This is a genomic window from Acetobacterium wieringae (genome assembly GCF_023700225.1).
In the GTDB taxonomy this organism is placed as follows: Bacteria; Bacillota; Clostridia; order Eubacteriales; family Eubacteriaceae; genus Acetobacterium; species Acetobacterium wieringae.
Map to the genome: position 1 here is coordinate 2,185,671 of NZ_CP097897.1, position 57,671 is coordinate 2,243,341.

Annotated in this window: 52 protein-coding genes, 1 tRNA gene, 2 pseudogenes and 1 riboswitch (2 of these 56 cut by a window edge); of the genes and pseudogenes, 1 reads left to right on the plus strand and 54 read right to left on the minus strand. The window is 39.5% G+C overall.

Features of this window, described 5'->3' with window-relative positions:
- The 10 genes and pseudogenes from CHL1_RS10630 to CHL1_RS10680 form a co-directional block, all read right to left on the minus strand.
- On the minus strand, window positions 1-587 hold the 5' portion of the coding sequence (locus tag CHL1_RS10630; protein ID WP_250932804.1) for a Stp1/IreP family PP2C-type Ser/Thr phosphatase. 160 nt of this gene lie to the left of the window's left edge; 587 of the gene's 747 nt are visible here — the first part of the coding sequence; it begins with the start codon at window positions 585-587; its stop codon lies beyond the left edge, outside the window.
- A complete protein-coding gene (rlmN, locus tag CHL1_RS10635) occupies window positions 584-1,615 on the minus strand; it encodes a dual-specificity RNA methyltransferase RlmN (RefSeq protein WP_250932806.1) in 1,032 nt (343 codons plus the stop codon). Before rlmN ends, CHL1_RS10630 begins: the two co-directional genes overlap by 4 nt.
- 169 nt (window positions 1,616-1,784) lie before the next feature.
- Window positions 1,785-3,124, minus strand: a pseudogene (gene rsmB, locus CHL1_RS10640) (16S rRNA (cytosine(967)-C(5))-methyltransferase RsmB).
- The gene (locus CHL1_RS10650) at window positions 3,121-3,822 is read right to left on the minus strand and encodes a zinc metallopeptidase (RefSeq protein WP_070371209.1); all 702 of its coding nucleotides are present in this window, start codon (window positions 3,820-3,822) and stop codon (window positions 3,121-3,123) included. The pseudogene rsmB and the gene CHL1_RS10650 overlap by 4 nt, the downstream one beginning before the upstream one ends.
- 57 nt (window positions 3,823-3,879) lie before the next feature.
- Window positions 3,880-4,821: a methionyl-tRNA formyltransferase gene (gene fmt / locus CHL1_RS10655; RefSeq protein WP_250932809.1), complete on the minus strand. Its 942-nt coding sequence runs from the start codon at window positions 4,819-4,821 to the stop codon at window positions 3,880-3,882.
- Entirely contained in the window at window positions 4,818-5,258 is a 441-nt protein-coding gene (gene def, locus CHL1_RS10660) for a peptide deformylase (protein WP_070371208.1), read from the minus strand. Before def ends, fmt begins: the two co-directional genes overlap by 4 nt.
- Before the next feature lie 35 nt (window positions 5,259-5,293).
- Complete coding sequence (gene priA, locus CHL1_RS10665; protein WP_276520381.1) at window positions 5,294-7,684, minus strand: replication restart helicase PriA; 2,391 nt, start codon at window positions 7,682-7,684, stop codon at window positions 5,294-5,296.
- Between the two features lie 10 nt (window positions 7,685-7,694).
- Window positions 7,695-7,988, minus strand: a complete 294-nt coding sequence (gene rpoZ, locus CHL1_RS10670) for a DNA-directed RNA polymerase subunit omega (protein WP_084633612.1) — start codon at window positions 7,986-7,988, stop codon at window positions 7,695-7,697.
- A 2-nt stretch (window positions 7,989-7,990) separates the two neighbouring features.
- The gene (gmk, locus tag CHL1_RS10675) at window positions 7,991-8,662 is read right to left on the minus strand and encodes a guanylate kinase (RefSeq protein WP_175440931.1); all 672 of its coding nucleotides are present in this window, start codon (window positions 8,660-8,662) and stop codon (window positions 7,991-7,993) included.
- Window positions 8,663-8,679: 17 nt separating this feature from the next.
- Complete coding sequence (locus CHL1_RS10680; RefSeq protein ID WP_084633611.1) at window positions 8,680-9,558, minus strand: YicC/YloC family endoribonuclease; 879 nt, start codon at window positions 9,556-9,558, stop codon at window positions 8,680-8,682.
- A gap of 338 nt (window positions 9,559-9,896) precedes the next feature.
- Between CHL1_RS10680 and CHL1_RS10685 the strand changes: the two genes are divergently transcribed.
- Window positions 9,897-11,666, plus strand: a complete 1,770-nt coding sequence (locus CHL1_RS10685; RefSeq protein ID WP_250932811.1) for an Rqc2 family fibronectin-binding protein — start codon at window positions 9,897-9,899, stop codon at window positions 11,664-11,666.
- 2 nt (window positions 11,667-11,668) lie between these two features.
- On the opposite strand, the gene CHL1_RS10690 is transcribed toward CHL1_RS10685, so the two are convergent.
- The 44 genes and pseudogenes from CHL1_RS10690 to rsxE form a co-directional block, all read right to left on the minus strand.
- Window positions 11,669-12,586 carry an RluA family pseudouridine synthase gene (locus CHL1_RS10690; RefSeq protein WP_250932813.1) on the minus strand — a complete coding sequence of 306 codons (918 nt, stop codon included), beginning with the start codon at window positions 12,584-12,586 and terminating at the stop codon, window positions 11,669-11,671.
- A gap of 15 nt (window positions 12,587-12,601) precedes the next feature.
- On the minus strand, window positions 12,602-13,339 hold the full coding sequence (locus CHL1_RS10695; protein WP_250932814.1) for a YlmH/Sll1252 family protein: 738 nt from the start codon (window positions 13,337-13,339) through the stop codon (window positions 12,602-12,604).
- 37 nt (window positions 13,340-13,376) lie between these two features.
- On the minus strand, window positions 13,377-13,670 hold the full coding sequence (locus CHL1_RS18515) for a YggT family protein (protein ID WP_414632384.1): 294 nt from the start codon (window positions 13,668-13,670) through the stop codon (window positions 13,377-13,379).
- A complete protein-coding gene (locus CHL1_RS10700) occupies window positions 13,654-13,932 on the minus strand; it encodes a cell division protein SepF (RefSeq protein ID WP_250932815.1) in 279 nt (92 codons plus the stop codon). The genes CHL1_RS18515 and CHL1_RS10700 overlap by 17 nt, the downstream gene beginning before the upstream one ends.
- A gap of 2 nt (window positions 13,933-13,934) precedes the next feature.
- Window positions 13,935-14,141, minus strand: a complete 207-nt coding sequence (locus tag CHL1_RS10705; protein WP_250932817.1) for a hypothetical protein — start codon at window positions 14,139-14,141, stop codon at window positions 13,935-13,937.
- Window positions 14,142-14,151: 10 nt separating this feature from the next.
- The gene (locus CHL1_RS10710; RefSeq protein WP_070371200.1) at window positions 14,152-14,799 is read right to left on the minus strand and encodes a YggS family pyridoxal phosphate-dependent enzyme; all 648 of its coding nucleotides are present in this window, start codon (window positions 14,797-14,799) and stop codon (window positions 14,152-14,154) included.
- Window positions 14,800-14,813: 14 nt separating this feature from the next.
- Complete coding sequence (locus tag CHL1_RS10715) at window positions 14,814-16,049, minus strand: hypothetical protein (RefSeq protein ID WP_250932819.1); 1,236 nt, start codon at window positions 16,047-16,049, stop codon at window positions 14,814-14,816.
- A 20-nt stretch (window positions 16,050-16,069) separates the two neighbouring features.
- Window positions 16,070-16,146 (minus strand) — tRNA-Pro (locus tag CHL1_RS10720).
- A gap of 129 nt (window positions 16,147-16,275) precedes the next feature.
- Window positions 16,276-16,746, minus strand: coding sequence for a SoxR reducing system RseC family protein (locus CHL1_RS10725; RefSeq protein WP_250932821.1), 471 nt, complete (start codon window positions 16,744-16,746; stop codon window positions 16,276-16,278).
- Window positions 16,746-16,889: a hypothetical protein gene (locus CHL1_RS18520; RefSeq protein ID WP_420840501.1), complete on the minus strand. Its 144-nt coding sequence runs from the start codon at window positions 16,887-16,889 to the stop codon at window positions 16,746-16,748. Before CHL1_RS18520 ends, CHL1_RS10725 begins: the two co-directional genes overlap by 1 nt.
- A 3-nt stretch (window positions 16,890-16,892) precedes the next feature.
- Window positions 16,893-18,514 (minus strand): annotated as a pseudogene (aspS, locus tag CHL1_RS10735) (aspartate--tRNA ligase); the annotation flags it as partial.
- An 82-nt stretch (window positions 18,515-18,596) separates the two neighbouring features.
- Window positions 18,597-19,655 carry a glycosyl hydrolase family 18 protein gene (locus tag CHL1_RS10740; RefSeq protein ID WP_250932827.1) on the minus strand — a complete coding sequence of 353 codons (1,059 nt, stop codon included), beginning with the start codon at window positions 19,653-19,655 and terminating at the stop codon, window positions 18,597-18,599.
- Between the two features lie 15 nt (window positions 19,656-19,670).
- The gene (locus CHL1_RS10745; protein ID WP_250932828.1) at window positions 19,671-21,536 is read right to left on the minus strand and encodes a polysaccharide deacetylase family protein; all 1,866 of its coding nucleotides are present in this window, start codon (window positions 21,534-21,536) and stop codon (window positions 19,671-19,673) included.
- Window positions 21,537-21,567: 31 nt separating this feature from the next.
- Window positions 21,568-22,671: a glycosyltransferase family 2 protein gene (locus CHL1_RS10750; RefSeq protein WP_250932830.1), complete on the minus strand. Its 1,104-nt coding sequence runs from the start codon at window positions 22,669-22,671 to the stop codon at window positions 21,568-21,570.
- Between the two features lie 74 nt (window positions 22,672-22,745).
- Window positions 22,746-23,396 carry a hypothetical protein gene (locus tag CHL1_RS10755; protein WP_250932832.1) on the minus strand — a complete coding sequence of 217 codons (651 nt, stop codon included), beginning with the start codon at window positions 23,394-23,396 and terminating at the stop codon, window positions 22,746-22,748.
- 103 nt (window positions 23,397-23,499) lie between these two features.
- Complete coding sequence (locus CHL1_RS10760) at window positions 23,500-26,172, minus strand: polysaccharide deacetylase family protein (protein ID WP_250932834.1); 2,673 nt, start codon at window positions 26,170-26,172, stop codon at window positions 23,500-23,502.
- Window positions 26,173-26,188: 16 nt separating this feature from the next.
- Window positions 26,189-27,508 carry a nucleotide sugar dehydrogenase gene (locus CHL1_RS10765; protein WP_250932836.1) on the minus strand — a complete coding sequence of 440 codons (1,320 nt, stop codon included), beginning with the start codon at window positions 27,506-27,508 and terminating at the stop codon, window positions 26,189-26,191.
- Window positions 27,509-27,576: 68 nt separating this feature from the next.
- A riboswitch (cyclic di-GMP riboswitch) is annotated at window positions 27,577-27,673 on the minus strand.
- Between the two features lie 122 nt (window positions 27,674-27,795).
- Window positions 27,796-29,259: a coproporphyrinogen dehydrogenase HemZ gene (gene hemZ / locus CHL1_RS10770; RefSeq protein WP_250932838.1), complete on the minus strand. Its 1,464-nt coding sequence runs from the start codon at window positions 29,257-29,259 to the stop codon at window positions 27,796-27,798.
- 9 nt (window positions 29,260-29,268) lie between these two features.
- A complete protein-coding gene (locus CHL1_RS10775; protein WP_250932842.1) occupies window positions 29,269-29,898 on the minus strand; it encodes an MBL fold metallo-hydrolase in 630 nt (209 codons plus the stop codon).
- A 27-nt stretch (window positions 29,899-29,925) separates the two neighbouring features.
- A complete protein-coding gene (dtd, locus tag CHL1_RS10780) occupies window positions 29,926-30,378 on the minus strand; it encodes a D-aminoacyl-tRNA deacylase (protein WP_250932844.1) in 453 nt (150 codons plus the stop codon).
- Window positions 30,379-30,387: 9 nt separating this feature from the next.
- Complete coding sequence (locus CHL1_RS10785) at window positions 30,388-32,559, minus strand: RelA/SpoT family protein (RefSeq protein WP_250932846.1); 2,172 nt, start codon at window positions 32,557-32,559, stop codon at window positions 30,388-30,390.
- Window positions 32,560-32,589: 30 nt separating this feature from the next.
- The gene (locus CHL1_RS10790; RefSeq protein WP_148636429.1) at window positions 32,590-33,108 is read right to left on the minus strand and encodes an adenine phosphoribosyltransferase; all 519 of its coding nucleotides are present in this window, start codon (window positions 33,106-33,108) and stop codon (window positions 32,590-32,592) included.
- Between the two features lie 14 nt (window positions 33,109-33,122).
- A complete protein-coding gene (recJ, locus tag CHL1_RS10795) occupies window positions 33,123-35,225 on the minus strand; it encodes a single-stranded-DNA-specific exonuclease RecJ (RefSeq protein ID WP_338078218.1) in 2,103 nt (700 codons plus the stop codon).
- 133 nt (window positions 35,226-35,358) lie between these two features.
- On the minus strand, window positions 35,359-36,252 hold the full coding sequence (gene secF / locus CHL1_RS10800) for a protein translocase subunit SecF (RefSeq protein ID WP_250932848.1): 894 nt from the start codon (window positions 36,250-36,252) through the stop codon (window positions 35,359-35,361).
- Between the two features lie 13 nt (window positions 36,253-36,265).
- A complete protein-coding gene (gene secD / locus CHL1_RS10805) occupies window positions 36,266-37,534 on the minus strand; it encodes a protein translocase subunit SecD (RefSeq protein ID WP_084633610.1) in 1,269 nt (422 codons plus the stop codon).
- A gap of 25 nt (window positions 37,535-37,559) precedes the next feature.
- Complete coding sequence (gltX, locus tag CHL1_RS10810) at window positions 37,560-39,038, minus strand: glutamate--tRNA ligase (RefSeq protein ID WP_250932850.1); 1,479 nt, start codon at window positions 39,036-39,038, stop codon at window positions 37,560-37,562.
- Window positions 39,039-39,110: 72 nt separating this feature from the next.
- Window positions 39,111-40,055, minus strand: coding sequence for a tRNA epoxyqueuosine(34) reductase QueG (gene queG, locus CHL1_RS10815; protein ID WP_148636425.1), 945 nt, complete (start codon window positions 40,053-40,055; stop codon window positions 39,111-39,113).
- Window positions 40,056-40,187: 132 nt separating this feature from the next.
- The gene (gene yihA / locus CHL1_RS10820) at window positions 40,188-40,769 is read right to left on the minus strand and encodes a ribosome biogenesis GTP-binding protein YihA/YsxC (protein WP_228883375.1); all 582 of its coding nucleotides are present in this window, start codon (window positions 40,767-40,769) and stop codon (window positions 40,188-40,190) included.
- 32 nt (window positions 40,770-40,801) lie between these two features.
- The gene (gene lon / locus CHL1_RS10825) at window positions 40,802-43,186 is read right to left on the minus strand and encodes an endopeptidase La (protein ID WP_084633609.1); all 2,385 of its coding nucleotides are present in this window, start codon (window positions 43,184-43,186) and stop codon (window positions 40,802-40,804) included.
- Window positions 43,187-43,348: 162 nt separating this feature from the next.
- Window positions 43,349-44,620: an ATP-dependent Clp protease ATP-binding subunit ClpX gene (gene clpX, locus CHL1_RS10830; protein ID WP_070371186.1), complete on the minus strand. Its 1,272-nt coding sequence runs from the start codon at window positions 44,618-44,620 to the stop codon at window positions 43,349-43,351.
- Between the two features lie 11 nt (window positions 44,621-44,631).
- Entirely contained in the window at window positions 44,632-45,249 is a 618-nt protein-coding gene (gene clpP, locus CHL1_RS10835) for an ATP-dependent Clp endopeptidase proteolytic subunit ClpP (RefSeq protein WP_070371185.1), read from the minus strand.
- A 26-nt stretch (window positions 45,250-45,275) separates the two neighbouring features.
- The gene (gene tig / locus CHL1_RS10840; RefSeq protein WP_250932851.1) at window positions 45,276-46,574 is read right to left on the minus strand and encodes a trigger factor; all 1,299 of its coding nucleotides are present in this window, start codon (window positions 46,572-46,574) and stop codon (window positions 45,276-45,278) included.
- Window positions 46,575-46,758: 184 nt separating this feature from the next.
- Complete coding sequence (locus CHL1_RS10845) at window positions 46,759-47,463, minus strand: ABC transporter ATP-binding protein (protein WP_070371183.1); 705 nt, start codon at window positions 47,461-47,463, stop codon at window positions 46,759-46,761.
- 10 nt (window positions 47,464-47,473) lie between these two features.
- Entirely contained in the window at window positions 47,474-48,232 is a 759-nt protein-coding gene (locus CHL1_RS10850) for an ABC transporter ATP-binding protein (protein WP_250932853.1), read from the minus strand.
- Window positions 48,229-49,236 (minus strand): branched-chain amino acid ABC transporter permease, encoded by a 1,008-nt coding sequence (locus CHL1_RS10855; protein ID WP_250932855.1) that lies wholly within the window; start codon window positions 49,234-49,236, stop codon window positions 48,229-48,231. The genes CHL1_RS10850 and CHL1_RS10855 overlap by 4 nt, the downstream gene beginning before the upstream one ends.
- Before the next feature lie 3 nt (window positions 49,237-49,239).
- Window positions 49,240-50,145, minus strand: coding sequence for a branched-chain amino acid ABC transporter permease (locus tag CHL1_RS10860; RefSeq protein ID WP_070371180.1), 906 nt, complete (start codon window positions 50,143-50,145; stop codon window positions 49,240-49,242).
- 71 nt (window positions 50,146-50,216) lie between these two features.
- Window positions 50,217-51,362, minus strand: a complete 1,146-nt coding sequence (locus CHL1_RS10865; protein WP_070371179.1) for an ABC transporter substrate-binding protein — start codon at window positions 51,360-51,362, stop codon at window positions 50,217-50,219.
- 75 nt (window positions 51,363-51,437) lie between these two features.
- Window positions 51,438-52,094: an endonuclease III gene (gene nth, locus CHL1_RS10870; RefSeq protein ID WP_070371178.1), complete on the minus strand. Its 657-nt coding sequence runs from the start codon at window positions 52,092-52,094 to the stop codon at window positions 51,438-51,440.
- Window positions 52,091-52,444, minus strand: a complete 354-nt coding sequence (locus tag CHL1_RS10875; RefSeq protein WP_070371177.1) for a cupin domain-containing protein — start codon at window positions 52,442-52,444, stop codon at window positions 52,091-52,093. The genes nth and CHL1_RS10875 overlap by 4 nt, the downstream gene beginning before the upstream one ends.
- A 12-nt stretch (window positions 52,445-52,456) precedes the next feature.
- On the minus strand, window positions 52,457-54,649 hold the full coding sequence (locus tag CHL1_RS10880; RefSeq protein ID WP_250932857.1) for a transglycosylase domain-containing protein: 2,193 nt from the start codon (window positions 54,647-54,649) through the stop codon (window positions 52,457-52,459).
- A gap of 13 nt (window positions 54,650-54,662) precedes the next feature.
- Window positions 54,663-55,523, minus strand: coding sequence for an RluA family pseudouridine synthase (locus CHL1_RS10885; RefSeq protein WP_243134714.1), 861 nt, complete (start codon window positions 55,521-55,523; stop codon window positions 54,663-54,665).
- A gap of 416 nt (window positions 55,524-55,939) precedes the next feature.
- Complete coding sequence (locus tag CHL1_RS10890; RefSeq protein ID WP_250932859.1) at window positions 55,940-56,941, minus strand: RnfABCDGE type electron transport complex subunit B; 1,002 nt, start codon at window positions 56,939-56,941, stop codon at window positions 55,940-55,942.
- A gap of 12 nt (window positions 56,942-56,953) precedes the next feature.
- A complete protein-coding gene (gene rsxA, locus CHL1_RS10895; RefSeq protein WP_148636420.1) occupies window positions 56,954-57,532 on the minus strand; it encodes an electron transport complex subunit RsxA in 579 nt (192 codons plus the stop codon).
- 12 nt (window positions 57,533-57,544) lie between these two features.
- On the minus strand, window positions 57,545-57,671 hold the 3' portion of the coding sequence (gene rsxE, locus CHL1_RS10900) for an electron transport complex subunit RsxE (protein WP_250932861.1). Its footprint extends 464 nt past the window's final position; 127 of the gene's 591 nt are visible here — the last part of the coding sequence; its start codon lies beyond the right edge, outside the window; its stop codon occupies window positions 57,545-57,547.

Consider the following 57,671-nt stretch of genomic DNA (forward strand, 5'->3'; position numbering starts at 1 on the left):
AAAAGCCCGTCCGAACAAATCAGATATGTTGCTTGAGGGTTTATTTCATATCGATAAAAATCCACATTCACAGAGTTATCAGTTCCTAGTGCTCGGGTAATAACATTTTTTTGAGGATGTATTTCGGCTTCTTCCTGAGTTATCTTGCCTTCATCCACCAGAATCTGAACCAGCGAGTGATCTTTTGTTAATCGAATTATTTCGTCGGCTGTGATACTATAAGTTCGACTGTCGCCAACATGGCAAATACATAAATAATTCCCGTCAACGATACACATGGTTAGGGTGGTTGCCATGCCCAAACGTGCGGGTTCATCATCACCTATTTTTTTTAGTTCCAGATTAATGGATTTTACAAAAGACATCATTTCTTCCGGGTCAAAGTAATTTTTAATCCCGGAAAGATTGTTTTTAATAAAATCCACTGCTGTTTTGCTGGCTATTTCTCCACTGCGATGGCCTCCCAAGCCATCCGCAACTGCAAAAACATAAGAAATACGATCAACGTTTTTTATGGTTGCTGCCAAGTAGGCATCTTGATTTACCTTTCGTAGTGATCCAACATTGGATCCGTAGGCACATTTCATACACTCACCTTATCCTCATATCTTTTTTTTCGAAGTTGACCACATGCAGCATCAATTTCTCTTCCCATTTTTCGTCGCATCGTAACATTAATCCCATGTCGTGTCAGCTCCCCAAGAAAATAATTCATTCGGGGACTCTCTTTTAAAGACGTTTCTTGAATCTCATTCAAACCAATTAAATTCAGGTGGTTTTGACTTCCTTTGAGTAGTTTAATGAGTTCTCCAATATCTTCATCCCGGTCATTATAACCATCAATTAGAGCATATTCATAGGTGATACGTCTTCCCGTCTTAGTAAAATAAGCTTTGCAGGCATCCATCAGAGGTTCAAAATCATAGCGTTTGGCAATGGGCATTAATATCTTTCGACGGTCTGGAAAAACTGAATGAAGTGAAATAGCCAGATTTATCTGAAGATCTTCTTCTGCTAAAGCTTCAATTCCCGGAATAATCCCACAGGTAGAAAGACTGATTTTTCGTTGCCCGATTCCAAACCCCGAATTTGCAATTCGAATAAATTTGATTACTTCATGATAATTTTCAAGTGGCTCGCCAATTCCCATAATTACGACATTTGAAATTCGCAGTTTTTTCTTTTTTTCCACTAAATAGATCTGATCCAGTATTTCACCAGCGCATAAATCTCTGATTTTTCCACCCTTTGTGGAAGCACAGAATTTGCAACCCATATTACATCCAACTTGTGTTGACACACATAACGAAGCACCATGTCCATAGTGCATTAACACAGCTTCAATGTATTGATGGTCTTCCAACTCAATCAAATATTTCTTTGTACCATCATGCGGATCAGCTTGCGTGGTTTCGATTTTACTATGTAACAAATCATACTGATCCGATAATTTTTTTCTCAAACTACTGGAAAAGTTAGTCATCTCACTGAATTTTTCGCATTTTTTTTCATATAACCATTGATATAACTGTTTCCCACGATATTTGGCCTCACCTAAACTTACCATGAGCGCTTCACACTCATGGATGTCTCTGCCAAAAATATTTTCCTTCATGTTTTACTCCTATACAATTAGAGAGACCTTACACTAATGAGATGTTTAACATAGATTGATCTATTATATCAAAAGAACCGATCAAATTCAAATTTTTTCAATTCTCCTTTTTTAGCTCTTTTTTGTTCAAATTTGACATTATTTCAAAATATCACTCATTTGACCCCATCTATTCGTAAACATCCATTTTTTTTAATCGACACATAAAAAAACAGTCACTACCTTCCATTAACGGACTTGTATAAGTATAGTTACTTCCATGTTCATCGGGAATGATCTGTAACTGAGGAAATTTAATTAATAACTTTCCGATTTGGTTTTCATTTTCATCTTTATTAATGGTACAGGTTGAATAGAGTAGCTCCCCACCGGGTTTTAAATATCGAACAGCATTTTCCAGTAAGGTACTCTGAATTTTAACAAGTGCTTTACGTCCTTCCTTGGTACTACGATATTTTATCTCTGGTTTACGTCTGATGACTCCAAGTCCGGTGCAGGGAGCATCCAATAAGATTTTATCAAATGAAGCTTCATCGATTGGCGAATACTCACAACCGTCCTGTTCTTCTAGTCTGATATTGGTACAACCTAGCCGACTTGCACTTTGTTCAACCAGTTTCAACCGACTGCCATAAACATCGCGACCAACGATTTCCCCAGTATTATTCATCATCTCGCTCATATACGTCGTTTTACCGCCGGGCGCTGCACACATATCCAAAACCCGATCACCTGGCTGTGGATTCAATCGCTCCACTGTCAGCATCGCCGCCTGATCCTGAATCGAAAAATGACCATCTCTGTATAAGCGGGAATTTTCGATATTACTCTCAAAAATTCCCAAGTTTGTCACATTGATGGCATTTGTTGAAAAACTTGCAGATAATGCCTCAACGCCAGCCTGTTGCAAATCTTGAATCAGTTGTTCTTTTGATGTTTTCAGTGTATTACAACGTACGGTAAAGGGAGGTTTTTCATTCAGCATCGGCATAATTGCTTCGGCCTTTTCCGCTCCATATGCTTCATAATACTTATGTACAATCCACAGCGGTACGGAATAGCGAATCGATAACGCTTCTTTTTCATTGTCCCAATTTTCAAACTTGAATTCTCTTCCGTTTTCATCGATTTTTCGCATGATGTTTCGCAACACACCATTAATAAAACCCTTGGCCTGAGGTTGGATTTCAGCAGCTAAATTGACCGCTTCATTGACAATTGCATAATTGGGAATTTTATCCAAAAATAAAGTTGATAGATGGCGATTCTTAGTATCTCACTGACCTCTTTGTGTAACTTTTTTACTGGTCGACTGCTTTGCTGCGTAATCAAGTAATCCAGGTAGATCTGATTTTGAAGACAGCCATACACAATAGTAAGATATAGTCGACGATCATCATCTTTTATCGGGAAGCGTTGCAGGGTTCTCTTAATTTCCAAGTTAGAATAAGCCCCATCGTAGTCAATTTTTAGTAGGGTTTCCAGTGCCAATTTTCGAATGTTTTTCAATCTCTTGAACCTCTTAATATAATTAGTCTAATTAACGTTAGTAAAGACATCAGCGCAGCCGCAACATAGGTGAGGGCCGCTGCTCTTAGAACCTTTTTTACACCAACCTCTTCGCCTGGTTGTAGCAGATTGTTTTCAGCCAGTGCAGCAATCGCACGTTTGCTGGCATTAAATTCTACTGGTAGGGTGATCACGGTAAACAAGAGGCTAAATGAAAAGAGTAGAATACCCAGATTCATAAACATCGTCCCCCAACCAGAAGCTTGCCCAAAGAATAGGCCAATAAAAAAAATAGGCCAGGCAATATTCGTTGCAAAACCGGTAACTGGCACAATGAAACCTCGAAACTTAAGCGGCCAGTACCCTTCTTTATCCTGAATAGCATGACCAGTTTCATGAGCGGCAATGCCAACTGCGGCCACGCTAGCCTGTTGCCCAACGCCAGATGATAAACGCATGGTTTTATTCCGCGGATCGTAGTGATCAGTTAAATTCCCGGCTATATTTTCAATTGAAACGCTATTTAAGCCATTAGCATTTAATAAACGTCGAGCAGCATCCGCCCCTGTCATCCCATTTTTTGTCGGCACCTTGCTATAAGCCTTGTAAGCGCTACTTACCTGATACTGAGCATAAGCTGCAAAAATAATACCCGGCACAAGTATCAGCATCGTCCAATAATAGTCTAAAATAAACATTGTATTCCTCCTGATCTTTTTGTAATGCTAGCACAATTTTCTAAAGATCTGCTTAGGCTAGTTTAAAATAGTTCCAATTGCCATCTTTCTCCCACGTAAAAAAACAGTGGCTTCCAACCGCTTTTTTCCTGGCGCCTGAATTGATCCAATTCTTAAGGCACCGTCCTGGGTTTTAATGACAAGACCCTCCCGATCATCGGCGATAACAATCGTTCCAGGCTTTTCATGACCTTCCCAGATTACGATCTCCGGAGAAAAACATTTGATTTTTTCATCATTATATACGATATACGCTCCAGGCACAGGATCAGTACCATTTATTAAATACAGTATTTCTCGGCTGCTTTTGTGCCAATTGATGTACCCGGTATCTTTAAGTATCTTCTCGGCATAGGTGGCCACTGAATTATCTTGAGGAACTGGTTTTAATGCCCCCGCCAGAAACTTTTCCATGGTTTCAATTAGCAAGTGCCCTCCCAAAAGTGATAAACTCCGATAAAGATCCGCAAAGGTGGTGGATTCCGTAATCGGATATTCTGCTTTTGACAACATATCGCCGGTGTCCATCCCTTCGCTCATCAACATAATGGTGACGCCAGTTTTTTTCTTTCCATCAATGATCGCTCGTTGAATTGGTGCCGCACCCCGATAATCCGGTAAAAGCGAGCCATGAATATTTAATGCCCCATAGTTCGGTATTTCTAAAATTTCTCTGGACAGAATCTGTCCATACGCAGCAACAACGAAGATGTCCGACTGAAAGTTTTTCAATACTTCTACAAATTGGGTATCCCTGATTTTTTCAGGCTGTAGAACTGTAATACCAAGCTCTAATGCCTTGGCTTTCAATGGTAATATCTCAACCTTCTTTCCCCTTTTATTTGGTCGATCCGGTTGGCAGACAGCAGCTTGAACCTCATACCCCGCAGCAACAAGGCTTTCCAGGGCTGGGACACCAAAATCTGTGGTACCCATGAATATCACTTTGATATTTTTCATTTTTCGACACGATCAGTAAATAAGATCCCATCAAGGTGATCGAGCTCATGGCAAACAGCCCGTGCCAGCAAATCCGAACAAAACAGCTGAAAAACTTTGCCGTCCAAATCGGTTGCTTCAACGACGAGTGATTCTGGCCGTTTTACCAAACCCGATTGTTCAGGAAGGCTGAGGCAGGCCTCTTCATCCTCTGCTTCTCCATCTGTAGAGATGATGGTAGGATTAATAAAGGTCATTGGTCCATCTCCAACGTCGACAATAAACAAACGTTTTAAGATCCCGACCTGAGGTGCTGCCAAACCAACCCCCTCAGCTTTATTCATGGTTTCCACCATGTCAGCATTTAATACTTTTATTTTTTCGTCAATCTCCTCGATCACTCGAGATTTTTTTCTGAGAATTGGATCATCATCGATCCTGATTTGTCGAATTGCCATTTCTTCCTCCTGATTCATGTTTAATACAATAATTGTTAGTTAATCTGAATAGATACTTTTGATTTAAGTGCTTCTATTATACCAAGTCTGATAATTTTTGACATTAAATTCTGAAAAACACTTTGTTTAGCCGTTTTTATGACAATTTGGTAGGTGATGTTACCACCTCTAGTTACACCAATTCGCACCGGTTTATAAACAGCCTGTCCCATTCCAAATGCTTTTAGTTCTTCCTTAATAGAAACATAGAGCCGAACTGAGTCGTTTTCGGCTTCACTTTCTTTCTTATGAAACACACTCAAACTGATCATCTTAACAGTCGGCGGGTAATGCATTAATTGACGGTAGTGAATTTCGCTGCGATAAAACTCCAGAAAACTCTCATTCTTGATCGAGTAGATTGTATCATTTTCTGGTTCGTTGGTTTGAATCACTCCTTTTGTTTTGTTATCCATGGCTTTAGCAAAAAATCGGCTATACATCTGATAGACATTTTCCGAAGCCTGATAGTTCCCCTGATTAAGATCTCGATCAATAAGAACGGCTGCCGCAACGCTTATATTGGATAAATTAAAATGTTTATTAATAACCTGGGTTCCGATTAAAATATCAAATTCACCACTGGCAATGCTCTTATTAATTTTTTTAATGTCAGATCGTTTCATATTTCCTTGTACGGTAGCGATCCGGACACCTGAAAAAACCTTTTTAAGATACTCTTCCAATTGATCAATACCGTAGCCCATGTGTCTGACTTTGTCGCTACCACATTCCGAACATAGCACTGGAACAGCCTTCTTATATCCACAGTAATGACATAGAAGTGAATGATCGTGATTTAAATATTTTAACGAAACACCGCAATGAGGGCATTTTTCAACATGACCACATTTTCTGCATAGAATGCTGTTTGCATAGCCTAAGTTATTGATAAACAGTACACTCATTCTCTTTTGTTCAATGCCCGATTGGAGATATCGAAGCAGCGTTCTGCTCAATATTCCCATATTGCCCTGGTGCATTTCTTTTTGCATATCGATGATTTCAATGGCATGGCGGAATCGTGGCTCTTCACCAATTTGAATGACTGCCAGCTCTTTTTTTTCAATTCGATACCACGTGGCGACCCTCGGGATATTGTCTGCAATAATATAAAAAGCCCCCATTATTTCACTCGCTTTTTTAGCGATATCAGTGATATGAAATTGAGGCATCGAAATGCTGTTATGAGACGAATCATGCTCATCGTCAATAATGATCAAGCCGAGATTAACATACGGTAGAAACACCGCTGAACGAACCCCAATTATCACCTTTATTTCCCCAGATCGAATCCGCAGATACAATTCATTTCGTTGCTTCGGGCTGAGCTGCCCGTGAAAAACGCCAACCTTGTTTCCAAAGTATTTATAGAACATTTCCATTCTTTGAAATGTCATATTGATTTCTGGAAAGATGACAACCGATGAGCGATTCGCTTTTAATTGATCTTCGATTGCCTTGAAAAACAAGCGATATTTACTCACTGCGTCAAAAACGTGAAAAAAAACCCCGGAAGTTTGTTTCGTTAATGCCTGGTATTGGTTGTAACTGCGCTGTTCGTTGTGTGTTAAGATAACTGATTGATGTTCATAGCCTGCAGCACTCAGATTGAGAGGCTGCTCTTGTGATGCTGTCTTATTAACACAAACATATCCTTTTTTTATTAAAGGCTCGAGACTTTTTTTATACTGGGCTGTAATTATTTTTAAATCTTCACCCTTCATATCGCTACGGAGTAGATACTCCATTAACTCGCACTGCTTTTTTCCAAATTTTTTATCCTGCTTTAAAGCCTCCCGCCCCATAGCAGTAAGATGATAGCTCGATTGGATCGACTTTTTTCTGCTCTCTGGGTCGCTTATTTTTTTCCAGCTTTTTTTAGAGTACACAGCCTTCTTTTTAATCAGTTCTGCTAAAATAATGCGATCTTCAGGCTTAACTTTCTTTAATGGGAGGACTTCATTCGCATCGTCAAAATAATGATCAATAAACCAGTTTTGCTTCAAATCCAAGTCATGTTTTTCATCATTCCGGTAGTAATTTATTTCTTGCTTGATTTGAACTGCCATCGTAAAATACGAAAGGGCCTCATAAAATAAAGAACAATAGACAGTCTTCATCCAAAGACACAATTCTATTTGTTCTCTATTTAATATTGGCTCCATGTCGATATTTTCTATAATTTCTTTGATTTTTCCGGAGTAATCTGTTGTTTCTTTGATTTTTGTGATAAAAGCTTCAACCCGCCGATTTCCGATACCAAACTGAACAACCACCCGAATCCCCTCCTGAGTTACCGATTCCAGATGCACTGGAACACGATAATCATAAGCATGATCGATTCGTTTGTTTGTCTGGTTTAAAAAAACTTCGGCTATTTTCACAGTTTGAATCCTATTCGATTATTGTTGGCAGCTCTTCTGTTTCGCCACTTTTTAATAAGGTTGAATGTGATTCGTTAACCATCTCAAAATGTTGTAACGACTCTGGTTCAGCTGTCTTATGGACGCAGTGGATCATTTCTTCGGCAATCTCGTTTGTTGCAATGGTGACCGGATTATCGATTTTAATTTTTACCAGTGGTTCATCTCCATCCACTATTTCCCTTGCTCGTTTTGCTGTTGCCAAAACCAAAGAATATTTGTTTTCTGCCTTGCTAATCAAATCATTTAATGCTGGATATCGCATTGTTACCTCCCAAGTATATCTTCAATTTTATTTTTCAATCGTTCCGTTCGGCATTTTTCAGCCGTAATAATACTTTGTACCCGCTGAGCGGCGTCGTTTAAGTCATCATTTATGACAATATAACTATAGTCATCCGCATTTTTCATTTCTTCGTATGCACAATTCAAACGCATTTCCATTTGTTCTTTGCTTTCTGTTCCCCGCTCTTCGATGCGACGTCTAAGTTCCTGCATGGATGGCGGTACAATAAAAATATAAATCCCTTCTTTATAGTTGGTTCGCACCTTTGCAGCACCCTGAATATCAATTTCCAGAATCACATCAAAGCCGGATTCCAATAAGTTTTCTACGTAATCTTTTGGTGTTCCATAGTAGTTCTCATAAACTGTTGCATATTCCAGGTATTGTCCCTTTTTTATTCTTTCTTCAAAGCTTTCTTTGGAGATATAAAAATATTCCCGTCCATGCTTCTCACTATTTCTGGGCTGACGCGTTGTTTCAGAAATTGACAGCCGAAGATCCGGGTTTTTTCGACAAATAATCTTACAAACACTTCCCTTGCCAGCACAGGATGGTCCTGATATTACAATGAGAATCCCTTTTTCTCGCTCGAAAAACGGCTCGGTTAATTGTTCTTCTTTTAATTCTGTGTTTATTACTGGACAATCACTCATAGATTTATTTAACACCCCTACTCAATATTTTGTATTTGTTCTCTTATTTTTTCAATCTCACTTTTAACATCAACCACAATATTAGCAATAGCTAAGTCGCTGGCTTTTGAACCAATGGTATTGATTTCCCGATTTACTTCCTGTATCAGAAAATCCAGTTTTCTTCCTACTGGTTCGGTTTCTTCAACCATCCCTTCTAATCGGTCTAAATGGCTTTGCAGTCGGGTTAACTCCTCATCAATATTCAATTTATCCGTCATCAGAGCGACCTCAGTCAATAAACGTTTTTCATCTATTTCCACCGATTCAACATAGGAGGAAATCTTTTCTCGAAGTTCATTTTTATATCGTTCCAGCATATCCGGACTTTTTTCTCGAATATTTTCGACATAATTTCGAACAATACAGCAACGATTTACTACATCGAGTTTCAATGCATTTCCTTCACGTTTTCGGCTATCTTCAACTTCTTCCAATGTTTTTTCTAAAACCGGTTTTATTTTTGACCAGATGCTTTCATAATCATCAATGTCTTCTTCAACCATAATGACATCCGGAAACTTTGAAATCAAAGATAAGCTCAGATCATCCCCAATCATTGAATCAAGTCGGCGAATTTCGTTAAGTACCGAAATATAGTTTTGGGCTAAATCTCGATTGAAAACGATCCGACGATTTTTTGTGCCCAATTCCGAATATTTTATAAATATTTCAACTCGTCCTCTTGCAATGCTTTGTGAAACAGTATTTCTGATTTTTTCTTCGATTGGATTGAGGGTTTTTGGAATTTTTATAAAAAAATCTCTGAATCGATGGTTAATTGTCTTAATCTCAATTGAACAATCGACTTCCTCATCGCGATAATCTTTCCGCCCAAAGCCCGTCATACTTTTCATGATGTTTCTCCATTTCCATTAAATCCACCTGGCAAATTCCACATGACCAGTTAAGCGAAATACCAGGCAACAGCTTTTGTAATTTGGTTTTCATTTGAACCTGCAAGATTATTAGATACTAACGCATTCTGAAACTCAGCTCATCCTTACCTAATTTATACACTATATCGAATTTCAATGAAAAAGTCAACGATTCCCTACTTATTGAACACTTTATTGAAATTGGCGTTACTTATCTTAATCATTCCTTATTCATTGTTTTTTTTAACCCTTTATCATCCTTGAAGAACATGATAAAATCATTCTATATTGAACTGACGATTTGAAAGGAGCATTTTATGGCTTATGATGGCGTTACCCTATATCACTTAATAAAAGAATTTAAAACCCTCTTAATTGGAGGTCGTATACGAAAAATCTACCAACCCGAAATTGATGAAATTCGACTTTTAGTCAACCTGGGAAATCAAAAAAAACATCTCTTACTTTCTGCAAATGCGAGCAACCCGCGAGTATACATGACTGAAAAGATTAAAGAAAATCCAAGTGCAGCGCCCAGTTTCTGCATGGTATTAAGAAAATATCTTCTTAATGGGACGATTATTGATATAACACAACATGAAACTGACCGAATCATGGAAATTTCAGTTACCTCAAAAAATGATTTTAATGAAATTGTTATTCGCAAACTTCTTGTTGAAATAATGGGTAGAAACAGTAATATTATCCTGGTTGATGAATCGATGAAGATTCTTGATTCATTAAAAAAAGTCGGTTCAACGTCCAGTCGCTACCGCCAAATTCTTCCTGGTCGTGATTATGTTTACCCTCCAGAAAATAGCCGTCTCAGCTTTCTCAATCTTGACGCAAATCATTTGAATGAATTGCTGAGCGATTATAAGGATTCTTCAGTGGAAAAATTCTTTGTTCAGGCTTTACTAGGTATCAGCCCCAACATTAGTCGAGAAATTGCTTTCAGAAGCGGTATTGATCCTCAAGCCAATGTGACTGATCTCTCCAAAAAACAAAAGCAATTTCTGTGTGAAGCGTTCACTCAAATCATCAACGAAATCAGGCAAAAATCTGAACCAGTCATTATTTACCTTGGACGTAAAATGGTGGATTTTTCAACTGTAGACCTTCACTATCTACGATCTGAGCATCGCTACGAAGCATATCCGTCCATTTCAGAGATGCTCGAAGCATATTATTTTATGCGGGACAAAGCCCTCCGCTTTAAAACCCGGGCAGCCAATCTACGCCAGCAACTTGATATTCTGGTTAGAAAAAACATTAAAAAGCTTGACAACCTTCAACAGGATGTCGATGCATCTCATAAAAACGAAAAATTCAAACTATATGGCGATTTGATCACCGCCAATATTTATGCCATCGAAAAAGGCCAGGAAGTAGCATCCCTCGTCAACTACTACGATCCTGACTGTCAGACCATTGATATTCCCTTGAAAGTCAATCGTACACCCGCACAAAATGCTCAACACTACTATAAAAAATACAATAAAAGTAAAACTGCGCTTAAACATTTGGCCAGCTATGTATTGGAAACGGAAGAAAAAATCTATTATTTGGAAAGCCTCGTCAATAGTTTGGATCAGTCTACTGAATTAGCTGAATTGGATGAAATCCGCCATGAATTTCTCCACTCTGAATTTAACAAAAAAGCAATCTCCAAGGAAGATAAGCAGAAACAGCTACCTTCCAAACCCTTGCATTATATTTCATCTGAAGGTTTCCATATTTTTGTTGGTAAGAATAATTATCAGAATGACTTTATATCCACTAAAATGGGGAAAAATGAAGATTGCTGGCTTCATGTCAAAGATGCCCCTGGTTCTCATGTATTGATTGTTGCTGGTGGCCGCTTTATCACCGAGAAAACTTTACTTGAAGCTGGCAATTTGGCTGCCTGGTATAGTAAATCAAGAGGTTCAAGTAATGTTCCAGTTGATTATCTTGAATTTAAGTACCTAAAAAAGCCCAGTAAGGCAAAACCGGGTATGGTTATTTTTACCAATCAAAATACCATGTATGTAACCCCCTCCCAGGATGGCGTTGAGTCGATGGAAGTCATTACTGATGCCAATTAAACCTATTTTAGTTTTTTTAGGATTTCTTTAAACGCTGGCGGAACTGGTGTACTGAAAACCAAGCGTTCATTCGTTTTCGGATGTATAAAACCTAATGTATGAGCGTGGAGACATTGCCCTTCTGTTTTAAACGGATTATTCTTGTCTCCTTTCCCATACAATGGATCTCCTGCCAATGGATGACCGATCTTTTCCATATGCACCCGAATTTGGTGGGTCCGCCCGGTTTCCAGTTCAAATCGAAGAAGGGTGTATTGGGCATAACGTTTTATCACTTCAAAATGGGTAATGGCCGTTTTTGAATTTTTTTCCACTACCGCCATTTTTATACGAAGTTGCTCATGCCTGCCTATGGGCATATCTACCGTTCCACGATTGGGTTTGACATTTCCTTTAACCAGACCATAATATCGTCTGAGAATAGTATGCTCCTTGAGTTGTTCAGATAAATTTCGATGTGTCGCATTATTTTTCGCAATCATCAATAGCCCAGATGTATCTTTGTCAATCCGGTGAACGATTCCCGGACGCATCACCCCGTTAATCTTTGATAAATTTTCAGTATGAAATAACAATCCATTTACAAGCGTGCCGCTACTATTGCCAGGGGCTGGGTGAACAACCATCCCCTGGGGCTTATTTACTACCAATACATCCTCATCTTCATAGATAATGGCAAGCGGAATATCTTCTGCTTGCATATGACAGCCAACTGGCTCGGGAATCATCAAGGTGATGATCTCACCTGCTTTAACATGATAGCTGGCTTTCTTTTTTTGCCCATTGACCAAAACATCCCCTGCCGTAATCAATCGTTTAATATATTCTCTTGAATAATCACCGGACAACGTACAACAAAAATAATCCAGTCGCTGATCGGTTTCTTCTGGCACAATATACTCATTATGTTCTTTTGTCATAATACCCTCCACAATTTATATATATCGATCCACTTCTAAACGGATATTACCTTTTTTTGTCCGCTCATCCATACTGATGATTTTAGCCTTTCCTTTACCTCTTAGCGACAGAACATCACCAGATTTTAGCCGAAAATCATTTTTATAGATCTCCACGTAGTTCACACGCAGTTTACCTTGTTTGATTAAAACAAGACTATTCTGTCTGGAAAAACCCCATATTTTATTAATGATCCCATCCATTCGGTTCGATGCAACCACCACAGACATGCGTTTGTAGTTCTTTTCAAAGCTTTCGATTTGCTCACCAGTCTTTATTTTCGTTCGTATCTCACGTCCTTTAATCTGATTGAAATTGATCCACATGAACTCCTGTAGTCGCTGATGCAAAATAATTTGTGTTTTTTTCTCACCAACATCAATATCACCAATACTTTCCCTGGTTATTCCCAAATGCATGAGTTCACCCAAGACATTGCGGTGATCAATTGGTATCACTTTTTCGAATTCAATGGCGAAGATAGGCCATTCCAGATCCTCTGAAGATAGATAATCCGGATAAATGCATAACATTTTGCGCTCAGCATCCGGGTGTCCTCCAAAAAATAGATAAGGGACACCATTATGCTTAATGGTGTCCGCTATTTTTTGTTGAAACACTTCATCAAAAAAATCAAAGAATCGGGGTTCGAAATTTTTACAACACGCATCAGTAATACGTGATAATAAAAAAGTATCTTTTTTTTCTGTCATTAGACATCCCCTTAATACTTGATATCTGAATATAACTCTAAAATATTAACATGACGACCATTTTATAAAGCGGAAACAATACGATCTGCATTAATAGTATTGCAGCAAAGGCTGATAAATCCAATGGTCCAATGATTGTAAATCGTCGCAACGGCGATAAAATGGGCTCCGTTAAACCATAAATCGTCTTTACAAAAATATTATCTGGATTGGGTCTCACCCAACTAAATATAATGTTGACAAAAATTAATAGTGTGATCAATTCAAATAATAGATTACCGGCTTGAATGAGAATTCCTTGGATCATAAACGACCTATTCCATATCCTCATCCCACTCTAAAATCGGCGCATTGAAATCCAAATCATCATGCTGTGGATTAGTCAACACCGCCACCGCTTTTGGAGCTAAAATAAATACATTGTCTGCAATTTTATTAATTGAACCGTCTAGTGCAAATAATGCTCCACTTAAAAAATCAAATATTTTACGACCATTTTCATAATCAGTGTTTTTTAAATTCAATACAACTGTTTTGTTATTTCTTATTTTATTGCAGATACTTGGTGCATCTTTAAAAACTTCAGGTTCCAACACTAAGACTTCTGGACCGTCATCGAGGGATAGTTCACTTCGTCTTGAAGTTGTTGTTTTTTTGCTTTTGGCGCTGTGAAGGCACTTTTTGTATCTTCAACATCGTCATCATATACATCTTCCTCGTAAATTTCGTCGTAACCATCCTCATTGTCTACTTCCATGCCAAAAACCTTAATAATTTTATCCTTAAATTTTTCTGCTGCCATCGTATCTCTCCTAACTAAATATTTTGCGTCCAACTCTAATCATATTGGAGCCCTCTTCTATTGCAATGGTATAATCATCAGTCATACCCATGGAAAGATAATTCATTTGAATAACCTCACCCACAGATTCCTCTTTTATTTTATCATAAATTCTTTTTAAATCCACAAAAATCTCACGTATTTTGTCATTATTTTGAGTTAAAGGACCCATTGCCATCAGACCTTTGATCCGGATAAACTGATATCCGGACAACTCATTCAATACCGTTTGCAGATTTTCTTCGAGAATTCCAGATTTACTGTCTTCTCGAGCTAAATTTAACTGGAGTAAAACATCGGTAACAATTCCCTGTTTTTTTCCTTCCTTTTCAATGACATCCATCAACTCGATTGAATCGACAGAATGGATCAGAAAGGTTTTACCAATTAAATATTTTACCTTATTTTTTTGCAAATGTCCAATAAAATGCCAACGTGGCTGATCGCCCAGAACCTCGTATTTTTTAAGAAAATCCTGAACCTTACTTTCGCCAAGGTCAAAAATGCCAGCTTCTAAAACCGCCTGGGTTGCTTCCAGACTTTGATATTTTGTCACCGCAACTAGCGTAACATCTTCGGGTATTTCTGATTTGATCCGTTTTATGTTTTCTGAAATCACTTTGTTTCACATCCTTAGGGATAAATACTAATCCGCATACCACTGCTTAAATTCGGATTCTCATCGGTTCTCAAAACAGCATAGCCATTATTATACTTTTCCACAACAACCGGAAATGAATCACTAAAATAACCTTTTGTTACGGTGTCGATCAATGTCTCATCGCCAATTGTGTATACTGCACTTTTAGGTATTTCATAAGCACTGTAGTCCTGAATATAAACGTCAGATTTACCAATAACAACTTTTGCAAAATCATTGACATAATCTTTGAGCATCAGTACAACGATCTTTTGACCGCCTTCATCAATAACATCAACAAAATAACCGGAATATACCTGATCATCAAATTTAAATCTAAGCTTAGGAAAATAATAAAGCTGATCAACTCTTTTAATTAAAAACTCATAGTAATCTTGATTAATCCCACTGTCGGTAGTCCCCATCAATTCAGTCTTTAAGGCCTCAACCTCAGCTTCGCCCATAATGGCCATGTCACTTGGCATGGAAAAGGCGACATAAATGTGGTCATTATTTACAACCTTTAAAAGTCCTTCGGATTGCTGATCAACTTTACTGGCGGTTTTTAAAAAAGTGGTATTAATATAGGGGAGCATGCTTTCACTTAACGCTTTTTCAACTGGTTGGATCGATGTATAAACATAGCCACTCGAAAGTAATCCGAGCTCATTCAAGGCAATGTTTCTCGGTTGACCACCAAGCAGGCCAACCAGCGTTTGCCGTTTTTGTTGAAGGGCGGCTAAATCTAGTCCCATGTATTGCACTGATTCAATCAGAAATTTTTTTCGTTCCCGCTCTGTTTCACCGATCTGGTTGGTAATGCTCGAAATACCTTGATAATTCGTAACCATATCGCCCACGATCCGGCTCCAGTTGTTATAATACTCTTCTTTAATGATCGTGTCAATCACGGCAATTTGTTGATTTAAATATTCCGTATTAATAACCTTCGGCGAATTTGTCAACGGTTTATAACCATTGGCTTTTTCCCCTTCCATCAGCGATAAATCACTGGCCTGGAAATTATCGAGCGTTCGATAATCAACATCTTTGAAAAAATACATCTCTGTTTTATACGATTCAGTATACTCTTTTTTTTCGAGCAGCATGCTCATATTACCCCGGTAACTGGAAATAATAATTATTGCTACAATAAAAAAAACGATGCCAACAACAATTTTTCTTAAAGAATTGACTCGTCTATTATTTTTTCTTTTAATTTGACCCATATTTTCACCTTAATAAAAAATGGTCTGAGTGAGAGGATTTGAACCTCCGGCCTCTTGACCCCCAGTCAAGCGCGCTACCAAGCTGCGCTACACCCAGACAGTAAATATATTATAATGAATCACGGGGGATTAATCAAGCTTTTTTTTATTTATTTTGTTTAAACCAACAAAAATACATCAATATTTAAGGTATCTGCGTTAAAAACCGCAGATACCTCTTTCGTAATTAATTACCCATTCGTTTTTCCATAGGGGTCGATTTAATCTCAGCATTATCGATAACAGCAATGATCACGGGTTGATACTTGCTGTTAAATCGTCCCTGACGATCAAAGTGACGGATTGCCAGATAGGCGATGGCCGTTAGACAGATTCCTGTCAAAAAAGAGACCAGCACTTGATCCAACCCTAATTTGAAGCTACCAATCACATAATATGTCACGCTACTTCCTAAAATAAAGGCAACAAGCGGTATTCCATACATGATAAATGCGGCAACAAAGACATTGACAAATTGCATTTCAACCTCTACCGTTTCACCGATTTTGGCATTGATTGAATTCTTGGCAGTCGTTAGCATTACTGACTGATCTTTGCTGATGTGACAGGCACCACAGTCACCACAAGCTGAATTCCGTTTTATTTCAACTTCTGCATTATTTCCCCGAAGTGATCTAATTGTTCCTATTTCTTTCATTACAATTCATCCACAGAGATACCCAAATCGATGAGTTGATCCAGACTCGCACTCGCTGGTGCATCCATCATCAGACAACCATGATTTTGAGTTTTCGGGAAAGCAATGACGTCACGAATATTATCATTATCGGTAAGCAACATCACCAGACGATCCAAACCAAAGGCCAGCCCACCATGTGGTGGTGTTCCATATTTAAGAGCTTCCAATAAAAATCCGAATTGCTCCCAGGCTGATTCCTGAGTAAAGCCCAACGCTGTGAATACTTTTTCCTGGATTTCCTGGTTATGGATACGAATACTCCCCCCCCCAGTTCGACCCCGTTTACGACCATATCATAAGCATCCGCCCGAACCTTTAGCAGATCGGTTTCCAGATACTGCAAGTCTTCTTCCAGTGGCATGGTAAAGGGGTGGTGTTTAGCGGTATAACGGCCTGCTTCCGGGTCATATTCCAATAATGGAAAATCCGTTACCCAGAGAAAATTATACTGGTCTTTTAAATCATATTCCAATTTACGTGCCAGTTCCAGTCGTAATTGACCCAGAGCATTACAGACAATTTCGTTGGTGTCGGCGATAATAAAGATTAAATCCCCTGGTTTTGCATCAGTTTTTTCAAAAATTGCGGTTTTTTCTTCTTCTGAAATGAACTTCAGGATTGGTGATTTCATTTCGTCTTCGGATACGTCGATCCAGGCTAAACCTTTGGCCTTATAAATCTTAGCAAAATTTTCAAGTCCTTTAATGCCTTTTTTACTTAATTTAGCCTGCGCCCCTTTAGCGTTGATAGCACGAACACTGCCACCCTTTTTCACGGCACTCGAAAAAACTTTAAATTCAGAATTTTCAACAATTTCTGATAAGTCAATCAATTTTAAGTCAAATCGGGTATCTGGCTTGTCCGAACCATATTGATCCATCGCTTCCTGATAGGTCATTCTTACCATTGGCGTTTGAACATCGACGCCTTTTACTTCTTTCATAATCTTTGCAATCATTTCTTCGTTAATGGCAATAATATCGTCTTTGTCAATAAACGACATCTCCATATCGATTTGGGTAAACTCCGGCTGGCGATCCTGTCTTAAATCTTCATCACGGAAACATTTGGCAATCTGATAATAACGGTCAACGCCAGAAATCATTAAGATTTGTTTGTATAACTGAGGTGACTGCGGCAATCCAAAGAACTTTCCTTTTTGTACCCGGGATGGCACCAGAAAATCTCGGGCTCCCTCAGGAGTCGGTTTAGCCAGCATTGGTGTTTCGACTTCCAGAAAACCCTTCTCATTTAAAAAATTTCTGGCAATGGCAGCTGCTTGGTGCCGTGTTCTTAGAATTTTCTGGAATTTCGGTTTTCTCAGATCAAGGTAACGATATTTGAGTCGTACCGCTTCATTGGTCTGATCATTGTCTTCGATATAAATTGGTGGTGTTTCCGATGAATCCAGAATTTTTAATTCAATAATTTCAACTTCGATTTCACCTGTTAGGATATTTTGATTAACATTTTCCAGGCTTCGTAAAACAACCTTACCTTTAACCGATAAGACATACTCATTTCTGACCTTTTCTGCAATTTCAAAAGCTTCTGGTTTTTCTTCGTTGACCACCAGCTGAATTTTTCCGGAGCGGTCTCTTAAATCGATAAAAAGTACCCCACCAAGATTTCGACGATTATCTGCCCAGCCTGCCAATTCAACAACCTGCCCAACATTGCTTGCTGTTAATTCTCCACACATGGTATTTCTATAATAAGTATTCATTCTACCTCCAATGTATATAGTGATTTATTATCTTCTTAACCTTTATATTATAATGAAGATGTTGTGAGGATGTCAAGGATTATCATAAAGAGTCCAAGCTAACATTTCCACCTAATCTCCAGATTGATATACTATCCTCACCATTTGCATTTATTACGTCAATCCACCCTTTGAGTGTGGTGGCATCAGCAAACCAGATTTGATGCTGAACCTTGTTTTGATCCTCATAACTAAAATATAAACTGCCACTATTTTCATCTCGTTCAGCACTTTTCCCTGATTCAACAAGTAAGGTTTGTGCCTGTTTTTCTGTTACTGCGGTAACTTTATCATCTGAACGCCAATCAAACCCACCGGTAGCCAGGGCGTAGCTCTTTTTACCGGGTACAGCGTCCATTTTCTCAATTAACTGCTCAAGAAATTGATAGTCTGCCTTCGGACCCGGTTCACTATGAGATCCATATAAATTGTAACACATCATTACGTATTCCGGGCCTTCAGGAAACGCAATTTTTTCAAAGGGTGTTGATGGTTCCAAGACAATTCTCAGTTTAAGCTCTTCAACTTCACAAACAGCCCATAGTTCTTCAGTAAAGATCAAAAACAAGTTCCACAACTCATCATTTGATCTAATCCGTTCATAGTCAATTTCTAAGCCTTCGTATCCATTAGATTTTGCCAAACTGATCAACTCATCGATATGTTTTTTCCTGATCATCTCGTTTTGAAATAGAGCTTCCAGTAATTCCTGATCCTTTAATGAAGAACTGCCATTTGATAATACTTTATCATTGACAATTGTAAGATATTCGGTACGCTCACCATAATTCACATCTGAAAGCATCTGCTTGTGCAACTCTTCAATTTTCGATGGCATGATGATTTGATTTTCTTCATTAAAGTACGCTGCAAAAAAAGATACTTCATTTAGCTTTTCGGTGTTTAACAGTTCTTCCCGTCCACCTTCAGTGTCCCAATACACAGTCCATGCCAATAAAGTGTTATTATTCTGATTATTTTCATTTTCTGTCGTTAACTCTTTCTGTGCTTTAATCGGATTAATTTCCGCCTTATTACACGCTAAAATGAGTATCGGCATTAAAATAATTGTTCCTATTAAGATATAAAATCGACTATTCACTAGTAGCTCCTGTATTTAAAGTGTTTTGATGAACCAGTTTAATGTGTTTTTCCAAATCTCTTTGATTCTGAAAAAAAATAGTTCTCTGCCATGTAGGCAATTATCATAGATGACGGTTCCACTTTCTTCGCTAAAAACCGAATTGTTTTCGGTGATAACAATTTTTTCAAACACACCGTCATAAACATCATCTGTCAAATTTCTCTGGCTGTAACCATATCCTCCCCATGCCGACTCCAGGAATACTGCTCCTTCAGCAGTATTCTTTACCGTTAATCGATCAACGATCAGTTTGTTGTCAATCCTGATAGACAGGCTGTCTTCATATAAAGAAATCTCTAGAAAGCGATTCCCACTTTCACGGATGTCAATCGTAGGTGCATAAAGCTGCGAACCGTCATCAATCGATTTAGCATCTTCCTGAAGCTTTTGGTTTAAGCTATTTGTCAGCATCGAGGCTTCCTCAATACTCTTAGCATATTGAATATTGGTTTTAAGTTCTGCAATTTCGGCATTCTTTTTATCCTGATCAATTGAATTGACTTCGAATCCATCGACTGAGTTGAGATCTGTAACGGATAATACGACCTCAACTCCATTTTCTTTTTCTTTTACGATCACTTGATTATTCGCAACTTCTACAGATAAATTGTTACTCATGTCTGCAGCTGACCTTAGCAAAGCCTTTTGAACACCGTATTTATTCCCTTTCAAGCTCATTGAAAGATCAAAGTTTTTCAAAGATACATGATCCTTTAACTGAACTAAGCCGGTTCCTTCTGGTAAAGAAGTGAGAATAATCTGCTCACCTTTGAATTCACTCTCCCCCGTTATTGTCTCCCATTTAGATTTCTGCTTAGTATTACCTGAAACAAATTTGACGTTCTGGTTGGTATCGGCCTGAATTTTCATCAAAAGATGATTGGCTGACCAGTAAGATTGCGGTTGGAGTCGAGACAGGTCATAGACGGTTGAATCATGATTATTTTCCGCATTACCCTCTCGATTGAAATTAATTTCGAATAAATCTTTAATCCGCTGTTCATTGATTTCACTGACCTTATTATTGGTTGCAAACTGACCAGTATTTGAGTGCATCAGGATATAAAGTTTTGGTAGCTTATTTATTTCTTCTGAATAAATAGCTTTCATTAAATCGTAATCTTCATTAATTCGCGCGGTCATCTCGTCGTATGATTCAGTCGGGATTCCGTATTCATCACGAATATAGTCCATCAAATAATGGTTATAGTCTCTGCCAAGATAGCTCGCAACTCCTGCAAATTTCAGTGTATCAATGTGCCCAAGAAAATTCTTATAGCGATCAAAAACATTGATATATTCGAGTCGATAACCGTTTGTTCCCAGTTCCCAAAAGGTGCTCTTTTCTAACTGGATTAAATCTTCCGGTGATAGAAATTTAGGATCGTTTTTATCAAATTTGTCCGCATATGTGAGCATTGTTGCCTTAAAATTATAGCGCTCCATGATTTCCTGTGCAAATATTGCCGTGTCCCGCCGACCATCTTCAAAAATTAGAAACAGCGATTTATCCGGCAAATCTTTAACACCAGCGTAATAATCGATAATGTCCTGTTGCGTAATAGTAACATAACCCGATTCATAAAGAGATCTAAGCTGTTCATTTAGTCGTTCCGTTCCAATTAAGGTATCGTCACCGGTCTGATCGACTCCAAAATATGAAATGGCAATAAAGCCATTATCAACATTTGTTTGTTTGGCCAGATTTTGATTGTATTTTTTTAAATTAAAAGTCGCGTTAACAATCAATAATAACACAGAGATTAGTACGATTATCTGTACAATACTTCGCAGAATTTTTTTACGATCCTTATTTTGCAAAAATTTATCATTTTTCATTTTGATCCTGACCAATCTTCTTTAAGTTTAACTAATTATCAGAAAATTCTTCTGTAAATTTTTTTGCTTCCCGTTTTTCTCTATGTTCGTCTTTTTTTCGCTGTTCTTCAATATCTTGAGGAGTCATTCGTGTTCCCCAAGTCGATTTCCAGAATGTAACCCAGGCAATTGGCATCTGCCAAAGTAACACAACTTCATAATACAGGCAGAATAACAGGCCAAATATCCACGTCGTACTTTTTCGCATAAACAACTGCATCAGACTCATAAGCATAGCCATCATCAATAGCCCCACAAAAAATGTTGTCGGAAATACCCGTAAGACGATGGGTATATATATCAGGTTATAAATAACAACGATAGGTGCCGCAATGGGTACTATCAGACCCATATAAAAGAATACCGACATAAACGGCTCTTTTTTCCAGATAAAAGATCCCGCAATCAGTGACTCTCGTAACCACGACCGTTTCCAACGCATCTGTTGTTTGAGAAAAACATTATACTGATTCGGAACAATCGTAGAACAAACAGCACTGTCCTGATAACCAGTCCGATGATGCTGTAATACAAAATTTGTCATGCTTCGGTCATCTCCAAAAGTCGCTTTCTGCCCAAAGAAAGTCTGATTAAGCCATTCATCTTTATTATCTAGGACGATCTTTTTTCGATAACAGGATAAAGGACCCGACAAACATGTAACCGCATCAAAATACGCTTCTGCTGCTTTCATAATTCTGAAAGAAATATAATATCGTACTGCCTGCATTTTTGTCAGCTCATTGGTAAAAGTATTGGCAACATCAGTTCTCCCTGCGACACCACCCATCTTGGGATCTTGAAAGGGCTGTACGATATTCCGTATTGCAAACGGCTCAAGAAAGCTATCTGAATCAACAAACACCAGCAATTCATGTTGAGCTAGTTCAGCGCCTAAGGCCAACGCATCTCTTTTACCCTTATTCTCTTTTTGCACAACATACTGTAAACGTTCTTTCGTTTTGTAACGATTTGCTTCCTGATATAAAAGTTCAACAATTTCATGTATTTTTTCGACTGATCGATCATTTGAGCAATCATCAACAATAATTACTTCAAGTTTATCAGCTGGATAATCTTGATTAATACAACTCAATATACATCTCTGAATCCACTTCTCTTCATTGAAACAAGGCACAATTATGGTGACTCCGGGTGTAAAATCAGGATTTATAGGGACTTGCTTGTATAATATCCCAAAAAATATCGACTTAGCAAAAAAACGGCTGCGATGATGCTATAAAGATACAGTGATTTATTAAATTTAAAATAGATCACACTCTCCGCACGCATCAATACAATAATAAGAGTCACGGTCAACAACAATGCACTTGCAACGACTAATGAATAACGATCTTTCTTTTTACTGGCATATTCGGCAAGGGTAATTTCAAATTCCATCCCGCATAGAACAGCGTCCTCTTGGTCAAGCACACGCTTTCTGACAGCTTTCGCCTTGATATTTACTTTCATTTCGTAGCCTTCGGGCATTGACCCAGGCAAAATCTCAAACTTTAAAAAATAATACTCAGCCTCCTTTATGAGTTTACTCTCTTCTGTTGAAAGTAACACCGACAAGCCTGTTGTTGAAATGTCTTTTACCTGACAGTGAATAGTTTTTTTGAGGTTATTTTTAACGCAAATCAACACCGCTTTAAAATCCACCTGGTAACGAGTACCACCTTTTTTCCCTTCATAAAGCAATTGAATATCCTTGCCGTCGCCAAATATTTTTTCTCCTCGACGATCAACGTTGTTTCGAACTGCTTCAACATCAGGTACATTTGATAGTAATCGTCTATCGCCATTTTCATGGGTCAAGATATCAACATAGTTACGTTTTTTCTTCTGGTCTTTTTTTGAAAAATCATTTAAACAATCTCATTTCTGATTATTTTCTAACGCACTTCCGTAAAACATACACCTATTTATTACTCAGGTAATCACTCAATTTAGCAAATGTGTACCGTTCATTTTCAGGCTTCTGTTCATTTTCCGTCAAAAACAAGTCAAGTCCTTCTGCCGTAAAACCACTCTGATCATTTATATGAAGCACCGCAATGCTTCCAGCTTCGATATTATAGGTTCCATTCCCATATACCAGCGTATTATATACTTCTTCAGGACTAGTACAATCATAGTCGTGAACCGAGAAATCGCCGCTAATACTCTTTTGAAAGCCACATTCAAATACTGTTTGTAACCCCGCTTTGGAAACGGCTAGGGTAGGCGGTCTAAAGAATAAATCATCCTTAGTAACATCACCAACTATTCTGGATAAAGCCTGATTACTTTTAACTAACTCCGTCTGAAGCGCTTCCTTTTCGTTGCTATCATCATCAATATCGATCTCCATGTGGAAATAATTGTGGCTGCCAATATCATGTCCACGAAGCGCCATTTCGCGAAGCAGATTGGGATTGGGACTTATTTGTTCATCCTCTGGTAATTGTTCCTGATCAACATCAACATTTTTGGCAATAATAAAGAACGAAGCCTCAACCTGATGTTTTTCCAGGACATCCAGAATGGACATCACCACTGGATCGCCTCCCCAGTCATCAAATGTCAGGAATACAACATTTTTTCCATCGGTATCAACTTTGCCACTGATATCAATACCAGTTGTATCGGTGAATCCCTTGAGATTTGAACCAGACACACTTGGGTTTCCAATGTAATCAGAATAAATCATTTTTGTTGCAACTTCTTGACTGACCTTGTCTGTTTCAACTTCGTCACTCGGTTCCTGAATCGCATACAAACCAAGTTGTCCGGAGTCTGCATTTTCATATGTATTGATCATCTGCATTAATGGCAAAATCTTAAAGTCCAGCGGAATCTGAATTGTTTCATAAATTGACTCATCTTCAGTACTTTCGATACAAACCGCAACGTACCCATTAAAGACATATTTTGCTGCAAGCTGATCAACCAGCTCAGCAATCATATCATCATTTTCACCAAAAACAGTTGAATCCATACGAAAATAGGCAATATCACCACGTTTTAGTGATTTATAGACATGAACAGGCAGGCATGACTCAAGGATTTCCTGTGAGTTCATTCCCGCAAATGAGTTTCTCACCATCGATACAGAATAAGTAATCAAGTTAAATTCTTTATCACCTTCATTGATCGCGGAAACAGCTTCTCTGATATTACCTTCAGAGTAGCCATAGCCCGGCATATAGTTATTCGTCTCGATACCTATTTTCTTTAATAGTACGTCACATTTATAAATTTCTTTACATATTTCTTCCGTCGTCAGACTCTGTAAACGTGAATCCTGAGTAACTCCGCCATTACCGACATCGTGCCCTCTTTCAATTATTTTTCTGACTCGTTCCGGATATTTCTCAATTTCATCAGCAGTAACGAAGAAGGTTGCTTTAACATCGCCTATCATATCTAACTGATCCAGCACTTTTTCTAGCACCAGATCATTACTCAATCCTCTAAAAGTAAAAACAACCCCTCTTTCTGAAGTATACAAGTGATCGACCACGTCGGCCTTTTTACCATCATTTGCTTTAATCATTGTTTGAAAATCAGGATAATCAATGGGATCTGTTTTTATTTTACTGCCATTGTCCGAAATGAGGGTGCTCGAACTTTTTACAATTGCTGTTCCGATAAAAGCTGATGCCTGAGTCGTCGCAAATTGATTCTGGGGTTGTCCAGTAGCCGTCGAAACCAATCCGAGTTCTTCAACGTAGATTGTTTTTACCTTATTCTCGTTTAAAGCTTTTAAAACCCACCCGATGACCTGAAGCAATTTTTGTTCTTCAGTTAATGATTCAGATTGAATACCAGTATCGGTTGGCGCTTTATCGATAGCTGGAGGTTGCGGTTGACTTGCTTCGGAGTATTCATTTTCATCCAATACACCGTCCAATTTTATGGTCACGATGCTACCTTTTTTAAGGTTCTTTATATAATTATTTGTCATTTCATATGACGTAAAACTCTGATAATTAAGATATTCATTTGCAGCTACCACCTGATTAAGATTACTGGCATATGCGGACTCTAAAATAGCATCATTATAGTTAATTGTATTACATTTTAGTAGCGTCGGTTGTATTCCCAAAATGGTTTTTAAAATAACATTTGTCCTGCACAAATCTTTAATTTGCTCTTCCTGACTATCGTTAAGAATTTCTTTAGAAGCAGATAAAGTATAGTTGCCAAATTTTTGATGATTTTCAGTAATCAATTTTACAGTGTCACTGTCTTCTGCCGCTTCAATACCTGGTACAAAGAAAGTTGCCTTTGAACTACTGTCATTCATTAATTTGAAAATCTCTTTCATTGTCTCGCGATCAGTGAGTCCGTCAAATGTCAATGCGATGATATTTTCATTTGTTTCTACCCCCGAAATAATGGTGGCTTTCTTCTTTTCAGTATTCAATTTGATCAATGCTTCATCAATTTCTTTCGAAGCATTATACTGAATTTTGTTAACAATCATTTCTTCAATCAAATTATTTGAGTTTCTAAACAGTAAATAAAAAATCGTTGTAAACAAAATAATCAATAAAAGCGCTAATCCTACAATTTTGATGCCATTACCCGCAATTCTTAATTTTTTCAAACCCGATACTCCTATTTTAGAGATTCCAGTACTGAAAACCAAGGTATTCAGCCTCATTTTTATTAAACAAACTTTTTATATCAATAATTACTTTCGGCTTCATTTTAACATGTTGATACATTTTCCCGACATCAACTAACGAGAGCTTTTTAAACTGATCATGGGCGACTGCAAAAATAATACAATCAGCTTCGTGAACTTTTTCAATTTCAACCATTTGCTGATTGAAAGTTTTGTACACTTCTGCCGCATCTGCAACCGGATCACAGATTTGTGGTTTAATGTTATAATCGTTTAATTGATTGACGATGTCCATTACTTTTGAATTTCTTAAATCTTTACAATTTTCTTTAAAAGTAATCCCCATAATATAAACATTTGCTGTCTTGATGTTTATATCCGCCCTGATTAATTGTTTAATAATTGTATCGACCAGAAATTTACTCATATCATCATTTATCTTACGACCTGCAGATATAATTTGCGAGCTATATCCCAATTTCTCAGCTTCATATATAAAATAGTACGGATCTACTCCGATGCAATGACCGCCAACGAGGCCTGGGTGAAAATTCAATGCATTCCACTTTGTATTCATTGCATTTATGACTTCCTTTGTATTAATGTTCATATGATCAAATATCATTGCCAACTCGTTCATAAAAGCGATGTTAATGTCTCTTTGCGCATTTTCTGCTATCTTCGCTGCTTCTGCAACCTTAATCGAATCTGCCTCAAAAATATCTGCTTCAATGACCAACTTGTATACTTTCGCTATTTCTTGACACGTATACGCATCGATTCCAGAAACAATTTTAGGAATATTTTTGACGCGGTGGGCTTTATCTCCAGGATTAATCCGTTCTGGCGAATAGCCAACAAAAAAATCCTTTCCAATTGTCAGTCCCGATTCCTGGCATAAAATCGGAATGCAAATATCTTCAGTCACGCCTGGATAAACCGTTGATTCGTATACAACTATAGATCCCTTTTTAATGTGTCTGCCTACCATTTTACTTGCTTCAATGACGGGATTCAAATCTGGTCTTTTGTCAAGATAGATGGGCGTAGGGACGGTAATTATGATAAAACTTGCCTCTTCAATGGATTTTTCATCATCGGTAAATATGAGGCTTGTTTTACTTATCGCTTCATTACCAACTTCATCTGTTGAATCAATCCCCCGTTTGTATAATTCAATTTTATTCTTATCAATGTCAAAACCGATTGTCGCTGTCTTTTGTGCGAATTCGATTGCTAGTGGTATTCCAACATAACCAAGTCCGATAACAAGCACTTTTTCTTTTTTACTACACAGATCTTCATATAAGCTCATTTTAAACCTCACTTTGAAATTAGAACATTTTTGGAATAATAAATGGTACAAAAAAAAGCTACCAAAACTCTGGTAGCTAGACGATCATAGTATACACAAAAATATGCTTACCTTAGACTCTGTGCTTTGCGTCTCTAACTTTCGTCAAATTTGCCTTTAGTGTCTATATTTAGATGTCTCAAATACATTCAAACTTTAACACAGTTGTATCGGTTTTGTCAACATTATTGTTGCATTTTACGTTGAATTTTATCTTTCTAAAGTCATAATCATCGGAAGATTTCAATCTAGTAAAATAGACACATATAATTTTTGTATCCTGAGAGTTTCTTCTCCACAATCTCCTCAAACCGTTCATTATAAGTTTTCACATCTTTTACCGTAAAAACCTTGGAGATATTATCGGTCACTGGATCATAGAGGTTTCCCGTTGCTCCAGCCCCAATACCTAGAGTTGACTGGCACTCAGCCATCATTAAAATGTTATAAATTCCTTCATGCCCCCGCTTGGCATACCCGACATTTTCACTGTTGCCCCGAGTATATTTTAGTCGATACAGATAATAGGGATCGAAACCTTCTGCAGCCAAGCGTTTTTTTACCGATTGATAAAAATCTTCACCATAGCCCTCGTTAACAACAATCCCGTTTTGATCTTTTAATCGAGAGCCTTTTTTAATCGACAAATTATGGATTGTGATGTTTTGAGGATCCAGGGCAAGAACGGCTTCCAGGGATCGTAAAAAATCTGCTGGTGTTTCATTTCCCAGTCCGGCAATTAGATCCATGTTCAAGGTTTTAAACCCGATTGACTTAATTAATGCCACCTGTTGTTCGAGAAGTCCCGCTTCCCATGGCCGTCCAACACTGAGTAACGTTTGCGGATTCATAGACTGCGGATTCAGACAAATGCGATCTACCTTATAATTTTTTGCTACTTCCAGCTTTTCCTGATTAATCGTTTCGGCTCGCCCTGCTTCCAGAGTATATTCCCTCAACTGCGATAAATTAAAGCTACCCTCAAGTACTGACATCAGCTGTTCCAATTGATCGGCACTTAACACGGTTGGTGTGCCGCCACCGATATACAAGGTGTCAATTTGCAAATTGGAAGCCTTTAGAACTTCCCCTGTTTTTTTAATTTCAATAAGTAAATGATCCAGATATCGCTGCAAATTTTCACCCTTTTTATCGACAATCGTGGACACAAAGGAGCAATAGTCACATTTAGAGGGACAGAGAGGAATTCCTACGTATATACTAATAAGGCGATTCGCCTCACTAACCTGTTCACTGGGAATGAGGCTGGCTTGTGTTTTTGAAATCTGAAGCAAAAGATCGGTGCGGTCATTGCTGACACGATAATAATCCCTGAATCTATTTCTTATTTGGGTTGTCGTCCTACCCTGTTTGTAATATTTCTGTACCATTTTTACTGGTTTAATACCGGTTAATGTTCCCCATTGCAGCCTTTTTTCAAAGTACTCAGATAGAAAATCATAAAGAAACCCCTTATAAAGGCTATTTTCAAGGGGTTCGACGCTGTTATTGAATTGATAGGTTCGAGTTAGTGCTTTACCACCTTCCCATGTCAAAGTTAGCACAACTTGTGTTCCTTCGGTTTTCTCAACTAATACACCATCTGCTTTTCCTGTCAAGACATTTTTTACACCCGGATCGAAGGCCTGATATAATTCATGAAAATAATATTCTAATTCTGGCCGTTCCAGATCAAAGCGAAGCACTCTCATTGGCCCCTCCTAGAAACGCCCCTTTAAAAAAGGATTGTGCATTTTTTCGTACCCAATGGTCGTATTCCCACCATGTCCCGGTAGTACAATGGTTGCATCATCAAGGATAAACAGTTTCATCTCAATCGCATTGAGTAACTCACTTAAGTCGCCGTCTGCAAAGTCCGTTCGGCCGATTGAAGTGTTAAAAAGAGTATCTCCAGCTATGAGCTGACCGTCTGCCAAGAAACAGACCCCTCCCTTTGAGTGACCAGGTGTATGTATTGTGCGGATAACAATCTCTCCTATTGTGATTGTTTCATTTTCGTTTAAATATCCATCAGCTGGCGCCAGTACCATGTCGATTCCAGCCAATGCTGAGAGGTTTCGTTTCGGATCCACAAGACAATCCGCATCATTTTCGTGAATCAGAACCTTAGCTCCAGTTAATTGCTTAATCTGATTAACGCCACCAAGATGATCGAAATGACCATGTGTCAGCAGAATGTATTTTACTTTGAGTTTATTGTCATTAATGATGTCACCAATTTGTTGATCCTCAAATCCGGGATCAACCACCGCCGCTTCCAGTGTGTTCTCATCCCAAACCACGTAACAATTTGTGCCCATTTGTCCCAGAGATTTTTTGATTACTTCCATATTGCTTTCCTTATCTATTTAATCAATTTAAAAAACTTTTTCACTATCTAATAACAGGGTAACCGGGCCATCGTTGACAATCAATACTTCCATTTCAGCCTGAAAAACACCCGTCTCAATTTTTTTAATTGGTTGAAGTTTTAATTTATCAACAAAAATGGCATATTTTTTTTCTGCAACATCTACTGGCCCACTTCGGGTAAAGCCTGGCCGTCTGCCCTTACGACAATCACCGTAGAGAGTAAACTGTGAGACTACTAACAATTCACCTTCTTCATCGAGAATGGAGCGATTCATTTTGCCATCTTCATCTTCAAATATTCTCAGGTTAACCAACTTATTTATGATATAGTCCATATCTGCCTCGGCATCATCATCTTTAATGCCCAGAAGTACATTGAGTCCATGGCCAATTTTTCCCACTGTTTCATTGTTGATCCGTACTTCTGATGCGGTCACCCGCTGTATTACTGCCCGCATAACTACTCCTTATACTCGGTAAATCTGTGTAATTTCTTTTATCTTGTTCAAATTCTTAATCAGCAAATTTAATTCCCGACGGCTTTTTACCTCGAGCGTGGCCGAAAAAAAGTCATATTCATTTTTCTCATTTTTCGCATTCAGAGCTGTCACCGGAATGCCCATATCCAGAAATGTTTTCGAAATTTGAATAATCGTACCCGGTGATTCTTTGGCTTTTATGTGTATTTCTGCTGTAAATGATCCGGTACCGTATTTATTCCACTCTACTTCGACAATCCGGTTGGGATCCGTGAGATTAAGAACATTGGAACAATCCGCCCGATGAACTGAGATCCCCCGGCCTTTTGTGATATATCCTACAATTTTATCGCCAGGCACCGGATTACAACATTTGGCAAAGTGGACATCAATTTCGTTATGTCCCGCAACAATCACTGTACTACTGGATTTCTTTGGATCTTTGGTCGGTTTTTTTAAGACGATCTCTTCAACTTCTTCAGGAAATTCCTTAGGAAACAGCAGTTTCATCTTTTGAAAAACAGTTCCAATTTTTATCCCATTATAGCCAATAGCAGCATAAAAATCGTTGAGGCTCTTATAACTGCACTTTTCAGCCAGAACCTCTAGATTATTTAAATTTAACAAATTCGAGTGTTGCAAGCCCTCTCGTTTGATTTCACGCTCCAAAATACTTCGGCCCTTTTGGATGTTCTCGTCTTTTTCCTCTTTTTTGAAATATTGCTTGATTTTATTCCGGGCATGAGGACTTTTAACAAAGGTCAGCCAATCTCTACTGGGACCATTTGAATTCTTGGAAGTCATGACTTCCACGATGTCTCCGCTCTTCAAGGGACTATTCAGTGGAACAATTTTATTATTGACCCGAGCCCCGACACAGCTGTTTCCGATATCACTGTGAATTCGGTAGGCAAAATCCAGGGGACATGATCCTGCCGGCAACGGAACCACTGCGCCTTTTGGCGAAAAAACATAGACCTCTTCATTGAGAAGATCAACCTTAATGGTTTCCACCAATTCTCCGGCGTCTTCAGAATCCCGCTGGAGTTCAAGCATTTGCCGAAGCCAGGACATTTGAACCTCATACTTATTGTCCTTGGCATCCATTCGTCCTTCTTTATATTTCCAGTGGGCAGCGATTCCATATTCTGCAGTTTCGTGCATTTCTCTGGTACGAATTTGAATTTCGAAGGGTTCTCCTTTGGGTCCCATTACCGTTGTATGAATGGACTGATAGAGATTTGGTTTAGGCATGGCAATATAGTCTTTAAAACGTCCTGGGATGGGCGTCCATTGTGAATGAACCACGCCCAGCACCCCATAACAGTCTTTTAACGAATCAACAATAACCCGAACGGCAATCAAATCGTAGATTTCATCGAAGCTGCGGTTTTGGCTTTTCATTTTTCGGTAGATACTGTAAAAATGTTTAGACCGCCCATAAATCTCAGCATGGGTACCAACCTTTTCGATTTCTTTGGATAACACTTCAATTACATCAGCAATATAGGCTTCCCGGGCGCTTTTCTTAATTTTGATTTTTTGAACTAAATCGTAGTATCCTTCCGGATCCAGATATTTTAGTGCCAAATCCTCCAGTTCCCACTTGATGGTAGAAATTCCCAGTCGATTTGCCAAAGGTGCATAGATATCCAACGTTTCTTTGGCTTTCTCAATCTGTTTAGCTTCCCGCATGTATTCCAAAGTTCGCATGTTGTGAAGCCGGTCAACCAGCTTGATCAAAATGACCCGAATATCTTTGGACATAGCCAAAATCATTTTACGGAGGTTTTCCGCCTGGCTTTCTTCTTTAGACTGGAAACCAATCCGCCCAATTTTTGTAACCCCCTCCACCAGATCCGCAATATTTTGATTGAATTCTTCTTTAATATAATCATATGAATAGATTGTGTCTTCAATAACATCGTGCAAAATAGCGGCCACAATTGTTTCCGTATCCATTTGCATTTCAGCCAAAATATAAGCAACAGAAACCGGATGAATTACATAGTCTTCTCCAGAAAGACGTTTCTGATCTTTATGTGCTTCCCGGGCCAGATCATAGGCTTTAACGATCATATCCGTTTGAGCATCTGGATTGTTTGCTTTAACCAGATTTATTACATTGTCAATTTTTCCTCTTATTGCATCATTATCCATATCGTTTCTGCCTTTATTAATGAGTAGTCTTTAGTAGGGGTAGGTCACAATCGAGTGTACAAAATAATTCTTAAGAAGCTCACGCCCCCCCAATTCAGTCAGTTCAATCAAGGTGATAATGCCCGAAATTTCCCCACCAAGATTTTCGATCAATTTAGTAGCTGCCATCATCGTTCCCCCGGTTGCCAGTAAATCATCCACAATAATAACCCGATCTCCCGGCTTGATGGCGTTTTTTTGGATTTCGACAATATTTGATCCATATTCAAGATCATAAGCTTCAGATGAAACCTCACCAGGTAATTTTCCGGGCTTTCGAACGGGCACCAGACCAGCACCAATCAAGTATGCCAATGGTGTACCAAAAATATAACCTCTAGCTTCAGGAATTACAATTATATTTGCATCAAGGGCTTTTGCCACCTTCGTCATTTCGTCAATGACATGTGCAAAAGCCTTTGGGTTTAAAATCAGACTGTTTATATCTTTAAAACTAATCCCTTCCTTGGGAAAATCTTCGTAAATACCAATGTTTTCTTTTAAATCCATCTTAATCTCCCTTTTCAATCACAAATCATTTTTTCTAATTTTATCATTAGTTGCGTGTTTTGAATATCCTTTTTTTCCTGTGTTTCTATAATTTTCGAAAAAACCAGCCCGTTTTTTAATCGGTATACAATTAATCCTGCTTCTCGAAGTATTTCGCATGCCATTAAAAAATGAAATGGCGACAATTTTGTGCTATTTGGGTTTTGTACAGATACCCCAACTTCTCCCGATTTTTTCAGGACCAGATAAACGCATTTTACGGTCTCCCGCTGCATTCGCATTTCATACGGATCAATTCCATAAGACTGCAACTTAATTTCTATTTTGGGATTCACCGATTGAACGATGAACTTCACCAAAAACATCGCCATGTCAAAATCCCAGATGGGATTTTGGCGGATGTCTTTTAATACCAATTGCAAAGTTTTATTCCCTCGATACTCGTTGACATCCAGGCGACAAATAAACTCCACTCCCCGGAAACCATTTGCGCTTAATTCGGGGCGATTGGTCAAAAACTCGCCAAACCCAAAACCGACTCCGCTAACATCATTACTCAAACTCAGCCGCAAATGATTATTTTCTTTTCCCATGGTTCTCATCGAAATAATATCTGGACGGTTGAGGACAAATTGCACGCCGGGATTTCCCAGACCACACGGTTCAAAATGTGAGCAGTCATTAAAAAGATTCCAGGTGATTTCCGTCTCATCAATAATCGCATCGTAGGGAATTTTTTTGATCAGATGTTTTTTTATTTCTGTAAGGTGTCCGTATTCAATAATTTTCTTGGTCATCTGGGCGAGATTCTCAGCATCGATACTAAAACCGGCTGCTTGATCGTGGCCACCATAACTGGTAAATAACTCACTGCAAGAGTGTAAGGCTTCGAAAATATTAAATCCTTCCACACTGCGACAGGAAGCTTTCCCCTTTCTATCAGCGATACTAACGACAATCACAGGATTATAATACTTTTCCTGAATCCGACTGGCAACAATCCCAATAACACCCGAGTGCCAGTTTTCTCCAATGACGATTATAATATCATTTTTATATAGCTCCTGGGATTCAACCTGAGCAAGTGCTGCATCCAGAATGGTTGATTCAAGATTCTGGCGTTTCCGGTTTTCATCACTTAAAAATTTAGCCAATTCCATCAATCTAGCTGGATCATGTCCAGTGAGTAAGTCAACAATGTGATGTGCCTCTCCTAATCGCCCTGCTGCATTAATCTTGGGACCCAGCACAAAACCAAAATGCCAGGCTTTCACCTGGGCCAACTCACTTACTTCAATCAATGCCCGAATTCCAGGATTTTTGTGATTCGAATTAAGGTAATGTAGTCCCATGGCAACCAGAATTCGATTCTCATTCTGAAGTGGAACCAGGTCTGCTACTGTGGCTAATGCAACGCATTCAATCGCATTCTGCAAATCGAAATCTAATCCGAGCCTCGTACTGATCGCCTGAACAAGTTTAAAAGCCACCCCAGCACCACATAGTTCCTTAAATGGATAATTTTCTCCTGGCACCTTAGGGTTGATAATTCCAAATGCTGCCGGAAGCGTTCCTTGACATTCATGGTGATCGGTTATAATTACATCCAGATTGTACTGATTACAAAAATCAATCTGGTCATTGGCGGAAATCCCATTATCGACAGTAATCAGAAGCCCCACCGCTTCATCAATTAAGTTTTGCAGCGGATCAATATGAAGTCCATAACCGGTGATCAGTCGATTGGGAATAAAGTAGGAAACATTGAATTTATGACTTTTTAAAAAACTGTAAAGGATCGATACTCCAATCGTGCCATCTGCATCATAATCGCCATACAAACATACTTTTTCGTTTGCCGCTTTTGCTTTTGCAATTCGATTTACTACTTTCTCCATCGCGTTAAACAGAAACGGATCATGAAGATCAGCCAGCGAAGGATTAAGATAACGCCGGGTTTCCTCAATTGATGTCATCCCCCGACTAATCAGTATTTCAGCTGTGCGTTTTGTTAATTTGAAATCCTTTATCATTTGATTTATCAAACTTTCATTTTCGGACACACTTAAATGACTGTGCTTACTTTTTCTTTGTATCCATTGTGTTTTTACTGACATATTCACCTCAAGATTGAATTGTATGATTTACTGTAGTCCGTACTAAAGATCAGACACCTAAAACGAAAGCGTCAGGGAGCTACCTCCTTGACGCTAAACGCTTTGTTATTTGTTTTATTTCATATGTTCGTTGTTAACTTTTAACCGCCGCACTTTTACTGGCCTGAAATTCTTTAATTTTGCACCAGAGGGCACTGGCGATAAAGATAGATGAATAGGTTCCACTGACAATCCCAACCATTAACGGCAGAGCAAAATCCTGAACTGCTGGCACCCCAAAGGCGTATAAAGCTCCGATTGCCAACAAGGTGGTAAAAGAAGTATTGATACTGCGTCGCAAGGTTTGGGTGACACTGGCATCGACTAAATTGGCATAATCGTATTTCCCAAATTTAGGACGATTTTCACGAATGCGGTCAAAAACAACGATGGTATCATTGATGGAATATCCCAATATCGTCAGCATTGCCGCAATCAGTGGTGAATTCACTTGAATCTGGAAGATCGAATAGACCCCTAAAACAATGATCAGATCGTGCACTAAGGCGATGACTGCGGCTAAGCCAAACATAAACTCAAAGCGGAATGTAATGTACACCAACATCAGTAATACTGCGACAACTGCCGCAATCATGGCACTGTTAGCCATTTCTGCACCAATTGAGGGACTGACCGTGTCAATCGACAACAAATCCGTATCTTCTAAATTATATTTTTCCTGAAATTTTGAAAATAGCGTCTGTCGTTCCTCAGTGGATAAGTCTTTTTTGGTAGAAATAATCACCTGCGTCTTCGCTTCCCCGGCATAGGTCACATCAGCACTGGAATCATACTCTTCAATCAACGCTTTGGCATCACTGGTTTCAAAAGGTGTGTTTAACTCAATGGTAACAATGGTTCCACCAATAAAGTCAATACCAAAATTGAGTCCATTGATAAACAACGAACCAACACTGATAGCAATTAAAATCAACGAGACGGCAAACCATATTTTGCTTTTTTCGGCTACTTGAATGTTCTTTTTCATTATGGTCTCCTCTCTATATTCCGTAGAACGAATTGCTTTTAAACAATTCAGTTTTTACCAGTAAAATGACCAGCTGTTTAGTAATGACAACTGCTGTAAACATACTCACAAGAATACCTAAAATCAATGTCACGGCAAATCCCTGTACGCTTCCACTCCCTAAAAAGAAGAGCACAAAACCAGCAATCAACGTAGTCACATTGGAATCAAGGATTGTCGAAAACGCTCTTGAAAAACCATTGTCGATTGCTGTAAGCAATGATTTTCCCAGCCGAGCTTCTTCTTTAATACGCTCAAAAATAATTACATTGGCATCCACCGCCATCCCAATGGTGAGAATCAGTCCGGCAATACCTGGCAGTGTCAGCGTAACGTTAAGGGCTGTTAAGATAATCATAAAAATAATGATAAAGATAATCAGCGCCAAATCAGCAATAATTCCCAGTCCACGGTAGAAAATCAGCATAAAAACGAGCACCAGCGCAATCCCAATCATACCGGCATAGATACTTTTATCCAGGGAATTCTGACCAAGTGTCGGGCCAACCGTTCGCACTTCAATTGGCACCAATTTGACAGGCAGTGCCCCGCCGCGAATAAGGGAAGCAAGATTGCCAGCTTCTTCGATGTCGCCAATTCCTTCAATGACGGCCTCACCGTTAGTGATTGCGACGTTGACAGTAGGTGATGAAATAATTTCGTCATCGAGTTTAATCTGAATTGCCTGACCAATATATTTTTGGGTTGCGTCAGCAAAAAGCTTGGTGCCTTCTTCGCTGAATTTTAAGGTCACAACCGCTTTTTCCAATCCGGAGCTGTCTGTCTGCATAACCCCTTTGGAATCCACGACGTCTTTACCCGTCAAAATAACGGTTCCGTCAGGCCCCACAAATTCCAGCTGCGCTGTTTTACCAATCAGATCCAGGGCTTCTTCCTGATCGCTTACCGAGGGAATGGAAACCCGAATGCGGTTATCGCCCTGTTTGGTAATTGTCGGTTCCGAAACGCCTAATGTATCAATTCGCTGCCGGATGGTCAGCATGGCTGATTCAATTTTTTCTGCAGTAACCGCCTCATCATCCGTTGCCTGGGCTTCCAGCACGACATTGACCCCACCGGTTAAATCCAATCCGTAGTTGATGTTTTGACTGACATTACCAATGTCATAAACACCTACTGATACCCCATTAAAGAGTACATATCCTACCAATCCAATAAACAGCGCAATCAGGATCAATAGCATTCCGCTTTTCGCCTGACTATTCGTTTTTTGTTTACTCATGTACTTTCCTCCTTGTTGAATTTATTTATAAATGCATAATTGACGCCGCTGACTTGATGCGGTTTAAAACCTCATCTTTACCCAGAACATCCATAATTAATGTAAGATCCGGACCATGCATTTCACCGGTAATCATGATCCGACTTGGCATAAAGAGCATTTTTCCCTTGATTTTTTCTTCTTTTTGAATTTCTTTTAGAATGGCTTTTCCCCGGGCTGCATCTAAAACGTCCGTCGCTTCGATTTTTCTTATCAGTGCCTCGTAAAGCCGTTTAGACGACTCTTCGCGCAATAATGTCAATGCTTCCTCATCTTCAATGACATAATCATTTTTAAAGATCATGTCCAATTGCTGGGGCGCCTGAGCAAAATACTCAATACGATCTCTTAAAATCTCGGCAATTTTAGATAACCAGTCCTGTTTTTGGGGGACTTCTTCCTGTTTAATCAACCCGGCAGCAACCAAAAATGGTGTCAAATGATCTACCAATTCTTCCAATGGCAATTCTTTGATGTAATGGGCATTCATCCAGTTGAGCTTAGCCCGATCAAAAACTGCTCCCGATTTGTTAATTCGAGATAGGTCAAATGCCTGGATCAATTCTTCCATTGAAAATATCTCCTGCTCATTCTCCGGGCTCCAGCCCAGAAGTGCCAGAAAATTCACAAGCGCCTGCGGTAAATAACCTTTTGCCAAAAAATCACCGACTGAAACATCGCCCTGACGTTTACTGAGCTTTTTACGGTCATCATTCAGGATATTAGGTAAATGGACAAACTTCGGCGCTTCCCATCCCAGACATTCATACAGATAGACGTGTTTAGGCGTGGATGGTAGCCATTCTTCCCCGCGAATGACATGAGTAATTGCCATCAGATGATCATCGACAACGACCGCCATGTGATAAGTTGGAAAGCCATCCGCTTTTAATAAAACCTGATCATCCAAATCATTGGTATTCATCTCGATGACACCCCGCACCAGATCATCAAAAACAATCACATGATTTTCCGGTAATTTCAATCGGATGGTATATGGCAGCCCGGCCTCAAGATTTGCAGCGATCTCAGCCTGCGACAATTCTCGACACTTTCCGTCATATTTAGGCGTTTCGCCTTTTTCCTTCTGACTAGATCTAACCGCTTCCAGTCGTTCTTTGGTGCAGAAACAATAATAGGCCTGCCCCTGTTTAAGTAACAACTCGATGTATTTTTTATAAATGTCGAGACGTTGGGATTGAATATAGGGGCCATGCTGGCCTTTTTCAATCACACGATCATTTTCTTTTATTAAGCCTTCATCCGGAATCACGCCGGTCATATTCAGTGCATCCAGCAGGTTATCCACTGCCCCCTGTTCAAGCCGGGTTTGATCTGTATCCTCAAGACGGAGCAAAAACATTCCGTCCATTTTCTTAGCATATAAGTAATTATACAGTGCTGTCCGCAAACTTCCAACATGGACATTGCCAGTTGGACTCGGTGCAAAGCGATCTCGTACCATTTTCCCTCCATGTTTAATTAAAATAAATGTAAAAAGTTCTCTAACTTAATTATTATAGCATTTTATTATCGACTAATCATATATTTTTTTATTTTTTTTGATGAGTCGGGCATTTCTGATTAAACTTTTTTTTCCTCGCCAGCCACTGGCAGTTTTCTCAAAACGAATTTTGAATTCCTTTTTTGTCAGGGCCAATATTTCGTCCAGTGGTGGAGACGCAGTTTCTGCGTCAATTAAAAAGGCTTCTTCCTGGGTTTCTTCAAGATCCTGATTATAGGGGCAGACTTTTTGACAGAGATCACAACCATAAAGATACGTTGTTAAACGCACTTCTTCATCAGTGGATAGGAATTTTTTTTGAGTTAGATATGAAATGCATTTTGTTGGCTCCAGACTAAACCCTTCGCCCAGAGCCTGATGGGGACATGCATCAAGACAGCGCCGACAGGTTCCACAACTATTTTCTGGCAGTAGTGGCGGTTCAAAAACAATGACGCTGTCAATCAATATTTGTCCGATAAAGAAAAAAGAACCCAATTGATCATTGATCAGACAGTTGTTTTTGCCATAAAAGCCCAACCCGGCACGGTATGCAGATCCCCGATCAACCAGTGGACTATTGTCAACAAATAGTCGATACTGTATTTGTGCTCCTCCTGTCTGCCGTTGGATGTCATTCATGCGCTCCATTAATTGCGTCATTCGTCGCTTCAGTACCCGATGATAATCTTCACCCCAGGAAACCGATGCGAGCTGAACCCGATATTTCTCATCTGCCACTTCTTCAAATGCCTGATAGTTATTGATACCAATAACTATCCCCGTTTTTGCATCAGGATAGGCTTTTAAATAATTAATTCGATCCTCTGGTTCGCCACCCTCAAAGCCTGTGGAAAACCCTTCTTGATGGCGCCTGATCAGATAAGGCAGACACTCCTTAAGTGGTTCCACCGAAAAAAAACCAATCAGATCAATACCTGCTTGTTCTGCCAGCACTCGAATTATTTTTTCAGTCATTCCAACCTCATAAAATCGCCTCAGAACTGTTTTAACAGAACTGGAAAAGCTTCCTGTTGAAAGAAGGTTAAGCCGTAACAAGATCGAAGCTTGTCTTTAAGCCTAAGTCTTCCAAAAGGAAGCTAAAATTGATTATAATACGTTATGAATACATTCCCATACTTCGTCTTTTCCCAATTTCGTTTCTGCCGAAAATAGGATGAGCTCATCAGATTTCTTCAGATTCAGTGATTTTGCAATACGATTTACTGCCTTTTTTTGATTCGTTTTTGACAGCTTGTCGGCTTTGGTGCCAATTATTACAGGTTTTAAATCATAATAGATCAGCCATTCATACATTAATAAATCATCTTCTGAGGGTTCATGTCGAGAGTCAATAAGTTGAAAAATCAGTACCGCATTTTCACGATTCCGAAGATATTTTTCAATCATCTTCCCCCATTTTTCACGTTCCGTTTTGGACGCTTTTGCATAGCCATAACCAGGCATATCGACAAAATAGAACACGTCATTTATTCGATAAAAATTCATCGTCTGGGTTTTTCCCGGCTGGGAACTGGTTCGTGCTAAGCTTCGCCGTTCGATTAAGGTGTTGACAAACGTTGATTTGCCAACATTCGAACGCCCCAGTAGCACTATTTCCGGCAGATTATCATCAGGATACTGTGCTTCTGCTACAGCACTGATGACAATTTCCGCTTTTGTTACTTTCATTATTTTCTCCATTTTCTGAAAGTTCGGTCTATTTATTGAAGATCTTTAAAAACAATTTTTGTGACCTCACTCATTTTTGAAACAGACTGAATATGTAAAGCCTCCAAAACAACGTTTGGTACATCTTCCAGGTCTTTTTCGTTTTCTTTTGGCAAGATAATTTCTTTAATACCGGCACGATGGGCTGCCGTCAGCTTTTCACGCAATCCGCCAATTGGCAGAACCCGGCCACTGAGGGTTATTTCACCGGTCATTGCCAGATTTTGTGGCACTGGAATATTGGTTAACGATGAAATCAGCGCCGTTGTGACTGCGATCCCAGCTGATGGGCCATCTTTCGGTACAGCACCCTCAGGTACATGGAGATGGATGTCTTTTTTTGAGTAAAAATCAGATTCGATTTCTAACACCTTCGCCTGGGAGCGAATATAACTAATACCCGCTTTGACTGATTCTTTCATCACATCACCAAGCTGTCCGGTGATTTCAATTTTTCCGGTACCATCCACCACGATCACTTCTATTTGCAGGGTATCACCACCAACCGGTGTCCAGGCTAATCCATTGACCAAGCCCACTTCTTTTTTATCACCTACGGTATCAAACGAATAGCGATGCTTTCCTAAGAATTTTTCCAGATTCTTCTGCGTGATGCTGATGCTTTTTTTCTTGTGTTCTACAATTTCTTTTGCAGCGACACGACAAATCTGAGCAATTTTTCGCTCAAGTTCGCGAACGCCTGACTCTCTGGTGTAATACTCAATGGTATTCTTTATTACTGCTTCACTGAATTTACAAGTGGATTTTTTTAATCCGTGAATTTCCAGTTGTTTGGGAATCAGATAGCGTTGGGCGATTTCCACTTTTTCACTTTCGACGTAACCATTCACCTCAATAATTTCCATTCGATCCAGCAACGGTCTTGGAATGGTTGATAACGAATTGGCGGTTGTTAAAAACAACACTTGCGACAGGTCAAACGGTAGTTCGAGATAGTGGTCAGTAAAGGTGTTATTCTGCTCTGGATCCAACACCTCCAGTAATGCAGAGGCGGGATCGCCATTGAAATCTTGTCCCAATTTATCAATTTCATCCAGTAAGAATAGCGGATTTCTGGTTCCACATTTTTTCATATTGTATAAGATTCGTCCTGGAATGGCACCAACGTAAGTTCGACGATGACCTCTTATCTCGGCCTCGTCTCGCATCCCCCCCAATGACATACGGACATACTTACGATTTAAGGCTCGAGCAATGGATTTGGCAATCGACGTTTTTCCGACTCCAGGAGGTCCCACCAGACAAATAATTGGTGATTTGAGACTCTTTGAAAGCTGCAGCACCGATATATATTCAAGAATTCGTTCTTTAACCTTTTTTAATGCATAATGATCTTCATCCAGAATTTTTCGGGCAATTGAAACATCAACCGTTTCTTCGGTTAGCGTATTCCAGGGAAGATCCAGTATCCATTCCACATAAGTTTGAATTAAACCTGCCTCTGATGAGCCTTGAGGAACTTTGTTCAAACGATTCAGTTCTCCCAAAACCTTGTCTTTTACCTCGTCAGGTACTTCCAGTGCCGCCAGTCGTTCCCGATACGTTTCCAACTCATTTTGAACGTCACCTTCACCTAATTCATTTTGGATCACTTTTATCTGCTCCCGCAAATAGTATTCCCGTTGATGCTTATACATTTCACTACGAACTTTTTCGTCGATGTTGTGCTCGATTTTAATCATTTCAACTTCTTCAACCAAAATCTCGTAGGTAAGTACCAAACGCTTATTCACATCGGTTTCTTGAATCAGCCGTTGACTGTCTTCCAGATCCAGGAACAAATTGGCACCGATAATGTCAATAAGCTGATCCGGATCATCTAATGAATCCATGGCCAGAATAAGATCCGTCGCCACCTTTCTGGTAACATTCATATAATTGGCAAACGATTCGCGAATCATACGGATGAGTGTCCGATTCTCTTTTGTATCATAATAAACGGAACGGACCGGTTTGGTTGTAACCAGAAAATAGGGATTTAAACTTTCAAATTCAACGATTTCTCGTCTTTCCTGGACTTCAACCAGAACCCGAACAAGATTGTCCGGCATCTTTAATAATTGTTTAACTTTTACTCTGCAACCAATATTATAAAAGTCATCTGGATTAATATCCTCTTTAATAACCTCTTTTTGTGTGACCAAAAAAGCCATTTGGTCTCGCTCCATCGCAGCTTCCAATGCTTTAACAGATTTCTCGCGACCCACATCAAAATGAACCACCATACCAGGAAAAACACTCATCCCACGAAGCGGTATCAATGGTAAGGTTTCTTTTTCCTGAACAAATAATTCCGGTTCAGTCATTCCCAAATGGTCAGTCTTTTCTTCTGGAATTTCCTTTTTTTCAATACTCAAATTAATCAACTCCTTACCTCTATTATTATGAAAAGCACCTTTTATGTAATTACCTGTATTGATTTATACCCAAGTTTTTTAAAAAAAGCCGTGCAAAATTTCAAATACACGGTATAAAATACCAAAGAGTAGTTGGTCTTTTGAACGGCTATTTAATAAAATCTACGATACTACATCATTCTTTTTGCTTTTTTCGTTGTTTTTCTGTCCAAGAATCATAATCGGTTCAACTTGTTTTTCAACAACCTCTTTGGTTATGATCACTTTCTCAATATTCTCATTCGAAGGAACTTCAAACATAATATCAAGCATTATATTCTCAATGATTCCTCGGAGACCTCTGGCACCAGTTTTTGTATCCATGGCTTTTTTAGCAATTGCCACGAGTGCATCCTGCTGAAATTCCAATTCGACCCCTTCAATCCGAAACATTTTTATGTATTGTTTCACTAACGCATTTCGTGGCTCCGTCAAAATTTGTATCAGGGCGCTCTCATCTAAGTGTTCTAACGATGCAATCACAGGAATTCGACCAATAAACTCCGGAATCAGACCATACTTCAGCAGATCTTGCGGCTGAACTGAACTCAGATCATCATCCTCAATTTTTTCTTTGGAACTGCGAATGTCTGCACCAAAACCCATTGAACTTTTTTCCATTCGCTGCTCAATTACTTTATCCATGCCGTCAAAAGCACCACCACAAATAAATAATATATTGTTTGTGTTAATTTGAATAAAATCCTGATGCGGATGTTTACGTCCACCCTGTGGCGGGACATTTGCAATTGTACCTTCAAGAATTTTTAATAACGCCTGTTGTACACCTTCACCGCTGACATCTCTGGTGATTGAAGGGTTGTCACCTTTTCTGGCGATTTTATCAATCTCATCGATATAAATAATGCCCTTTTCGGCTTTTGCTACATCAAAATTAGCCGCTTGAAGTAGTTTTAACAGAATATTTTCCACATCTTCGCCGACATAACCGGCCTCCGTTAATGAAGTTGCATCGGCAATCGCAAATGGTACATTTAAAACTCGGGCTAATGTTTGCGCTAAAAGCGTTTTTCCTGACCCCGTTGGACCAATTAATAGAATATTACTTTTTTGCAATTCAACTTCGGCATCATTTTCATCCATCGCAGTAATCCGTTTGTAATGATTGTAAACGGCCACAGCCAGGGCTCGCTTGGCACGGTTTTGAGCGATGACATATTCACTTAATTTGAGTTTGATTTCTTTTGGTTTGGGGACATCATCAAACGCAATATCCTCAGGCATGCTCTCCACATCCATTATTTCTTCACAGAGCTCGATACATTCATTGCAAATATAAACGCCTGGCCCAGCCACCATTCGTTTTACCTGAGATTGGCTTTTACCACAAAAGGAACATCGGGCATTTTCGATGCTATCTTCATTTCTTGCCATTTCTAAGCCTCCTATCTCGACACAATGATCTCATCAATCAATCCGTAGGCCTTCGCTTCGTCAGGATCCATAAAATTATCGCGATCAGTATCTTTAGCAATAGTTTCCAGGGGTTGCCCGGTTCGCTCGCTAAGTATTAAATTTAATTTTTCTCGTGTCTTTATCAAACGTTTTGCATAAATTTCCACATCGGTGCTTTGCCCCTGAGCGCCACCTAGCGGCTGATGAATCATTATTTCACTGTTTGGAAGAGAAAATCGTTTTCCCTTTGCTCCGGCAGCCAATAAAAATGCCCCCATCGATGCAGCAAGTCCTACACAGATAGTAGACACGTCACAACGTATGTAATTCATTGTGTCGTAGATGGCCAAACCTGCTGTCACTGCCCCACCCGGACTATTAATATAAATCTGAATATCTTTTTCCGCATTATCGGATTCTAAAAAAATCAGTTGTCCGACAATCAAAGAAGCCAGGCTTTCATTTATTTCCCCATTTAAAAAAATGATTCTTTCTTTTAATAATCGCGAAAATAGGTCGTATGATCGTTCTCCCCGGCCAGTCTGTTCGACAACCATCGGAACCAGGTTATTGCTAATTAACGATTGTGTTGTTTTACTTGTTAGCATGAATACACTTTCCTGCTTTCTTATTATTACTCTGAAATTTTTGTAGTCGCTGCATCTACCAGCATTTCCACTGTCTTTCGTCTAATAATATTTGCCTTGATATAGTCTAACATTCTTTCCTGAAGACCTTTTTTATATTCTTCAAAATCATGTCCATAGGCATCTGCAAATACTTTAATCTCTTCATCCACTTCTTCTTCAGTTGCTTCCAAAGCTTCCATTTCACCGATTTTTGAAAGAATCAGCTCCGTTTTGATATTTCTTTCTGCATCCTCTTTCAGATTATTTCTGAAATCTTCACGATTAACATTCGTATATTTAAAGTAGTCTTCCAATGAAATACCCTGCTGTTTCATTTGGCTTTCAAAGTTTTGCAGGTTATTGTCAACCTCTTCCTCAATCATTAAATAAGGTACATCAATTTCAGCGTTTTCCACTGCAAAATTAACAGCTGTAATTTCAGCCGCTTTTCTCAGTTCAGCAGTTTTAGCATCTTTTAACCGTGCTGCGACATCAGCTTTCAGTTCATCTAATGTATCAAACTCACTGGTATCTTTCGCAAAATCATCATCTAATTCCGGCAATTCTTTTTCTTTAATCCCCTTAACCGCAACTTTGAACACTACGGCTTGTCCCTTAAGGTTTTCGGCATGGTATTCATCTGGGAAGGTAACGTTGACAGTTGCTTCTTCACCGATCTTAGCACCAATTAATTGTTCTTCAAAGCCAGGAATAAAGGTTCCGCTCCCAATTACTAAATCATAATCAGTATCTTTACCGCCAATAAATGGCTCATCGTTTAAAAAGCCTTCGTAATCAATGGTAACCGTCGCACCATCTTTAACTTCACCAGCTTCTAATGTAACCAGTCGGGCATTCTGGTCCTGCATTTTTGCCAGCTCAGCCACAATCTCCTCATCTGTAATCTCGGCTTCCAGAGAATCTACTTCCGCCCCTTTGTAGTCACCCAATTTAATTTCTGGTTTCACCCCAACCTTAACGATAAAGGTCGCGCCTTCTTCTTCGCTGATTTTTTCGATGTTTTCCAGATCAGGTCGAGTTACTGGTTTGATTTCTGTTTCTTCCAATGCACTGGTATAAGCAGGCGCAAAGGCAAAATCGATGGCGTCTTCCATAAATACATTTTTTCCATAGTAGGATTCGATTACCTGTTTAGGTACTTTTCCTTTTCTGAAGCCTGGAACCGAAAAACGTTTTTTATTTTTATCATAGGACTTTTTAACAGCCTTTGAATATTCCTCCGGACTTATTTCAATTTTTAGGGTTGCAATATTTTTTTCAATACTTTCTACTGTAGCACTCATGTTATCCTCCGTATCTTTCACTATAAATTATATTCACATTCAATTTTAACAGTATATCATAGGTATATTTTCATATCAAGGATGAAAATCAAGGTGTTTAAGAAATATTCCAGGTGTATGACATCAAATTTAACAGAGATGTCCCTCCCATAAAAAAACTGCCTCTAGCGAGACAGTTTTTTAATCAACCACCTAAATAAGCTTGTTGCACTTCCGGATTCACCAGAAGATCTCTGGCATTACCAGAAAGTTTAATGTATCCAGTTTCCAGCACGTAAGCTCGATTGGCAATGTGCAAAGCCTTGTTAGCATTTTGCTCAACCAATAAAACCGTTGTTCCAGCATCATTTACAGTTTGGATCATGTTAAAAATCTCGTCGACCAGAAGTGGTGCCAGACCCATTGATGGTTCATCGAGCAAAATCAGTTTTGGTCGTGTCATTAAGGCTCGTCCCATTGCTAACATTTGTTGTTCACCACCGCTTAAGGTTCCGGCAATTTGTTTAATCCGTTCTTTAAGTCGGGGAAAATTCAAAAATATTTTTTCCATGTCCTCTTGGATCTGATCCTTATCATTTCTGATATAGGCTCCCATTTGGAGGTTTTCATAAACGGTCATTTCGGCAAAAATACGTCGCCCTTCTGGAACATGGGCTATTCCCATTACCGGAATCTGATGGGCTGGCACCTTATTAAGGTTTTCGCCTTCAAAAGACACCATCCCTTCACTGGGTTTTAATAGTCCTGAAATCGTTTGGAGAATAGTCGTTTTCCCAGCACCGTTGGCACCGATAAGGGTAACAATCTCACCCTCATTGACCTCAAAGCTAATACCCTTGATCGCATGAATTTTTCCATAATGTACATTTAAATCTTTTACTTTCAGCATTTACGGCCTCCTAATCTCCTAAATAAGCACGAATAACATCAGGGTTGTTCTTAATTTCATCCGGAGTGCCTTCAGCAATAGTTTTTCCGTAATCTACCACGATAATCCGCTCACAAATCCCCATAACCAGTTTCATATCATGTTCAATGAGCAAAACAGTAATGTCAAATTTGTTCCTGATGAAGTGAATGGTTTCCATGAGCTCAGCCGTTTCATTCGGGTTCATTCCCGCCGCTGGCTCGTCCAACATCAGTACTTTTGGATCTGAAGCCAGCGCTCTGGCAATTTCCAGTTTACGTTGCTGCCCATAGGGAAGGTTTTTAGCCAGGGTATCAGCATACTCGCCCATATCAAAAATATCCAGAAGTTTCATGCATTCTTCGTGAGGCTTTTTTTCTTCTGTCCAGAATTTTTTTGTTCTGAACATCCCCTGAACCATGTTATAGTCGATAAAATTGTGATAGGCTATTTTTACATTTTCCACCGCAGTCAAATCTTTAAACAATCGAATATTTTGAAAGGTTCGACTGGCACCCAGTTTGACGATTTCGTGAGGAGTTTTTTTAATGATGCTTTGATCATTAAGCATAATCTCACCCATTGTTGGAACATAAACGCCGGTTAGCATATTGAAAATTGTCGTTTTGCCTGCGCCGTTGGGTCCAATTAAACCAACCAGCTCGTTAGCACTCAATTCAAGATTAAACTGATCAACTGCAGTTAAACCACCAAATTGCATCGTAATATTTTTTGCTGATAAAACGGTCATGATGCTTCACCTCCGCCGATGGAATTCTTGACGTTTTTTCGTTGAATCAGTGATTCAATAAAAGCTGTCAGCGAAAATTCGGATCTTCCGAAAATTCCCTGCGGTCTGAAAATCATCATGATAATCAACACAAGAGAGTAAACCAATAGTCGGTATTCGGAAAAACTACGAAGCATTTCCGGCAACACTGTCAAAACGATGGCCGAAATGATTGAGCCGGTTAAGCTTCCCAATCCACCTAAAACTACAATAACAAACATTTCAATCGAAAACATAAAGCCAAACTTGCTCGGCTCCAGAAATGATTGATAGTGGGCATATAATGAACCGCCAACACCAGCAAAAAAAAGCGCCAGCGAAAATGCCAATACCTTGTATCGGGTGGTCGGTATCCCCGCAGCCTCCGAAGCGATCTCATCTTCTCTGATGGAAATAATGGCCCGCCCCTGCTTTGATCTGCCTAATGTAAAAATCAGAAATGCAACAATTATCGTAATCCAATAGACATTGTTGAAATTCACCAGCCGGGTAATTCCTTTTAATCCAGCGGCTCCACCAGTCGGTCCAAAATTAATAAAAAAGATTCGGATAATTTCCGAAAACCCGATGGTTACGATCCCCAAATAGTCCCCACGGAGTCGCAGCGTTGGTGTCCCGATAAGAAATCCAAAAATTCCAGCAACAATCCCGCCAACAATCATCGCCAGAACAAGCGTGACAATTGGCGGCAATGACAATCCTCCGTCAATCAATGCCATCGAAAAACTGGCAGATGAGTAAGCGCCAATGGCCATAAACCCGGCATGACCCAAGGCCATTTCACCTAAAAATCCGGCTACAATATTTAAACTCATCGCCATGATAATCATTATACAAGTCATAATGGCAATTCCCACAAAATAATTGTTCATGGTCTTCGTCTGAATCAGCACGAAAAATACAAGGTAAAGGGCAACGATAGCAATTGCATTAATTAAATATGCTTTTTTCTTATTGTGATCCATTGTTTATACCTTCTCTCTCGTATTTTTTCCCAAGATGCCTGTTGGTTTGAAAAGCAGTACCACAATTAGAATCGCAAATACAATGGCATCAGCCCAAGTTGTTGAAAGATACGCTTTTGTCATTGTTTCAACCATACCAATGATAAACCCGCCGAGCATCGCTCCAGGGATAATTCCGATCCCCCCTAATACCGCAGCAATGAATGCTTTTAAGCCAGGCATAACGCCCATTGTTGGGTATACCTGAATATACGCAACACTGTAGAGAACCCCGCCTAAAGCACCAAGTGCTGAGCCCACCGCAAAGGTAAGCGAAATCGTTCGATTAACATTAATCCCCATCAGAATCGCAGCATCCTTGTCTTCTGATACGGCACGCATGGCACGACCCTGTTTTGTTTTTCGAATAAATAGATCCAATAGAACCATAAAAAACAGTGACAAACCTATAGTAATCAGAGTGGTTGAACTGATTTCGATTTCACCTATTTTATAAATGGTCTCCGGAAATATTTTTGGCATAACCTTGGGATCTGGCTTAAAAATAATCAACGCCAGATTTTGCAAAAACAAACTCACCCCAATAGCAGTAATCAGCGCAGACAGTCGGGGGGCATTTCTCAAGGGCCGATAGGCGATAAATTCGATGGCAACTCCAATGATAGCCATAATGACCATCGATGATAAGAGCACCGCCCAAACCGGAAGGTGAAAGCTGGTGGCAGCAATAAATGCAAAATATGCGCCGAACATCATGATTTCACCATGGGCAAAGTTGATTAGTTTAATAATGCCATATACCATGGTATAACCGATTGCGATGAGCGCATAGATACTCCCTACATTGAGCCCGTTGATCAGCTGTTGCAGAAATAAATTCACGATGTATCCTCCTTTATAGAATAACATAAAATGGATATAGAAGAGATGGTCTCTCCTATATCCCTTGTACTGCTTGTAATATTGTCGTTTATGAAATACTATTTGTTAACAACGGTTGAGTCATATTTTAACTGACCGCCATCGATCTTAATAATAGTTACTTCTTTATCCTTTGGATTTCCCTCTTCATCAAACTTCAAAGTTCCAGTAACGCCAGGATGATCCGTCGCATTTAAAGCTGTGATAATATCTGCAGACTCAGTAGAACCAGCTGCAGTAATTGCTTCGACCATGGCATATACAGCATCATAACCTAAAGCTGCAAAAGAGTTTGGCACTTTATCATACTCGGCTTTATAGGCAGTGATAAAGTTCTGAACGGTTTCAGATGGTGAATCGGCAGCATAGTGATTGGTGAAGTAATTTCCCTGAGCGGCGTCAGCGTATTCTTCTTGAACGCCATCCCAACCATCAGCTCCAACAAATTTTGCGGTAATACCCATTTCTTTGGCTTTTTGAAGAATTGGTCCAACTGTTTGAACATAGTCTGGAACAAATACGACATCCGGATTCATTTCTTTGATTTTTGTCAACTGAGCACTGAAATCTTTATCAGCCGTACCGTAAGATTCGCTACCGGCAATTGTGCCACCTTTAGCTGTAAATGCCGCTTTGAAGGCTTCTGATACACCTTCTGAGTAGGGATTACCCGTTCCGATTAACAATGCCGCAGTTTTTGCACCTAAAGTAGTAGCCGCAAAGTTAGCAGCAGCTTGACCCTGATAGTCATCCAGGAAGCATGCTCGAAATACATTTGGAGCATCTTGAGTTACTTCCACAGCTGTTGCTGTTGGTGACAGTACTGGCATATTATCTGAAACCATGATGTCTTTCATTGCTAAGGTTTCCCCACTTAAGGTTCCGCCGATCACTGCAACAACACCATCCTGGTCTCTTAATCGATTATAAGCATTGATTGCTTCAGTTTGATCTGCTTTTGAATCATAAGCAACCAATTCGATGTTTTTTCCATCAATACCGCCAGCAGCATTAATTTCAGCGACGGCTAATTGCGCACCTTCTTCTGCTGAGCTTCCATAAATAGCAGCATCGCCAGTCATTGGTCCGATAAAACCAAGTTTGACAACATCAGAACTTCCGCCAGATGTTGAACATCCTGCGAATGCAAAAATAGAAGCGGTGAACATAACAACAAGTAAAACACTAACAACTCTTTTCTTCATTTCTTTTCCTCCTTTTTCTTTTCAATGATTATTTATAGTGCTTATCATAAACCATTCTTAAGAAAAACACAAGAATTAATTGCTTTGAGACGATGCTTCTTTAATATTTTGACGTCCAAAATCACAGATGCTGCTTAGCTCACACCCGCTACAATTGGGATTTCTTGCTGTACAACATTTTCGTCCATGCCAGATAAGCCAATGGTGAGCCTGGGACCATTTGTCTTTTGGAATATTTTTCATCAATTCTTTTTCAACTTCCAAAACGGTCTTTCCCTGAGCCAGACCGATTCGACGTGAAACTCGAAAAACATGGGTATCAACTGCAATTGCCGGGATATCAAAGGCATTACTCATTACCACATTGGCAGTTTTGCGTCCAACCCCAGGAAGTGTAATCAGTTCATCCAGTTGCTCTGGTACCTTGCCACAATACTCTGTCAATAACCGATGACAGGTCAAAATAATATTTTTGGCTTTTGTTTTAGCCAGTCCACAGGTTTTTATTTTTTCAAGTAGCCCTACTTCCCCCAATGACAAAATCGATTCTGGTGTATTATAATTCTTAAACAAATCCCCGGTAACGATATTTACTCTCACATCGGTGCATTGTGCTGATAGGATGGTGGCGATCAACAATTCAAAAGGGCTACTAAAATCTAAGCCACATTGTTCCTGACCGTAAAGGCACTCCAATGTGGCTAAGACTTGTTCAATATTCTTCTTGATCACACATTTTCATTGAGAATCAGTGCCATAAACACCAAATCCTCATCCCCAGTATTGACAACGCTGTGGCTACCCTGATCCGGAGTGACCATCACATCTCCGGGTCCTATCTGTAACTGAATGCCATTATCAACGACCATCCCTTTTCCTTGTAAAAAATAGAATATTTCCTGCTCACCTGTATGCTGATGTTCTCCAATGGAGTCTCCCGGTTTTACTGTGATCTGGGCAAATAGTCGGCAGTTTTTCCCTAGAATTTCGCTATCAGTGATGTGGGTAATCTCAACGTTCCCGTGACCACCCCGCATATTCTGTTTTATTTCTTGTGTTTTTGATTCATTTTGTATGATCATCTTTATCCTCCATTAGGTTGTCGGTGTTGTTGGATCCGTTGGTGTCGTTGGATCCGTTGGCTCTGTTGGCGTGGTCGGATCGGTTGGCTCCGTTGGCGTAGTAGGATCTGTTGGCTTGGTTGGCTCCGTTGGTGTTGTTGGCTCCGTCGGCGTGGTCGGGGTTGTTGGAGTTGTCGGGGTTGTCGGTGTGGTCGGGGTTGTTGGCGTGGTTGGCTCCGTTGTTTCTTCTTTATTCGTTGTACTTGTTCCCGAATCAATCGAAGAGGCTCCGGAACTTTCACCCTCGTTAGAGGTTCTTTCAATTTCAGTAGTTGTCAACAAGTCTTGATCGATAACCATACTCAAGTAATTTCCATAAATCCCTGCCGCTCGGGAACTCCCCCCATAAAGCACATCGTTTTCCGGCGTCCCCAGCCAGACTGAAGTGGTTAGATTCCCGGTAATCCCGGTAAACCATAAATCTTTGTTATCATGGGTTGTCCCCGTCTTTCCGGCAGTGGTATAAATCTGGGCCGCCGCAGAACCAGTTCCGTAATCAACAACCCCTTCCAGGATATTCATCATATTTGTTGCCGTAGTATCCGACATAACTTTTCGTGTCGTTGTACTGGAGGAATCTTTTGTATATAGAACCTCGCCATTTACCTGCTCTAGTTTTGTGACATAATAAGGTTGGTTATAGACACCAGCGTTATTAAACATTAAATGCGGTACCGCCATTTCCAGAGGTTTGATTCCGTAGGTCATCCCACCAAGTGCCGTCGCCAAGTTATAATCGTCATCCTCAAAAGTCGAAATACCCATTGTCTGCATAAACGCTACTGCTTCTTCTGGTCCAACTTTATCGAATACTTTAACAGCCGGGATGTTGTAAGAGTTGACTAATGCCGTCTTAACAGTTACCGTCCCATGATAGCTACCATCATAGTTTTTAGGGGCATATCCACCAAAGTCAGTATAAGTATCCGAGATAGTTGTACTGGGGGTAATTAATCCCTTATCCATGGCTGCTGCGTAATAAAGCGGTTTAATGTTCGATCCTGGCTGTCTTGGGGTGTTAGCCATATCGATTTGGGTGTTCCCACCATAGTATGCTTTAACCGCCCCATCCAGATCGACAGTGACGATGGCTCCCGTTTCGTTGGGCAAATCTCCATCTAACGCACTTGTCAAGCTTTCGATTGCATCTCCTTGCATCGCCGTATTAATGGTTGTGTAAATACGGTAACCGCCATTGGCAATATTTTCTTTGATATAATCAATTGCCTGGTCTTCAGTGATACCACGCTCCTGCATGACTGCAGATGCTTTTAATTGCGCATACTCGTTGAGTGCCCGTCCAACATACGCTTCATAATTGTCAACGATCTGATCATCATTACTAATGGTCGCCGGATCGCGGATGACCAGTTCTTGCGCATATGCAGCGTCCGCTTCTTCTTGCGTAATATATTTTTCTTTTACCATTCGCGTCAGTACTTCCAGTTGACGTTTTTTTGCGGCTTCAAAATCAGTATTCGGTGCATAGGCACTCGGTGCTTGAGGCAAACCTGCCAGCATTGCGGCTTCGGCCAGATTAACCTGAGAAACCGGTTTGTTGAAATAAGTTTGTGCTGCTTCTTCAATCCCATATGCTCCTGAACCAAAATAATACTCATTGAAGTACATTTCCAGAATTTGTTCTTTTGTATACTTCTCTTCTAATTGGAGTGCTATAGAAATTTCTTTTAGCTTACGCACCAGCGACTGATTAAAATTCTGTTCCGTTGCAATATCAGGTAAGAACAGAACTCTGGCAAGCTGCTGGGTGATAGTGCTGGCACCTTCACCAATCCCATTACTGGCAATATTTGAAAAAAACGCTCGAACAATCCCCAGCAAATCAATTCCAAAATGATCGTAAAAACGCGAATCCTCCACGGATATTAATGCCTGTTGCAATTGCACCGGAATCTGATCAATCGTTACATTGGTTCTGTTCTTTGTGTACAATTCAGCGATTAGAGCATTATCCGCCGAATAAATCTCCGTTTTATCCTTAGCCTGATACTGATAATCTGAAATATCCATGCGATTTGCAGCATAGATTGAATACATAACACCGACTCCCAGAATCCCCAGGACTAAAAGAACAATCAGTACCTTTACTCCAATATGTTTTTTCTTTTTTCGTCTTTTTATCCCCTTTTTTTGCTTTTCGCTCATTCCATCACCTTTTCTATATTTTATCTATTAGACGCTTTCGAAGGTCTATTAATTCATTGTTATACTCAGCTAGAACATACAGCTGCTTTTTTTGGGGTAATGATAACTCCAAACTTCGAGCATGTAAAGCCTGATGAGACATTCCAAAACAATCATCTTCCTGCTTATCACTGTGATACAAGGGATCTCCAATAATGGGATTCCCCAAATATTTTAAATGAACCCTAATTTGGTGGGTTCGTCCAGTTTCCAGCACCAGCTCCACCAGCGAAGCATCCCTGTACTCTTCCAGTACCCGATACTGGGTAACCGATGGCTTTCCGGACTCCATTACAATCCTATGAATACTGTCTTCATAGGGCTGGCCGATCGGAGCATCAATAATTCCGACTTCATTAGGGAGCCTACCATGAACAAATGCATGATAAACCTTTTTTACCTTACCAGAATTCATTTCTTTTTGTACATAGTGATGCACATATTTATTCTTGGCTATTGCAACAATACCGGTGGTATCTCGATCCAATCGATTGATAAAGCGAATCTTCGCTGCAGTCCCCTGTTCCTGCCAGTAATAGCTAATGAAATTTGCCAGTGTATCCAATTGATGGCTCTTTGTGGGATGCGTCACACAAAGTGGCGGTTTATTGACTACTAAAAGCTCATCATCTTCATAAACAACATTAAGTTTGCCCGCTACCGGTTCCCCATCAATATCTTCCCGGGGCATCTTAATTTCGATGATATCTCCTGGTTTGATTTGCTGTCCCAGAAAACACTCTTTGTGATTCAAGCTGATCTTTCCAATCCGTTTGATTTCTCTGATTAATCGGCTAGAATAACAATAACGACTGATCAGCTCTTCTCTGACCAACTTTTCATGACTGTCTGATATTTGATAAGTATAGATGAGACTTATAATTCTACCCCCGAATCTGACCTGATATAAAAACTATTTGTTTCAATCAGTTTTCTGATTTGTTTATAAATGATGCATTATGTAATTTAGCATGAAACGACTCAGCAATAAAAACATGCATACTATTATACCTTAATTTGACCAAAGTCGTTAATTTTTTTTATTTTTTAATAGTTATATCCACATTTGATTTTTCGTTCACCATATGACAGATTATTTCGACAATACCACCATTTTAACAGAAAGCAAAACCATTTTATACATCTTTCCTAAAATTCTCATTAAAAATTTGCACAAACACGGAATTGTCATAAATTCTTCATAAAAAAAGACTCTCCATTTTTCAATGAAGAGTCCTGTAAAATTATAGACTATTTGGCTTTATTGGGTCGCATTTCAATGGCATTTTTCTTGCACTTCTTAAAACAGATACCGCAGCCAATACATTTTTCATGATCAATAACATATGGTGGCTTTTTGATTTCACCAGAAATTGCTTCAACTGGGCAGTTCTTTGCGCAAGCGCCACAACCGATACAATTTGCATCAATGATATATGCTGTCTTCTTACCGGTTTCAACGTCACCAGAAATAGTGCGCATTGGACATTTAACGACACATTCATAACATTGAACACACTTATCATAATCAATTTTGGCAATATTGTTTTCAACGGTGATTGCATCAAATTTACATGCTTTCACACAGGCTCCGCAGGCAATACAAGCTGTTGTACAAACCAATTTTGCTGTTTTACCTTTGTCTTTGTTATTGCATTTAACAATAACATCCTGCGCAGCCGGAACCAGATTCATAATCGCTTTGGGGCAGGCATCCACGCACTTGCCACAGGAAGTACATTTATCCGGGTCAATTTTTGGCAACCCGTCTTCTCCCATAACAATGGCATTAAAAGGACATACTGATTTACAGGTTCCCAAACCCATACATCCATATCGACAACCTTTCGCACCACCGGAAGCAATCATGGCTTCCCGACAATCCATTTCACCATAGTACTCGGCCCGATTTGGAGCCGTTTCACAGGTTCCCTGACAAATAACAGTGGCAACCTTTTTAACCGCACTGCCAGCTTCCATACCCATAATTTCCGCAATCGCAGCAGCACAATCAGCACCGCCAACTGGACAGGCATCAATTCCCGCTGTTCCTTCGACAATATTGGATGCCAAGGCATCACAGCCCGGTAAACCACAACCACCACAGTTAGCGCCAGGAAGAGCTGCACGCACTAATGGCACACGAGGATCTTCGTATACTTCAAATACCTTAGCTGCAATAGCAAGGCCAATTCCAAATACTAAACCAAACACACCGAGGATAACGACTGGAATTAAAATCTCATTCAACATTTCCGTATCCTCCTAACCTAACTTCATTCCGGAGAATCCCAGAAATGCGATGGCCATCAGACCTGCCGTTAACAACGCAATGGGAAATCCTTCGAGCGCTTTGGGCACAGCTGATGTTTCAAGTCGCTCACGAATACCAGCAAACAGCACAATAGCAAGCGTGAAACCAAGCGCTGCACCAACGCCGTTGAAAATGGTTTCGATAAAATTATATTCGTTTTGAATATTAATTAATGCTACCCCGAGAACCGCACAGTTTGTGGTAATCAAAGGCAAATACACACCCAGCGCCTGATAGAGTGAAGGGCTGGATTTTTTGATAATCATTTCGACTAATTGAACCAATGCAGCAATGATTAAAATAAATGCAATTGTCTGCAGATAACCAAGACTCAGCGGGTCAAGAATCGAATACTGAACCACATAGGTAATGGCAGAAGCCAGCGCCATAACAAAGGTTACCGCAACTCCCATTCCCACTGCGGTTTCAACTTGCTTAGAAACCCCTAAAAACGGACAAATACCTAAAAATCGTGACAGTACAAAGTTATTGACAAAAATTGCACTGATCATTATAAAAATTAAAGTCATCGATATCTCCCCCTATGCCTTTTTCGTTTTCCAGTTAATGAGGCCAATTAAAAGACCAAGGGTTAAAAATGCCCCAGGAGGCAGAATCATTAACAACACTGGTTCATAGGCGGCACCAAATAAAGAAATTCCGAAGATG

What these genes read in the sequence shown, in the direction of transcription:
- rlmN (WP_250932806.1), bottom strand. Translation starts at nt 1,615, where the DNA reads ATGAAGGAAAATATTTTTGGCAGAGACATCCATGAGTGTGAAGCGCTC.
- CHL1_RS10650 (WP_070371209.1), bottom strand. Translation starts at nt 3,822, where the DNA reads ATGTTTATTTTAGACTATTATTGGACGATGCTGATACTTGTGCCGGGT.
- fmt (WP_250932809.1), bottom strand. Translation starts at nt 4,821, where the DNA reads ATGAAAAATATCAAAGTGATATTCATGGGTACCACAGATTTTGGTGTC.
- def (WP_070371208.1), bottom strand. Translation starts at nt 5,258, where the DNA reads ATGGCAATTCGACAAATCAGGATCGATGATGATCCAATTCTCAGAAAA.
- rpoZ (WP_084633612.1), bottom strand. Translation starts at nt 7,988, where the DNA reads ATGCGATATCCAGCATTAAATGATTTGATTAGCAAGGCAGAAAACAAA.
- gmk (WP_175440931.1), bottom strand. Translation starts at nt 8,662, where the DNA reads ATGAGTGATTGTCCAGTAATAAACACAGAATTAAAAGAAGAACAATTA.
- CHL1_RS10680 (WP_084633611.1), bottom strand. Translation starts at nt 9,558, where the DNA reads ATGAAAAGTATGACGGGCTTTGGGCGGAAAGATTATCGCGATGAGGAA.
- CHL1_RS10685 (WP_250932811.1), top strand. Translation starts at nt 9,897, where the DNA reads ATGGCTTATGATGGCGTTACCCTATATCACTTAATAAAAGAATTTAAA.
- CHL1_RS10690 (WP_250932813.1), bottom strand. Translation starts at nt 12,586, where the DNA reads ATGACAAAAGAACATAATGAGTATATTGTGCCAGAAGAAACCGATCAG.
- CHL1_RS10695 (WP_250932814.1), bottom strand. Translation starts at nt 13,339, where the DNA reads ATGACAGAAAAAAAAGATACTTTTTTATTATCACGTATTACTGATGCG.
- CHL1_RS18515 (WP_414632384.1), bottom strand. Translation starts at nt 13,670, where the DNA reads ATGAGGATATGGAATAGGTCGTTTATGATCCAAGGAATTCTCATTCAA.
- CHL1_RS10705 (WP_250932817.1), bottom strand. Translation starts at nt 14,141, where the DNA reads ATGGCAGCAGAAAAATTTAAGGATAAAATTATTAAGGTTTTTGGCATG.
- CHL1_RS10715 (WP_250932819.1), bottom strand. Translation starts at nt 16,049, where the DNA reads ATGGGTCAAATTAAAAGAAAAAATAATAGACGAGTCAATTCTTTAAGA.
- CHL1_RS10725 (WP_250932821.1), bottom strand. Translation starts at nt 16,746, where the DNA reads ATGAAAGAAATAGGAACAATTAGATCACTTCGGGGAAATAATGCAGAA.
- CHL1_RS18520 (WP_420840501.1), bottom strand. Translation starts at nt 16,889, where the DNA reads ATGTTGCTTACCGATAATGATAATATTCGTGACGTCATTGCTTTCCCG.
- CHL1_RS10745 (WP_250932828.1), bottom strand. Translation starts at nt 21,536, where the DNA reads ATGAAAAATGATAAATTTTTGCAAAATAAGGATCGTAAAAAAATTCTG.
- CHL1_RS10765 (WP_250932836.1), bottom strand. Translation starts at nt 27,508, where the DNA reads ATGAGCTTATATGAAGATCTGTGTAGTAAAAAAGAAAAAGTGCTTGTT.
- hemZ (WP_250932838.1), bottom strand. Translation starts at nt 29,259, where the DNA reads ATGAGAGTGCTTCGCTTTGATCTGGAACGGCCAGAATTAGAATATTAT.
- CHL1_RS10775 (WP_250932842.1), bottom strand. Translation starts at nt 29,898, where the DNA reads ATGGAAGTAATCAAAAAATCTCTGGGACAAATGGGCACAAATTGTTAC.
- dtd (WP_250932844.1), bottom strand. Translation starts at nt 30,378, where the DNA reads ATGCGGGCAGTAATACAGCGGGTGACCGCATCAGAAGTACGGATCAAC.
- CHL1_RS10785 (WP_250932846.1), bottom strand. Translation starts at nt 32,559, where the DNA reads ATGGATAATGATGCAATAAGAGGAAAAATTGACAATGTAATAAATCTG.
- CHL1_RS10790 (WP_148636429.1), bottom strand. Translation starts at nt 33,108, where the DNA reads ATGGATTTAAAAGAAAACATTGGTATTTACGAAGATTTTCCCAAGGAA.
- recJ (WP_338078218.1), bottom strand. Translation starts at nt 35,225, where the DNA reads ATGTCAGTAAAAACACAATGGATACAAAGAAAAAGTAAGCACAGTCAT.
- secF (WP_250932848.1), bottom strand. Translation starts at nt 36,252, where the DNA reads ATGAAAAAGAACATTCAAGTAGCCGAAAAAAGCAAAATATGGTTTGCC.
- secD (WP_084633610.1), bottom strand. Translation starts at nt 37,534, where the DNA reads ATGAGTAAACAAAAAACGAATAGTCAGGCGAAAAGCGGAATGCTATTG.
- gltX (WP_250932850.1), bottom strand. Translation starts at nt 39,038, where the DNA reads ATGGTACGAGATCGCTTTGCACCGAGTCCAACTGGCAATGTCCATGTT.
- queG (WP_148636425.1), bottom strand. Translation starts at nt 40,055, where the DNA reads ATGACTGAAAAAATAATTCGAGTGCTGGCAGAACAAGCAGGTATTGAT.
- yihA (WP_228883375.1), bottom strand. Translation starts at nt 40,769, where the DNA reads ATGAAAGTAACAAAAGCGGAAATTGTCATCAGTGCTGTAGCAGAAGCA.
- clpX (WP_070371186.1), bottom strand. Translation starts at nt 44,620, where the DNA reads ATGGCAAGAAATGAAGATAGCATCGAAAATGCCCGATGTTCCTTTTGT.
- clpP (WP_070371185.1), bottom strand. Translation starts at nt 45,249, where the DNA reads ATGCTAACAAGTAAAACAACACAATCGTTAATTAGCAATAACCTGGTT.
- tig (WP_250932851.1), bottom strand. Translation starts at nt 46,574, where the DNA reads ATGAGTGCTACAGTAGAAAGTATTGAAAAAAATATTGCAACCCTAAAA.
- CHL1_RS10845 (WP_070371183.1), bottom strand. Translation starts at nt 47,463, where the DNA reads ATGCTGAAAGTAAAAGATTTAAATGTACATTATGGAAAAATTCATGCG.
- CHL1_RS10850 (WP_250932853.1), bottom strand. Translation starts at nt 48,232, where the DNA reads ATGACCGTTTTATCAGCAAAAAATATTACGATGCAATTTGGTGGTTTA.
- CHL1_RS10855 (WP_250932855.1), bottom strand. Translation starts at nt 49,236, where the DNA reads ATGGATCACAATAAGAAAAAAGCATATTTAATTAATGCAATTGCTATC.
- CHL1_RS10860 (WP_070371180.1), bottom strand. Translation starts at nt 50,145, where the DNA reads ATGTTATTCTATAAAGGAGGATACATCGTGAATTTATTTCTGCAACAG.
- CHL1_RS10865 (WP_070371179.1), bottom strand. Translation starts at nt 51,362, where the DNA reads ATGAAGAAAAGAGTTGTTAGTGTTTTACTTGTTGTTATGTTCACCGCT.
- CHL1_RS10875 (WP_070371177.1), bottom strand. Translation starts at nt 52,444, where the DNA reads ATGATCATACAAAATGAATCAAAAACACAAGAAATAAAACAGAATATG.
- CHL1_RS10880 (WP_250932857.1), bottom strand. Translation starts at nt 54,649, where the DNA reads ATGAGCGAAAAGCAAAAAAAGGGGATAAAAAGACGAAAAAAGAAAAAA.
- CHL1_RS10890 (WP_250932859.1), bottom strand. Translation starts at nt 56,941, where the DNA reads ATGTTGAATGAGATTTTAATTCCAGTCGTTATCCTCGGTGTGTTTGGT.
- rsxA (WP_148636420.1), bottom strand. Translation starts at nt 57,532, where the DNA reads ATGACTTTAATTTTTATAATGATCAGTGCAATTTTTGTCAATAACTTT.